This is a genomic window from Polynucleobacter sp. IMCC 30228 (assembly GCF_021395205.1).
Lineage (GTDB): Bacteria > Pseudomonadota > Gammaproteobacteria > Burkholderiales > Burkholderiaceae > Polynucleobacter.
Genome location: NZ_JAJVCS010000005.1, coordinates 229,536 through 287,089, shown reverse-complemented (window position 1 = coordinate 287,089; position 57,554 = coordinate 229,536). Strand labels below are relative to the sequence as shown.

The following is a 57,554-nucleotide window of genomic DNA, read 5'->3' as shown; positions in this document are numbered from 1 at the left end:
GGGGAAATTACTTCCTGAAACTTTTACTGCAATAGCCGCCCTTCAAAATGCGGGTTATAAAGTAATCCCAGTTACAGGAAGACCGGCTGGATGGTGTGACCTAATTGTCAGACAGTGGCCAGTAGATGCTATTGTTGGCGAAAATGGAGCCTTTTATATGTGGCAGGATAAAGTCTCAAAAAAACTTTGCACCCATCATGTTCTCCATCAAAACCAAAGGAATATTTATGCTCAGCGCCTTTTAAAAATAAAAGAGTTATTAATTAAAGAATATCCAGAAATTATTTTTGCTTCAGATCAGTTTTCACGCCTTTACGACTTAGCTATTGATGTTAAAGAGGATGTGCCGCCATATTCAGCTCAAGACTTAGAAGCACTTCTACAATTTCTTGCTTCCTATGATGTAACAGCTAAATTAAGCTCGATTCATGTCAATCTTTGGTTGGGTCAATGGGACAAGCTAAGTACCACTAAACTAATGATGAAAACCCTCTTTCATAAAGACTTGGAAACTTATAATCAAGCTTGTCTCTTTATAGGCGATTCTCCAAATGATGCTCCAATGTTCTCTTATTTCAGACATTCCTTTGGAGTTGCTAATGTATTAGACTATCGGGATAGAATAGAGTTTATGCCCAAATGGGTTACTAAATCTAAGGGGGGCAAAGGTTTTTCTGAGTTAAGTGAAGTCCTGATCAGATCAAAATCTTCTGTATCAACTATCGTGAATGGATCTTGAGATGATTACTAGAAAAATTTTTATTGTAAAAATTGCATTAATGTTGAGTACGGGTCTTTTTTATTTGCCTAGTAACACTAATGCCCAAGCAAACCCGGTACCCGACTACCCTTCCAGACCAATCAAATTAGTCATTCCCTTTCCTGCAGGCGGCAGTTCTGATGGCATTGGCCGGCAAATTGCTGATAAATTATCGGGCGTATTAAAACAAACTGTAGTAGTTGATAACAAAGGAGGTGCAGGAGGGATGGTAATCCCCCCGCAGGTTAACTGAACTCAGAGGTAGAATTTTCTCTATTAGAGGAGTTCTGCATGAAACGTTCTAAATTTACCGACAGTCAGATTATGGATGCCCTAAAACGGGCCGATGCTGGCTTAGCTGTCCCAGAAGTCTGTCGTGAGCTGGGTATCAGCACTGCTACTTTCTACAAGTGGCGCGCCAAATACGGCGGTATGGATACTTCGATGATGGCCCGCATGAAAGAACTCGAGGCTGAGAACGCCCGCCTTAAGAAGATGTACATCGAAGAAAAGCTCAAAGCAGAAATACTAAACGAGGCCATCACAAAAAAGTGGTGAGGCCATCTCGCAGACGTGAGATGGCCCAAAAGGCTGTTAGAGACAAAAGTATCCCCATCCGATTGGCCTGCGCCATCTTTAGCGTGAGCGAGACCTGCTACCGCTATGAAGCTAAGAGTAATGCCAAGAACGAGCAGATTGCCAACTGGCTCGTTCGGCTAACGGATAACAACCGCAGCTGGGGCTTTGGGCTGTGCTATTTATACCTACGCAACGTCAAGGACTTCAAATGGAACCACAAACGCATCTACCGCATTTACCGCGAGCTTGAGCTCAACCTACGCATCAAGCCGCGTAAGCGTTTGGTGCGCGATAAACCCGATGCCTTGGTCGTACCGCTTGGCATTAACCAAGTATGGTCGATTGACTTCATGCACGACCAGTTACAAGATGGCAGATTCATCCGCCTCTTTAACGTGATCGATGACTTTAACCGCGAAGCCTTAGGCATTGAAGTGGACTTCTCATTGCCATCCGAGCGCGTAATCCGCGCTTTAGATCAAATCATTGCTTGGCGCGGTAAGCCCGGCATTATTCGGGCGGACAATGGGCCGGAACTGGTGAGCGGCAGACTGATGGAGTGGGCAGTAAAGCATCAAATCCACATACAGCATATCCAACCAGGCAAACCACAACAAAATGCGTATGTCGAACGCTTTAATCGTACCGTCAGATATGAGTGGTTATCCCAGCATTACTGGCAAAGCATTATCGAAGTTCAAGACTTTGCAACGCAATGGATGTATAAATACAATTATCAACGTCCAAACATGGCATTGGGCGGCATTACCCCGAAACAGCGACTGGCCATGGTTGCTTAATGAATCCTACTTCTGGGTTCGGTTAAATAAGGGGGGATTACCGGATTATTGGCACCGATTACGTCGCTAAAGCTGCGCCCGATGGCTACACCTTAGTTCTAGTCGATGTATTCCATACTAGTACGCCCATCTATACCCGTAAGATGCCTTATAACGCACTTAAAGATTTCACACCGATTTCACTAATTGGTCGATCGCCAGCATTTTTAGTTGCAAGCCCCTATTTTCAAGTTCAAACTGCTCGTGAAGCTATTACTTTTGCAAAAGCCAATCCTGGCAAAATGACCATGGCAATTGCTGGCACTGGTAGCGTTGTCGTTGATCTTTTTAAAGCACGCTCTGGGCTTAATTTTATTAGTGTTCCCTATAAGGGATCTTCACCAGCGATGATTGATTTAATGAGTGGGCAAGTAAACGTCATGATTACCACCATGGCTAGCGCAGGAACCCACATAAAAGCTGGAAAACTACGCCCATTAGCTGTGACTGGTAACAAGCGGAATAGTGATTTTCCCGAAATACCTACCTTTGCTGAATTGGGAATTAATGGCATGGACTATGAACAGTGGTTCGGCATTATGGGGCCAGCTAATCTACCAAAACCCATTATCGATAAAATCTTTTTAGCAATGAAGCAGGTATTAAATATGCCTGATGTCCGAGAGCGCTTGAGTGGAATGGCGCTTGAGGTTGCATCCCCTACCCCAGAAGAAATGAAGCGTAAGGTTGAAGAAGACAGCAACCGCTGGCAAAAACTAGCTGTAGAGCTAGATATAAAGCCGATTGATTAATTAATCTCGGTATTTTCTAACAAAGTGCGAATAAAAACTAGGTTTTACAAGCTAAAATTTCTATTTATTAATCTAATCTCAGTAGTGCTTTCTTTCAAGATGATCTTTTATGGGTATAACCCTAGATTCATATACTGAGCCGATTAAATAAGCTACTGCTTACTGAGCCTCGATACCAGCAAACTGTGCGATCTTTTCATATTTTGTCATTTCTGTTCGCACAAATTTCTTAAACTCATCTGTTGTCATTTGCCTTGAGCGAATGCCCGCCTTTGCATACGCGTTCTGTACTTCCTTATCTTGCATGGCCAAATTAATATCAGAATTAATTTTTTGAATGATTGCTACCGGTGTTGCGCTAGGGGCCCATACTCCAAACCACAGACTCATGTCATAGCTAGGGTAGCCCTGTTCAGCAATCGTTGGAATATTAGGAGCAGCCTCTGAGCGTGTTTGGGTCGTTACCCCTAAGGCCTTTAATTTGCCAGAGTTAACTTGTCTAATTGCGGTATCAAAAGCAATCATAAAAAAGGCAACCCGATTACTCATCAGATCTTGCATGGCATCTGGTCCACCCTTGTATGGCACATGGACCATTTTAATGCCGGCAATTTGATTGAAATATTCTGCCGCTAAATGGGTTGAACTGCCAATGCCTGCAGAGGCGAAGGGAATTTCTCCTGGCTTGGCTTTGGCTGCCAAGACCAGATCCTTAAGAGATTGATACGGCCCACTAGGAGAGGTGGACATTAAATAGGGGGTAATTCCTAAAATATTGACATCTACTAGGGCCTTTAAAGGATCGTAAGGTAATTTTTTATAAATTGCGGGATTAGCCGCATAAGAAGCGGACTGAACTAAAAGTGTATAGCCATCAGGTTCCGCGTTCACTACTGCGCCCGTCCCAATTAAACCGCCAGCTCCAGGGCGATTTTCAACTACTACCGGCTGCTTCCAAGTTTCACTTAAATTCTTGGCCACAATCCGCGCCACAATATCAACCCCAGAACCAGGCGTTAGGGGCACAATTAATTTAACTGGTCGATTTGGGTAAGACTGTGGCGACTGCGCCATACTGTACGAACTAAATAAAATAAAAATGCAACACAATATTATTTTGATTTTTTGCTTCAAGTTTTCACCTATCTCTGGGGCATATTTTGAATTGAATAACCTACGCTGATATTAGCACCCTGCGGAATTTCTGGCATCGTTAAATTCCAACTTAGCCAAGATTCTCGCATTGACCTTAACTGCTCAGGAAAATATTCAGCTAAATTTGCTCGCTCACGCTCATCTGCTCCAATATTAAAAAGGTACTCATTTTCATCGACCTTAAGATACTTCCATTCATCTAAACGATAAGCCCGCTGGCCTCGATAATTCATGCGCCAAAACAGAGGCCTTTCAAATAGGTGATTAGCATTTTTTAAAATAGGCAGCATTGAGACGCCATCGAGGGGATATTCTGGGTCTATATGAGCGCCAGCAATATCCAATATCGTTGCCGTCCAGTCCATCGTGATACCAATTTGCGTACTCACTTTATTTTGAGGAATGAGGGCTGGCCAATGCACAATCCAGGGAACGCGAATGCCCCCCTCAGTCAAATCCATTTTCCCGCCGACTAAAGGCCAGTTATCAGAAAACCGCTCGCCACCGTTATCGCTAGTAAAAATAATCAAGGTATCATTCAACAAATTTTCTGCTTGAAGTGTGGCAACTATTTTGCCAACACCTTCATCCATATGATGGATCATTTGCTGATAGGTTTTTACATTACCGCCATGCAGATGAAATAAATTATTCTTTACTTCACTTGCCAGATGGGCATCATCTCTTGTTTCCCAGGGCCAATGTGGGGCAGTGTAATGAAGGCTAATAAAAAAAGGGGTTCCCGCCCTTGCCACAGCAGATTTTTTCTGAATATATTCAATAGTTTTATTGGAAAGCAAATCCGTTAGATACCCTTCTTCGGCGGTCTCCTCGCCATTGAGCCAAAGATCATGAATTCCCTGTGAGTCACAATGGGTAAAGTAATCAACTCCACCTGCCATTGGACCAAAAAATTCATCGTAGCCCGAAAGTAAAGGTCCAAATTGTGGCGGAAAGCCTAGATGCCATTTACCAAATAAGGCAGTTTGGTAGCCCACCTCGCGGAGCATCGATGGCAAAGTGCGGATATCCACTGGCAATCCTAAAGTTGTATTGCCTCTACTTTTAAAATTAATTGGCTCCTCTGCTGCCCCACGCAAGCGATACTGATATCGTCCAGTCATCAAAGCAAAGCGCGTTGGCGAGCAGACTGGAGAATTCGAGTAACCCTGAGTAAAAAGGAGACCATTGAGCGCTAACCGATCAAGCGTGGGTGAAGCGTTTGACTTGGCGCCATAACAGCCTAGGTCTGCATAACCCAAGTCATCAGCAACAATAAAAATAATATTAGGGCGATTCATGAGTTATTAATTTGCTAAATATCCGAATTTGAAGAAGAAACTAAGATTCAGTTTCTCAGCTAGCATCTTAAATATACTCAGACACCTCTACCAAGTTCCCATCAGGATCGCGTAGATAGACTGACCGAATTGGGCCCAAGGCACCCCGTCTAGCAACAGGCCCAACATCAATCGCAATATTATTAGCCGCCAAATGGGTGATCACATCATCAAGCGGAATGGCAGCAATCAGACAAAAATCACCAGCACCAATCGTGGGTACTTTTGCTTTGGTCGGTGTTTCAGTGGCACGATCTTGTAAATTAATTTTATATTGCCCAAAGCGCAAGGCGTAACGCGGCTGCCCTTCAGGTCCAGTGAAAAATTCACGCTCAAAGCCAAGGGCCTTTTCATAAAACTGGGTAGAAGCCTCAATATCGGTTACAGTTAATACTAGATGATCAATGCGATCGATAATACTTTTCATTTTTTTCCATTCAACTTTTTAAAAAATACTTAATTTTTATCTGTATTAGGAGACCTTAAGCCCTCAACAATCTCGCTCTATTGGGTCTCAAGCTCTACTGATAATCAAGCTCTACTGATAATTTAGTGCCAGGCACAATAATACCACCTCGCTCACCTGCTTGGGTTGAGCCCCAGCGGGCTTTAAAATAATCAGGTAATGGTCTACCCTCTTTAGGGGCCATCCATAGCCGTAATAAATGCCGCTGACGCTCCCGTTCGGGCCAATTTTCAAAATCATTACGGGAATGCAAGATTTGATGATTATGCAAAAGTTGCATATCACCAGGCTCAAAAGCCATAGGCAAAACAAAGCCAGGCTCAGCTAAAATTTCATCGATTAAATCCATGACTGCAAGTTGATCGGTAGTTAAGCGCTTCGCTTCAGGAAAATTATTTTGTGCCGCTTCAATATATTGACGAATATAAACACAAGATAAATGATTTTCATACCAAGTAAAAATAGGCATATCAAACCAAGGGTGCAGTCCCTCCGGCACTTCGCCACGCCGATCCGTTGGATAAGGCATAAATAACGCCTCAACTAAATCAGGGCGCCGGCGCACCACTTCGTTATACAACTTCATCGAGCTAGCTATAAAAGATTCACCGCCCGCTTTAGCCTTTTGTAAACATAGCAAGCCCACAAGATCAGCTGAATCTGTATGAAAATCAAGTTTTTTATTCGTTTGATAAAAACGTCCACCCGTCTTAGTAATGTCGACACCTTGGTCGCAAACATGACCCAATAAGTGGCCTTTGCCATTACTACTTCGCAAGGTACCTAAATGAACGCCTAAGCCCATATAGATGATGGCAGCAAGCTCAATACCCAAATCTTGTACTGGTATACCGCGTAGCAATACAAACCCTCTGCCATGCAGTAATTCGGTCAATAAACGACCCAAAAATGGCTTAAGTTGTGTAAGCGGAAAATTATCAGGTGAAATTTGCTCAAAAGGCAAATTGAGTGCCTGAAAGTGCAAAGCCGCGGCACGCATTTCAGCTAGCTGCTCTGGTTTCCAAGGGACAATCCATAACGGCTCAGCCAACATCTCGGCCCCAGTCCAGACGCTTGGTCCCTCAACAGCTATCGGCGGTGGCTCTAAAGCGAATATAGACATCCAACCCTCAAATGATTTTTACCTCAATTAAGATTAAACTCTTTATACCTTTTAAGCCCTTAGTGTTATCCCTTAATTGATCAATCGATAGCTAGTAATTCACCAGAAAGTACTGTTTTTATGCCAAATAATTCCTCACCAATGCTGGGTGCCAATGCTTTAGTCGCAGCCTTAAAATTAGCTAAAGTGAAAACAATTTTTACGCTTTCGGGCAATCACATCATGCCAATATTTGATGCGATTCTCGATAGCGATATCAAATTAATCCACACCCGTCATGAAGCTGCCGCAGTGCACATGGCAGATGCTTACGCCAGACTGACAGGTGAAGTTGGTATCGCACTCGTTACTGGTGGCCCAGGCCACGCGAATGCAATAGCAGCGCTTTACACCGCACAAATGGCTGAGTCGCCGGTAGTCTTAATTTCGGGTCATGCGCCCCTGGCGCAATTAGGAACTGGTGCTTTTCAAGAAATGGCGCAAGCTGATCTTGCTACGCCGCTTGTCAAAGCAGCCTTAACTTCGAACTCGATTGAAGCAATTCCTTTTGACCTAGCCAAAGCAATCAATCTTGCCAAATCAGGACGGCCAGGGACTGTGCATTTAAGCCTACCTTCTGACTTATTAGAAGGCCCCTACCCCAGTGTAAAAAATTTGCCTACAGAGCAGACGTTTACCGCTAAAGAAACATCGGCGGCAAGCGAGGCTATTGAAACTATCTTGCAAGCGCTACAAGTTGCCCAACGCCCCATCATCTTGACTGGGCCGCAAATGCAATCTCAGGCTCGTAGAAAACAACTGAATGCGCTAGAGCAAGCATTAGGAATTCCCGTGGTGGGCATGGAAAGCCCTCGCGGCATCAATGATCCGTGTTTGGGCGCCTTTCCGGAAGTGCTGGCAAAAAGTGATTGTGTGTTACTCCTTGGGAAAAAATTGGATTTCACTTTAAAGTTTGGGCAATTTCCAAGCTTTGCTAAAGATTGTCAATTTTTACAACTTGATCCAGAGCCTGCTGAAATTCAACGCGCAAGTGTTAGCTTAGGCAAAAGCTTGCAACTCTCTGCACTTGGTGATGTGCACTCCAGTATTACTTTGCTAATAAATTCAGCGCGTACTATAAACTTTAAAAGTAGTTCTCATCAAGTCTGGTTGCAAGAAGTTCAGACCGCAATTAACTATCGCCCTAATGATTGGGAATCGGCGACTGTTGAGCCTGGCCGGGTTCATCCAGCGCAAGCATTTGCCGTATTACAAACAATTCTCGATAGTCACCCAGATTCAGTCCTCATTAGCGATGGTGGCGAGATTGGACAATGGGCTCAAGCTTGTCTGCAAGCGCCAAACCGAATTATTAATGGTGTGGCTGGCTCAATTGGTTCTGGCCCACCCTTTGCAAGTGCAGCTAGCCTTGTCAAACCGAATGTGCCTATCGTGACAGTGATGGGAGATGGTAGTTTTGGCTTTCATTGCGCAGAAATAGATACTGCAGTTCGTTATAAATTGCCCTTTCTTTTGGTCATCGGTAATGATGCTTGCTGGAATGCCGAACATCAAATTCAATTGCGCGACTATGGTCAAGAACGGCTCATTGGCTGCGATCTGCTCCCAACTCGATATGACAAAGTCTGCGAAGGATTTGGTGGTCATGGAGAATTGGTTACGGAACTAGGCGCCTTACTGCCCGCTACAAAAAGAGCGCTCGCGAGTAACTTGCCCGCCTGTATTAATCTGCTGATTCCGAGTTTAGCGGCGCCTAAGATGCAGAGATAAGCAATGACATAAATAGGTTAATATTTACGATGAACATCATAATTCTGTACCGAAAATTATTTTTACTGCTTTGCCTCATGTCAGCATTTTCTGCGCTTGCCCAAATTGGTACAGCTTGGACACCTGGCAGCTGTCAGTGCCCTAACGGGTTTATTTTTGCGCAAGCTACTGCACCCAATTGCACGCAGACATTTAATTATGAGGGTTGCATTAACCCTAACGTTGGTGCGAATGGTACTTGTTTCGCGTGTGGGCAAGGCGGCACGCGTGCGCTCAATACCTATGGCTGTATGGGGGGCCTACAAAACCAAGAATGGCGGCCCGCATTTAATGCTGGTGCCATCGATTGCGACGCCCAAAACTAAGTCTTGCTAACTAGCAGGCGCGCCATCGCGCAAAATTTCATAATGCAAATGTGGGCCAGTCGAGCGCCCCGTAGAACCAACCTTAGCTAAGGGTTGGGATTTTTTCACTTTTTGCCCTACTTGTACCATCAGCTCTTGAGCGTGGGCATAGCGCGTTACGGTGCCATTGCGATGCTGCACATCAACTAAATTACCGTACTCACCACTCCAACCTGCTTTAATCACAATACCGTCGGCGGTTGCCAAAATAGGCGTACCATAAGCAGCCGGAAAGTCGGTGCCATCATGCCAAGCAATTTGTCGCGTAAAGGGGTCAATGCGATAACCGAGGCCACTCGATGGCGCAACCTCAAAGGGTAATGGTGATCCTGCAGGGACCCCACTCATTGAAACTTGGGTTTCAGCAAAAGCCCGCTGTAAAGTCAAAACTTGGGTTTGCAAACTAATGGAGTCTTGCAAGGTCCGATCAAGGCGAACGCCATAAGTCTCATCGGGTGAAAAAATCTCGCTTGATAGTTTTAGTGGGCCACCTAGTGCAAGGGGCGTCTCTGGCAGTAGCTCTTTTTGAATAACTTTGGGTGAACTATTTAATTGTAATAATTGGTTTCTGAGGGAATCTAATTGTCCCAAACTTTGCTGGGCTTGCGCTAAACGCGCTTGTAACTCGTGCAGCTTATATTCATAATCAGCCTCGGCTAAAGTGACAATTTTTTTCTCCTGTAGCTCTGCTTGACCTAGAGTAAATAGAGTATCTCGAGTTAAATTAACGCTAGCAGCTACTAGCCAGTTCACTGCCACCAAAGCCAGGAATACTGCCATTGCGCCAAGCAAAAGATGCATTTTCGATATATGAAATTCTTTGACGCGACTGGTTGGACTAGTAATAATTAAAATTTGCATGTTTACCTCACTAAAAAATCAATGAATTCCAGAATTCATTTCTAAAATTGGTTGCATTACTGCCATCACAATACCTAAAACCATCAGCCCCATAAATAATATTAATACAGGCTCTAATAAACTAGTAAAAATTTTTGTTTTTTGTTCAGCCTCTAGTTCTGCATTTTCAGCGCCATATTTAAGCATCTCAGCAAGCTGACCAGAAGCCTCTCCAGAACGAATTAAATGGATCAAAATAGGAGAGAAAACCCCTTGACTTCCTAATGATCGAGACAAGCTAGAGCCTTCTCGTAAGCGCGCTTCAGTGGAGTCAATGGCCTCCTTCAAAACTTCATTGCCCAAGGTACTACGCGCGCTATGTAAGGCAGTTAAGATCGGCACATTGGCGGCAACCAGCATCGCCATGGTATTGGCAAAACGGGCAGTTTCAAAACCCAATAACAAGGGACCCAAAAAAGGTAAATTAAGGATGAAGCGATCAAAGCGCAGCCGTATTTCGATTTGCTTTAAAGCCCGGCGACCAAAATAAATACCTAGAGCAATAACTAAAGCCAACAACCAACCCCAATCAACTAAAAAATTAGATAAGCCCAAAATAAAACGCGTTGTAAAAGGTAAAGTTTGTTTAGTACTTTGAAAAACGCGGGCAATTTGTGGTACCACATAGGTCATTAAAAATAGAATGACCATAAATGAAACCGCAGTCAACATCGCTGGATATGCTAAAGCGCCTAAGGCTTTTTGTTTTAACGCTTGCCGCTTTTCTAAAAATTCAGCCAATTGGGTTAAGACTTGACCCATGCGGCCCGATTGTTCTGCAGCACCAACCACTCCTTGATATAAAGGGTCAAAGGTTTGTGGTTGCGTAGCGACTGCGCGCGATAAAGATAAGCCGGCGCGTAATTCAGCAACTACTGACTGTAAAACATTTTTGATGTGGGGTTTTGAGCTTTCATCCGATAAAACAGTGAGCGCTTCATCAATTTGTACACCAGAACGCACTAGCAAAGCAAATTGCTTGGTAAGTACCGCTAATTCATTACGGCTTAGTGGCCTATCTTCAGAGAATAAACGCTGCCAAAATTGTTGCTTAGTCCATTGGTTCTCAAGCTCAATGCGCACGGGTACGAGCTGCTTCGCCATTAACTGCTGCCGAATAGCACGCTCATTCTCGCCATCAACACTACCCCGCTCACTCTTACCGCCATAGGTTAAAGCTTCAAATCGGTAGCGTGGCATAGCTTAGTTGCTCGAAGGCAGAATTAATCAATTTCAACAGCACCAGTGACGCGCATCATTTCTTCTACCGTCGATTGACCTGAATCAATCCACCGCTGGCAATCTTCTGCCAAATTGCGCATCCCATTTGCAGTCGCCTGCTTACGGATTTCACTTTCAGCAGCACGGTTATGAATTAATTCACGAATCGTTTCATTAGTGGCCATTAATTCATAAATGCCTGCTCTGCCGCTATAGCCAGATTCGCCGCAGGCTGGGCATCCCTTACCGCCACAGGCTTTACAAGTAAGGCGAATTAAGCGCTGTCCTAATACCCCTAAAAGCGTTGAAGAAAGTAAAAACGGTTCAATTCCCATATCAATTAAACGCGTTACCGCCGATGGCGCATCGTTGGTATGTAAAGTTGCCAACACCAAGTGTCCGGTAAGAGAGGCTTGAACCGCAATTTGTGCGGTTTCTAAATCGCGAATTTCGCCAATCATCACAATATCTGGATCTTGCCGCAAAATCGCCCTCAAGGCTCGTGCAAAATTCATATCAATCCGCGCGTTCACTTGTGTTTGACCAATCCCATCCAAGTTATATTCAATTGGATCCTCAACCGTCATAATGTTATTGGTTTTATTGCGCAAGCGCAATAAGGCGCCATAAATCGTGGTGGTCTTACCGCTACCCGTTGGTCCAGTAACCAATACAATGCCGTGTGGGCGATGAATCAATTGATCAAAATTAGTAAAGGTATCGTCAGCCATTCCCAGTGCTTTGAGATCAAGGCGATCGTAATTTTTCTCTAATAAACGCATTACCACCCGCTCACCATGGGACGTAGGCAGGGTAGAAACCCGAATGTCAATGGCTTTACCGCCTACCCGCAAAGAAATGCGACCATCTTGCGGCATGCGTTTTTCAGCAATATCAAGCGACGCCATAATTTTGATCCGCGATACTAAAGCAGCATGTAAATCGCGGCGCATATCAACCACATCGCGCAAATTTCCATCGACCCGAAAACGTACTACCGATTTACGCTCAAATGCTTCTAGGTGAATATCAGAAGCGCCATTACGGCTAGCTTGTTTTAATAAACTATTAATCATCCGAATTACTGGAGCGTCATCATTCATTTCCAAGAGATCTTCTGAAATGGGTATCTCTTGCAATAAACGGGATAAATCAATCGTGTCTTCAACCTCATCAACCACTTGCGAGGCGTCTAAATCGCCTTGTGAATAAGCTGCATTCACTGCTTGCATCACCTCATCGCTGGATTTTTCTACTCGCTTTACAGGGCCAACTAGACGACAAATTTCTTGGAGTACTGTTAAATCGGTAGTGGGGCTATGAATGACAATCAGATCATCTTCTTGTCCACCATCTAAAAATTGCTGGCCTTCAGTTACAGGCGCTTTCATTAACAGCACCTGATTATCCCGCGCGTAAACAAAAGGAATACGTAGCATTATTTATTCGCCGGTAATGCGGGGTCTATTGGAGCAATAGAAGGTGGACTTGAGGGTTTTATCGCAGGGCTGGTTTTGATGGTGTCAGCAGGTAACTTGGGCGGAACCAGCGGCACTTCGGCATCTTTAACGTTTGGCATGTTCTTTTCTGTAGGCAATAACATCGGTAATTGCTTAAACTGATCTTCTTTGGTTTGCATTAGGTCTAAACGATTTTTAGTCATTTGCTCATTTTCATCTTTATCCCGCAAAACATAGGGGCGAATAAAGACTAATAAATTACTTTTGACTCTTTTTTTATTGTCATAGCGAAATAAATTGCCAATAATGGGAATGCTACTTAAAAATGGAATGCCGCTTGTCTGGTCCCCGTATGCATCTGTGATCAAACCGCCCAAAACGATCATTTGGCCGTCATCAACCAATACATTCGATTCAATATTGCGTTTATTTATAACTACTCCTGAAGGGTTAAATCCCGCTTCAGATGAAACTTCTTGAAAAATTTGCATTCTAACAATGCCGTTAGCTGAAATTTGTGGCCTTACCCGTAAAGTTATTCCCACATCTTGCCGCACAATTGTTTGAAACGGCGTGACCGTTGAGGTGGTCCCCGTTTGCGCATAGGAACCGGTTAAGATTGGGATATTTTGACCAACAATAATGCGCGCTTCTTCATTGTCAAGTGTGATTAAATTTGGGGTTGAAAGAACATTGGTGCCAGTAGCAGTTTCTAGTGCTCTAATTAAAGCCGACATGGCATAAACACCATTAAACCTACTTATCATGCCTAAATTTAAGCCAGGCGCTGGTGGTATTGGTACGCCAGTAGCAGGCGTGCCTGGATTTGCAATTATGCTCGTATCTCGCCCCAGACCTATAATATTTGCGCCAGGGCCTTGATTGGGAACATTAAAGTTAGTGCCACCAAAACCCATGTTTTGATTACCCGAGCCCAATAAAAAATTCCATTGAATACCCAACTCTGCAGCAGTTTCAGAACTCACCTCAACAATAAGCGCCTCAATGTAGACCTGAGTGCGCCGACGATCTAATTCTTCAATGACTTGGCGTAAATTACGATAGAGTGGTTCGTTAGCCGTAATAATGAGTGAGTTGGTTGCTGGCTCAGCTTGAATAAAACCGCCTACATTGGGAGTACTAGAGCTAACTAATGCAGAAGTGCCCAAGCTCGTGCCAGAACCCGTTGCCGCAGGATTGGCAGCCGGATTTTGCTGTGGATTTGCTGCTGCGGGATTAGCAGCAGCATTACCGCCAGCAACCTGCGCAGATAAAGCTGCATCAGCTGCTACTATAGCGCGTAAGGTTATTGCTAATTTACTAGCCTCAGCATTCTTTAGTGGCACTACCCAAATATTGCCGTTTTTATTACCTGGAATATCAAGACGGGCCACTAAAATACGAACTTGTCTTACACGCTCTGCACTCGAGCTACGTACTAAAATCGAATTACTCCGTGGCTCAGCCAAAATAATGGTTTTTAATGCAGGGTCTGCGGTACCCGCTGCGCCTGTATCCAACACCTTACTTAAGATTGCTGCTATATCACTTGCAAAAGCATGTTGTAATTTAATCGTCTGCACATCAGTTGTAGTTGGTGCATCAATTGCATCAATTAAAGTTGCAATTCGCTGAATATTGCTCGCATAATCGGTTACCACAATCGTGTTATTGCCTGGATAAGCGTTAATCGTATTGTTCGGTGAAACCAAAGGCCGTAAAACTGGTAATAAATTATTGGCTGATTCATAGCTCAATCTAAAAACTCGTGTAATAATTTGATCGCCCTCTTGCTTGGTTTTCCCTGTTGAAACCGATGTACTGACTAATTTTGCATCTGCTTGGGTAACAACCCGATATACGCCGTTAACTTCCACTAAAGCAAAACCCGCTGTTCGCAGGGCGGTAGAAAAAGAATCTAAGGCCTTGGCTTTACTCACTGGTTTATTACTAATGAGATTAATCGTGCCCTTCACTTGTGGGTCAACCAAGATGGTCTGTCCAGTTGCTTTGGCAACTACACTTGCAACTGAGTCAATGTCCGCATTCATGAAAGATAGGGTGACAGTGCCAACCTCACTATTACTAGCAACGTTGGGGGTGGTTTGTGCCATTACCATAGCTGGGGCCAAAACAAAATCACCCATTAAGCAGCAAAGTAAAAATTGTAAACAAGCTTTACGTAAGCTACTACGCGAAAAAAATGAATAGCCTAATCCGTCACTCGCTCCCTGTGGAGCTAGCTTAGTTTGTTTCAGTGACCCAATTTGCTGAGTCAATTTACTTAGCCGCATACGTCTTCTATTCCGCAGTTCATTGCTATTCAATATTGCATGCGGTAAATTTCACCGTCTTTTTTGCCTAATAAAGACAATAACCCAATCAACGATTCTTCAGCCTCAGCTGAGGCGGTAGCTGCGCCTAAAAAATGTAAGCCTGCGCTAGTGCCAGTACCCATATTACCTTTGCCACTCAACAACAAAGGCCCCACCGTAGTGCTGAGGTTAAACACTGTACCAGCTTGTGCCAAATTAACCTGTATTTCATAGCTACCCAAGGGTTTTACTGGGCTAATTGGACTGCTTAGGCTGCTCATCATAAGGCGTATTGTTCCCGCAGTTTCTTTGCCTATTTTAAGCTCAGTCCAGCGGGCAGATAACTGCCCACGGGGTCGCAGCGTACTCCAGGGGTTGCCAACCCCTTCCAATATAGTGGCTGGCAGGCTAATTTCGCCACTGGCAACCGCTACTTGCCCTAATTTCAACAGTATTTGCAGCGGTTGATCGAGCGCTGAAAAACTTATCGACAAGCCACACTCTCCATTAACTGCATTACACTGCGCAGTCCAATGAAAACGTTCGGTTAAAGCGCTGGCCTCGCGGCAGCCTCCCCCTGCTACATTCGACTCCGAAAAGCCAAGCGCTGCACTGCCTTGCCAGATTGTGCCAATTGGTTGATGCAATGTAACCCGACATGCTGTTTGGCTACTAATAAAGCTAGTAAACCAGCTAGCGGGAAGTTGCCTAACAATGACGACTAATACAGTCAATAATAAGGCAACCCAAAGTAACTTTGGTAAATGTCCACGTGTAGAATCTAGCAGTATTTTCATTTTGATAAAGCGCCTGCAAGCAACGAGACATTGCTGGAATAACTAGAGGCACTCGTTTGTACCAGACTAGCGCTTAAGTTAACTACTGCCGTAGCTGGAGTGGCCACCAACTCAATGCGCTCTGGATACAAGCGCCAAGTCATACGTAATTCTTCTAAGACATCAACGACCACAGCAAACATCACATCACTTGCTTGCAATTCAATGCGGGGAGGGTTTTCCACGCCGAGTCTAAGAACACTAGGCTTTAAGCCTCGTGCGACTAAGATATTACGAATTTTTTGTAGCTCTGCCTCATCCACTAAGACTACGGTATTAAGTTGCATAGGCTTGCTTTTAGACAATTTGATTAAATTCTCTAATTGAGCCCACTGCATAGGGCGCAATGAAATTTGCCCCTCTAAGCGGTGCACATAAGGAGTCGCCCAAAATTGCATTAAAGCCCACAGCGCGCCAAGAACAGCTAAGTTTAGTAATAACTTACGCTTAGCGTGAGCAAAGTTCAAGGCGCTAGCAAACCCCCATGCAGCACTAGCTTGTGAGGGTTTTTTTTGTTGTAGTGCGTTGAGCGTCATTTGGCTTGAGCCCATCACTTGATTTAAAGCAGCGCGACATTTTTTTACTAGCTCTTTTAATGAAAAAGGGGTCATAAGCTGGCCTCCTTAGTATTACTTCCCAATCCCGCATAAGGCTCTAAGCGATAACGATTGTTGCCTAAGTCGATCACCATCATCCCTAGTAATTCTGCTTTTTTAATGATCTCGCTTGCACTAAGAGGAATCGCGCTTGGTTTGAATTCAAAATCTATGCGGTAGCCATCATAAGTAATTTTTTGTAATGTCTCTTTGCCTAAGGCGGCTTTTAATTGCTGTACTTTTGCAGCCATCGGTACAAAATCAGCATCTGTAGTTTGCCCTTTTCTTCGCTCTTCTTGCGTCAACTGTTTAATAAAGGCGCCTGTCACTGAATCATTTGTTTTATTTTGCGCTAGTAACGCAATAGAAGTTGGTGAAATAAATTGGGCTGCAGTTATTTCAAGATTTCTGACCCAGCGCCAATCATCAACTGCAAGCCAAGCTGCATGCAAACTAAAGCCAATAAAAATACTGGAAATTGCATAAATTGCCCAGCGTGAAGGTGCTACCCATAAATTTTTATCAACCCAGGATTGATATACATTAGCTAGTCCGTTGATGCCTTTAGCTTGCGCCGATTGCCAACGCGCATTTAATTTCAACGGAGTTTTTTTCGCGTTTGGCGCTGCCAATAATAAATTAAGGCTAGCGGCTGCTATATCTGTGCGCCGACTAAATGCTACGGCACTTATCATCAGCCAATTCCATGACCACTCAACTGGTTTGCAGTTCTCCACCATACTAGGTAATTGCTCGCTGGGATTCTGCTCAACCCATGCTAGGCCTAATTGCTCACTCTTACGCCAAGTATAAATAATTTCATTTTCAGCAGTTTTAAAAGCAAGGCTAGGAATAGCAATTTCAGGATATTGATCTGCAGTTAATGGCTCTTCTGCCTTAGCGTAAGATAAAAGTAAACAGTCGGGAATAAAACGTATCCGCGGTGCGAGCAAAGCACTCAGTTGTTGATTAAGCCAATAAAACCAAACCCGATCAATAATTGCTAAGGTTCTTTGCGAACCCATTTGTCCGAGAAATGGCGGTAATGCATGCACTAAAACACTATCAGCACCAGCCAATAAATATTCCTCAACTAGGCTCGGTAAAACCTGTTGTAATTTTTTTGCCTTCACTAGAGGAACTTTAGTTTCAATCAGCCGTACATCTAAAGTTGGAATTAATACTAAAACCTCATCTGCGTAAGGCATTGATTCTGCACTACCAATACCCTGCCGTCCCGCGGTCGGGTCTTCAGCAGGATTTTCGCAAAGACACCAGGCAAATTGGTCGGCGCGCGCGCTCTCCTCACTTTTACTGGATGAACCAGCAAAAGGTTTGAGGGGGCAATGAATTACTAATAAACTCATTCTGGCAACATCCTGACTGATTTATTCCAAATTACTTGGGTAAAAATACCGCTTGGTAATGGCACTGGGGAACGCTGTATTAATGCCGAGTTCACAAATATACCGCTTCCTAGGTGAATTTCGGATTGCGCCAGCCAAAACTGTGACTTTACATTGACCAAAGAGCCGTCAACTGCCACCCCTGCACCCGCACCAGCTTTAGTCAATAAGGTGGTGATTTCATCAAGCGCCTTCATAGGTGCCGCCGTTCGGTATTGCACTAAATTATTTGCTGCACTGCGAGATAAGCCTGCAAATGCAGCCATTAGCACCTCAGCACTTGCTGTATTGACATTAATAGCAGTATTAATAGGCAGGACTGCTACATGAGGACGTAATTTCTCAATTAAGGCGGGGGTATAACCAGGGATGCTGGCTAACCCATCTAAATCAACCAGAGGGATTTGAGTTTGGAGCACGGCTTGGGCAGTTTGCTGTGCTAAATTCGCATCTAGTCCTAAGGCAGCTAATAGGCGACCATAGGCGGATACTCCGCCTGCATTAATGCCTTGAAATTGATTGTTCCATAAATTAGTTAAATTAAATAATCCTTGTGCATCAGTTAGCCTACCCTGTACAGTGACGCTTTGTAATTCGTCTGGAATATCAGCATTTTTCAAAAAATCAGCAACTTTACTATCAGCTAACGGTAAGGCCCAAGATTCTCCCAAGTGATCATATTGACTGGTGCGGCCATCTTGAGCTAGAACCAACCTAGCAAAATCAAGAATGCCGTGCTGCAACCAAAGTACTTGCGTGCGATCGCGTAAATTTTCTAAAGTACGCACCTGCAATTGCTGGCGCCACATTAAGCTAGCCATCAACACCACTGAAACGCCAACCACAATGAGCGCAGTAATTGTCGCCGAGCCGGTTTGCGCGCTGACGCCAGATCGAGCAAGTACATCATTTGTCGGCTTTACATTTTTCATCTTATAAACTAGTTCCCGCTAAACAAGATCTAGTAATAGGAAAGGGCATAGTTTTAAGGCCCCAGCGCATAGCAATACCATTTAATAATTCGTTTTTTTCTGCTGGGTCAGTTGATGTAGTTTGGGTGCCTGGTGGATTAGCACTGGTTGGCGTACCCGACCCACCAGGTGTAGTTGGTGTCGTTGGAGTAGTTGGTGCTGCTTGATTTCCTTGTCCCGCTTGGGTGGCACTTGGGTTACTAGTTAAGACTTGGGCTTGCTGACTAACTACTTCTGGTATCTCAAGACTTACTTTCATTTCGGTTGAAAGTAGATCGGGATCACTCAAAATAGCTTGCCATACCGTCAACGCATCTGCTCTGCCTTTCAGAGGCCTACTAGTCCAACGTTGCAAACCCGCTGGAGTCATGCCAAAACCCACGATCATCCAGGCATCAATATTATCGAGTCGATAGCGGCGTACCCACCAAACATTTTTTGTACCTGCGGCATATGGCTTAACACCCAATTCTGAATTGCTTAACATTTCTTGGCAATCTCGCTCAAACTGCCGAACCAATTGCACATAGCCAGCATCTTGAGTAGATCGACGATCAATCGTCTCGCGTCCGCGAATCATGGCATCCATGCCGCGCCATGCCATTAAGCCAACGACGGCCATAATGATTAGCGCTACCAATACTTCTACTAGCGTAAAACCTGCATCATTAACGCGCAGTTTCACAAGACACCGCCAGTTGGGTTGGCCACCACCGTAACTAACCAAGCTAAGCGTGGGCCATTAGACTCGGTAGCACTTGCCTGGCTGGCTAGGTAAACCGTAATTTCAACTCGTCGAAAGGCTGGATTGGGGGTGGCCAATACTTTGCGCTGACAAACCAAGATTATTGATACTTGTGGGCAACTAAATGAGCTGGTGCCCAAATCAGGCCAAATTTTTTTCATACGAATTTCGTTTAGTGCATCATCAGCACTCCATAGGGCCATGGTCCGTTGTGAAATTGCCAGCTGCGTATCGGCACTGTATGCCACTGCTCGTAAGGCTGCAATTAAGGCGACGCTTAAAATAATTAAGCCTACCAATACCTCAACTAATATAAATCCATTTTGCTTAGGTGAACTTTGCTGGTTCATGGCGACTCCCAACTAAAACGCCCGTTACTGGCGCGCACTAAGGTCGCAAAACGCCTATCTTGTTGAATTGGAATACGCATGGCTGTGGTCACAGACTCAGCGCCTAAAGTTAGTTGGATTGGACTGACGATCACTGGTTTAGCCCAAACCTTCGCCTTATAGGCATCCGGAATAAATGTGGCAGGAGTATTCGCTTCAGCCATTGGATTTACATTTAGTGGTCGGCTAAAACGCCAACCGGTTTCATCAATTTGCGCCAACATGGAAGACCCACTCATCAGGCTTTCATCCTGAGCTGCATTCAGTGAGGCCACTAATTGATCGAGGTTATCGCGCCAATAACGTTCATCATGATTCGGAATTGTCAGCACTGCAATTCCTAACATCACCGCCACAATTGTGAGGGCTAGCAACAGCTCGATTAAAGTAAATCCACTTTCAGCAGAAGAACACTTAATTAAGCCCCTACTTTTTTTACCAATTCCCAATATCCGCATCGGTTCCGGTTCCGCCCGGCTTGTTGTCTGCCCCATAACTCAAGATATCAACTTCACCTTTAGTCCCAGGGTTACTGTACTGATAAGGATGGCCCCAAGGATCATTTGGTAATAAATCTAAATAGCCACCCGTTTTCCAATTTTGTGGCACTGGCTCAGCACTAGGGCGAGTAACGAGTGCCTTGAGGCCTTGCTCGGTAGTGGGATAGCGGCCAATATCTAAGCGATATAGTTTTAGTGCTTGGGATAAGGTGCCAATATCATGTTTAGCAGCGGTCACGCGCGCCTCATCAGGACGCCCCATAATGCGGGGCACTATTAAAGTAGCCAAAATACCAATAATGGCTATAACAACCATAATTTCAATTAAAGTAAAGCCGGCCTCGCGCTTTTTGCAATCAATACGCGCCTTGTTTAGATTGGGGCTGACCAGTGCTGTAGGTAGTTTAAGTAGGTATTTCAAAAGGGGCTCTCAATCAATTAAACTGAATGAATATTATAAGGATTAATTCTAATTTGAGCGAATTTCTGCATCGTCTTCAAGAGCGTCTAAAAAAGCGCTCTGCTAGCGCTACTGATAGCTCTGGCACAGGGCGCTTACCCTTGTCTTGGGCAGAGCGTTGGGCGTCTTTTAATCACTTCGCCCAGCAACTACTGACCGCAAGCAAACAATCTCTGACTAAAAATGGTTTTAATTCTGATTTAAATAAATCTAGCATTATTTTACAGTTAAAGCTGTTTGCTAAAAATTATCTTAAACCAAGCCCAGTTATTCATAGCCTTACTTATCTGGGCATGTTAATTACTATTGCTTCAGTGACTTATTGGCTGATGCATTTATCACAAATTCCCAGCCCACCAGAGGCTCTAAGCAAAAATGCTAAAGGGGCTGTACTTTATAGTAATCAAGGTAGTGCTGAGAGTTATGCACTGTTTGGTAGCAAACCTATCGCAACCGACAATATCATCTTACGCGGTGTTGTTGTCACTGATAAAAATAAAGATGGTTTACTGCAAGGCTTTGCCCTCTTTGAAATTGATGGCAAACCGACTGGCGCTATTGCAGTTGGTGAAAGTTTAGGCAAAGGACTGATGTTGCAAACTATCACCACAGAAACTGCAACTTTGCTCTATCAAGGCAAGCGGCTCAACTTTAGTCTGAATAAATCAAATAAAGATAAGCAAGCGAATAATTCTAGTAACGGATCTAATAGTGGTACAGCAGCAGTACCCAAGGCTCGTGCAATTCCTAATGTCTCACCAAAAACAGAATTACCAAAATAGCTAGCCCGCTTAATGATCTGTTTACGCTTCGCTATATCTTTTATATTAAGCATGTTAGGCCTATTAGCCTGTAACTCAGTCTATGCGCAAGCCGATACTTTTATTGGACTACTTGAGCCAAGTGCAAAAAACGAATTGTGGCTTAACCCAGGTATGGTCACTTACCACTTTCAAACTGATCAAAACCTCAATGGCGCGAACTGGGGCGCAGGGGCTGAGTATCGCTTCTCTACGGTATCTTCAATCACAGCCGGCCGTTTTTATAATAGTAATAATGCTTATTCTAATTACGCTGGCATCTACTACCAACCCCTAGCGATTGGGCCAATTAAAGTTGGCGCTGTTATTGGTGGCTTTAGTGGTTATTCATCAACGAATAATGGCGGATGGTTTCCAGCTGCAATTCCCGCGCTCACTTGGGAAGGGGATTGGGTTGGGGCTAATGTTTTTATTATTCCTACTATCGGTGATCGAGTGCATGGTGGAATTTCTCTGCAACTGAAATTTAAAGTGTTTAGCTAAGCCTGTCCTTTGGCCTTACCAAATAAACCAATTGCAAATTCACAGACATATTTTTTATGCTCTGCTGAACCTGCAATCGGATCATTCTCTAAAAATGGACTCCGAATAACAGCCTGAAATGCCCTAAGGGCTAAGCGGCATTCATTTTCATTCATTATTCTGAACGTATTGGTTACATTATCTTGCGCCAACTGCAGAAGCGCGGGAATGACAGAATCCATCACTTTATTTAATTCTTCAGGTTTTTTAGATACTTTTAATAAAAGTCTCATCAAGAGCTTATATTTTTTACCCGTATGTTTTTTTTTGTTCAGGCGCGCAAAAAGTAGATCAACAATAGTGCCTATAACTGGACCAATCTCATCATGCGGGGTAAATTGCTGGATGATTTCTTCCGCATGAAGGGCGACCTTACGCAAATGGCGATCAATAAAAATAAATGCAAATAGTGAGTTGAGTGCGCCAAAATAACGGTAAAAGGTGCCAATAGAGTAACCCGACTTAGAGGCCAATTCTCTTGCAGTAGGCATCCCATCACTGTCTTTTTGCATCAAGTCATCAGCGGCTTGAGTAATGTCGATAAAGGTTTTTTCAGCACGTAACTGCAGTGATTTTTTATACTCAAATTCCTGAATTTCTTTCATATTGAGCCATCATAACCAAAATTACGCATATTTGAAGATGAACATGCTGCAGATTAGTGCAAAGAAAGGATGAGAGCCATATATATATTGGGTCTCAGGCCATCAAAAAAAAATGGAAAGTGAACTAGAAAAGCGTTGAAACGCACAAAATTGTAGGTAAATTCGAGGCTAGCATCAATTTTCTAAGGATAAAATCATGAAAAAAACGATCGGTCTTTTGATGTCTTTAGCAGCCTCGCTATTCTTGGTTGCTTGTGGCGGAGGCGACATGGGTTCGGCATCAACAGGTAATTCAGCAACGCCTACCTCAGTTTCAGCAGTTTCTGCGGCAGCAACTAATAGTTGTTTCAGCATTACAGCTCCAAGCACTAATCTGGGTCAATGGTGGACCAGCGGCTCATTTAATGTCACCAATACTTGCGCTACCGTACAAAGTGCTAGTGGTTTGCAAATTAAAATTGCTAGCAGTGGCACTGCTTTGGTAGGCTCTAAGTTTCAGCTGGACTCGATTAATGGCTTATATTTTCCGCCGCCAATCTATTGGGCCCAATCTACAGGGACGTTTATTACCAATAGTGTGGCCGGTAGTAAAGATACGGTCACCTTAACCTTAAATACGACTGGGTCGATTCAACCCAATACTTCAGCCACCGTATTTTATGGCTATAACCCCAATGGTACGACGCCAGGCGCAATCAGCTATACGGTTAATGGTGGTAGTACTCCGGTGACGCCAACCGGTGGTTCAATTGCTTTTAGTATTGATGCCACTGCGTTAAAGGCGGTTTGTGTTAGTGGTACAACCTGCAATATTCCGGTGATGCTGAGCGGGCCTAATAGTTATGCATCGACGGTTGCGACCATCGATAATAATAATGCCGGCACGGTTATTACGAACAATAATTTCACTCGACTAGCTACGGGCTCTTATACCCTTACTGTTGCTAGTAGCGCTTTACCTGCTAATGTCAGCTTTAGTGCTCCCGCAATTAACGTTACTGACAATAATACGGTGAATGAAGCTGCCCTCTTCACGGTTGCTAGTACACCCGTAGTTATCGGTTCTTATAGTGTTGGTGGTACGCTAAGCGGCTTGAATACAGGCTTAACAGTGGCGCTGAATAATAATGGTGCTAATTCACTGAGTCTTAGCTCAAATGGCGCATTTAAGTTTAGTACGCTAGTAGCCAATAACGCTAACTATGCAGTGACAGTTGGCACACAACCTAGCGGGCAAACGTGTACCGTTTCAAACGGTGCAGGTAAGGTAACTGCTAATATTACTACCGTTACTGTTTCCTGCACCACCAACTCAACGGGCTCTACCGGCGCAATTAAATACCGCGGTGTTAATTTAGCTGGCGCTGATTTTGGTGAAAGTAATTTACCTGGCACCTATGGTGTGGATTACACCTATCCAACCAATGCTGAAGCGACTTACTTTAAAAGTAAAGGCATGAATGTCATTCGCTTGCCATTCCGGTGGGAGCGTTTACAGCCCACTTTAAATGCAGCCCTTGACCCAACTGAACTAAATCGGATGCAGACTTTTGTTAACCAAGCAATTGCAGCAGGCCATACAGTTGTTTTAGATCCGCATAACTATGCGCGCTATAAAAACAATATTATTGGCGCCAGCTCGATTACAAATGCTAACTTTGCTGATTTTTGGGGTCGTTTAGCAACAGTGTATAAAAATAATCCAGCTGTCTTATTTGGTCTCATGAATGAGCCTAGCGAGATGTCCACTGAAACTTGGGTGGCAGCCGCCAATGCTGCAATTGTCGCAATTCGTAATGTTGGGGCTAATAATGTGATTCTGGTTCCTGGCAATGGCTGGACTGGTGCCCACAGTTGGGCGCAAAATTGGTATGGCACCGCAAATGCCGTTGCCATGCTATCGATCAAAGACTCTGCCAATAACTTGATGTTTGAAGCCCATCAATATCTAGATTCCAATAGCTCGGGAAATTCAGATATTTGTGTTAGCTCCACCATTGGGGCTGAGCGCTTAGTTACTTTTACCAATTGGCTACGCGCCAACGGCAAGAAAGGCTTTTTAGGGGAATTTGCTGGCGGCAATAATGCTACCTGTAATCAAGGCATTGCTAATATGCTCGCTTATATGGAAGCTAACGCGGATGTCTGGGCTGGCTGGACTTGGTGGGCTGCAGGCCCATGGTGGGGAGGCTATAAATTTACTATTGAGCCGAGTAATGGCGTAGATGACCCCAAACTAACCAATCTATTACCATATTTGAAATAAGTTGTAAATTCAGCATAAAATCTTAGCCTAAGATCTCATCCTTAGGCTAAGATTAGTTTTTATCTCATTTTGAAGTAATCCTATGAAAATCATACGAACTGCTTTAGTTACTATTTTTAGTATTTTTCTTTTAGTTTTACCGATGGTATCCCAAGCAGAATTAGGCGGTAATCTTGCTAGCATTAATCTAGAACAAAAAACTTTTGGGTCAACTCTGACCTCTTCACCGCAAACTGGCTACACTATTTATTCGCAAAATATTAACCCCGGCTTAGTCATTAAAGAATATTTAACTAACAATGGCAATGTTTTTGCAGTGACCTGGAAAGGCCCCAACCTACCTAATTTTCAAGTAGTATTAGGGTCTTATTATTCAAACTACCTCACTGCATTGCAAAATAACCCGCGAGCGATTTTTTTTCAAGATGACAACATCGTGATTGAATCGGGCGGCGTGATGGGAGGGTATGTAGGGCGTGCCTATTTACCTAAGCAATTTCCAGCGGGTATGACATCTGCAAATATTCAATAGGCCATGCATTTAATGGCTATGGCTTTCCTATTGAGATGGCAATTCATGCGTGGCATGGCAATAATGGTATTTGCAGTCGTTTTAGTTGCCTGTGGTGGCAGTAGTACTAGTAGCTCATCCTCTAGTAGTAATCAAGATTCTCTGCCCAGTATTAACTTAGCGGCTAATTCAATTAGCGTTAATGTTGGTGCTGGGCAAGCAAAAAATATTAATACGCCTTATGTTAGTGTGACTATCTGCCAGCCTGGTACAAGTATTTGCAAGACCGTTGATAACATTCTGCTCGATACTGGCTCAACCGGCTTACGAGTTTTGGCTTCTACCATCACCTCTTTACAGCTCACCCAAGTAGTTGTCAATAATGCCCCTATTCTGGAGTGTGCCTCTTTCATCAGTGGTGATGCGTGGGGGCCCGTAAAGCTGGCCGATGTCAAAATGAGTGCAGAGGTAGCTAGCTCAATTCCGATTCAAATTTTGGCAGACCCTAGTTACAGCACCATTCCAAGTTCGTGTGGCGGTTCACAAGCCACCCAAATTTCAAACACCCTTAAAACTAATGGTATTTTAGGGGTTGGTTTATTCATTAGCGATACCCAAAGCTACTTTAATTGTGTGCCAACCACTTTAAATAATTGTCGAATCAGCCTAAGTCTCAGCCCTAATTTACAAGTTCAGAATCCGGTTTCTGCCTTTCCGGTCGACAATAATGGAATCATTATTAAACTTCCTACAGTTAGTGCCAATGGCGCAAGCCTCATTACCGGATCACTCACTTTTGGAATCGATACCCAAGCCAATAATTCCTCGAGTGGGTCTTATGTCATCCCCACTAATAGTAGCGGCCTATTTACTACTATTTTTAATAACACTACGTTTACTAGTAGTTTTATCGATAGTGGCTCAAATGGTCTTTATTTTCCATCTGGCAACTTAAGTTCTGTTTTGGTGAATTGCTCCTCGTATTCGTTAGCAGGTTTTTACTGCCCTGCCACCACTCAATCGTATTTGGCCGCCCTCACCTTAAAAAATAATATTCAGGGTAATGTCAGTTTTTCTGCTGCTAATGCGAAAACTTTAGTCGCTAGTGGCAACTATGCTTACAACAATATTACCGGTCAAATTGGTAATAATTTATTTGACTGGGGCCTGCCTTTTTTCTTTGGCCGCAGCGTCTATATTGGCATTACTGGGCGTACGAGCAACGCTGGTATAGGGCCTTATTACGCATATACAAATTAACTATTCTTTTAGCCTTAACCCCCACCCCTACGGGTATATAAATCAAATTTAGCCATTACCTGCGCTACTTGCTCTGCATTAAAAGCGTTCATTGCAAATGAAAAATTTACCACCAACACAGGAATTTTCAGTAAGGCAATTTGTTGGGAAGGTTTTGTGTGGGCGGCAATCAATAATCTGGGGCCGGGAACTTCATAATGCGTTTTATTATCGATTGCTACTGCAGTTGATTGTAGCAACTCACCCAAAGCATCTGGTAGCCAGCGAATTAAATCATCGGCAGAACAACCCATCACTCTTTGCACTTGAATTACAGTCACACTGAAAATTAACCGCCAGCAACGGGTGGGCAAATAGCTAAAGCATCATTTTCTTGCAAGACTGAACCGAGTCGCTCTTGGGGTGGAATATATTTACCATTAATCATTACTAAGTGGGCTTGAGGATGAGGAATGTGATGCAAGTCCATCACTTCACTGACTGTAGATCCATCAGGCACTTGAATAATCGCCTCAATTGTATTGATTTTATTGGCGGGCAAATAGCGATTGAGGCTGGCAAAAAGCTTGAGGGTAACTTGCATACGTAAAGCTTAATTCATTCAAGCAGATTGTGCTTGTCCTTTAGCTAAATATGCCTCTACTAGCTGGGTGGGGTCTTCTAGTAAAGTCTCTTTCCAGGCGCCTAAGGCAAGCTTCGTTTGAATTAGGCCCCGCAAGACTCCCACATGCTCGGTAAACCCTAAGCTAGTTGCGCCAATCAAAACATCACCTAAAAATTCTAACCGCAGGTATTTAAAACGCTGGGGATCACAAAGCTCTACGTGATCACCGCCTTTAGCGCCTGACCATAAGCCAAATGAAGAAGCAATTAAACCGAGGGTATCTAATACATTCACTTGCAAGGTGCCAATACTTTGCACCATCCCTCCAGTCATATTGATCGCAGCAACTCCGGCTTGCTCAGCAGCATTAGGTTGAATGGCATTAATCATGCGCTCACCAGTGAGAAAATCAACACTTTCAGTTACATCACCCGCTGCATAAATATCGGCAATCGAACTTTGCATTTGCTCATTTACTACAATTCCAGTTTTGATGTCTAGTCCCGAGTCTTTCAAAAAGGCAATGTTCGGGCGTACGCCTGCTGCTGAGATCACTAAATCAACTTCAAGTGTCTGTCCATTTGAAAGTTTTACGGCTAAACCTGCTTTGCCTTGGGTAATAGCCTCAACCTTAGTATCGGTAAATACGGTGATACCTTTAGCTTGCACCCATTTTTTGATGAGAGCGCCCGCCATTTCCGTCATCATGCGCGGCACCATCCGGTTTCCCATTTCAACTACGGTTAGTTCAACTTCTCTACTGGCCAATGCCTCTAGAATGATGCAACCAATAAAACCTGCGCCCATTTGTAATACTCGTGCCCCAGGCTTGGCTAAGGCATGAATCGCCCGTGCATCCTCTAGTGTCCAACAATGGTGAACCCCTGGAAGGTCAATACCAGGTACAGGCGGTAGCACAGGCACTGAGCCAGTGGCAATCAGCAACTTATCAAAATTAATTTTTTGTGTTTTTTTATTACCTTCTTCAACTTGCAGTGATTTACTTTTGGCGTCGAGTGAAAGCACTCTGCCCTGTACTTGCTGTATTTTGAGCCGTTCAAAATGATTGGCAGTTTTCCGCAAATACGTTCCCGATTCGTCAATATTGCCAACCAATAAATAAGGAATTGCCATGCGAGAATATGGTGGCGAGAGCTCATCACCAATTAGGATAATCTCGTCCGCAGGACAACGCTTGCGAATTGTCTCTGCTGCAATTACGCCAGCTGGCCCATTGCCAATAATGACATGCTTCATGGGGCTACTTAAAGACCTAAACGCTTGCGAGTATCGGCATTAATTTGCCCATCGCTATCCCAGCCACGAATCTTGTAATACTGCGGTAACATCTTGCCCAAGCCGCTGACTGAACCCTTACCAGGTCCAGTTTTTGCAGCTTCAGACATTAAACGCTTGGGTAGCTTATCGTCTTTACTAGTAAAGCCAGCACGATTATTAAAATCACGCTCCATATTCCAAATTCGCTCGCCAATTAAAGTTAAATTTTCAACTGTAAATTCATCTCCACAGGCTGCTTGAAGTTGGGGCGCAACATCGGCTAGTGTCCAAGCAAAGCTAGTAAAAATACAGAGTCCAGCAGAATCAAAGGCAGCAGTAGCATCTTGAAAGGCTTTTACCAACTCAGGCTTACCATCCGTATCAGCAGGCTCTGTTTTAACAGGAATGCCTAAAACTTCAGAGGCGATAGTGTAACCACGTAAATGACATGCGCCCCGATTCGAAGTGGCATAGGCCAAGCCAATACCCTGAATCACCCGCCCATCGTAAGCGGGAAACTCTTGCCCTTTGACGCTCATCGATAAATCGGGTTGGCCATATTTTGCTGTCAGCCGAGCAGAACCTAAGGCAATTTCTTTACCAAAGCCAATTCCTTGCGCAGTAATTTCAGCAAAGTGGCAAAGTGCTTTGACCGAACCAAAAGGCGCTTCAATACCAAGTTGCTCTTTGGTCAAGACCCCCATTTCATACATTTCCATCACTGCGCCAACTGTAGCACCAAAAGTAATCGGGTCAAAACCGTCTTCATTACAAATCATATTGGCATACTGCAAAGCCTCAAGATCATTGACACCATTAGCTGCGCCCAAAGCCCAGGCAGCCTCATATTCAAGGCCGCCCGAGGTATTCTTATATTGCGGTTTATTTTCAATCGTGAAATGAGATTCATCTATTTGCGAAATACGACCACAGGCAATCGTGCACGCAAAGCAAGCTTGAGTTGTTACCAAATGTGATTTTCCATCTGAGTCACGTTCAACTGCCATCGCTTCAGCTGAAATATCTTTTGCGCCTTCAAATTGCACATCTTGATGATTACGAGTTGGTAGGGCTCCCACCTCATTAATTACATTCATTAATACTTGGGTGCCATAAGTCGGTAAACCTTGGCCGGTTACAGCGTGCCCGGCTAAAACCGCTTTACCAGCATTTACTGCCGCCATAAAGGCTTTGGGGTTTTTAATATTGCCAACCCCTTTGGTACCACGCACTGCCAGCGCTTTCAAATTCTTGCTACCCATCACAGCGCCAACGCCAGAGCGGCCTGCAGCGCGATGTAAGTCATTGACGATAGCGGCAAAATACACTTGATTTTCACCAGCACGCCCAATGCAGGAAACCCGAATTTGGGGATCTTGATGTTTAATTTTGATCGCTGGCTCGGTTTCCCAAACCGTCTTGCCCCACAAATCACCTGCGTCTACTAATTCAGCGCGATCATCTTCGATATATAAGTAGACAGGCTTAGGCGACTTGCCTTCAAAAATAACCATGTCCCAACCAGCCATTTTTAATTCAGCACCTAAATACCCGCCTGAATTAGAACAAGCAATTGCACCAGTTAAAGGACCCTTGGTAACCACCGTAAAACGCCCACCAGTAGAGGCCATGGTGCCTGTTAACGGCCCAGTTGCCCAAATAATTTTATTTTCAGCTGATAAAGGATCGACCTTCGGATCAACTTCATCGACAAAATATTTTGTGGCTAAGCCCCGTGAACCTAAATAGGTTTTAGCCCACTCCATATTCAAAGGCTCAGACTTGCAAGTGCCTTTAGTTAAATTAACGCGTAGTAGTTTCCCAGCCCAAGACATAGTATTTTCCTATTCAATAATTAGTTAGTACTAGCTTGATTGCCAAGCTTATCGGCCCATGCGCGCATGCGATCGAGCCCTGTCCAATCGGCATCTACATAAGTAATAGCTTCGGTTGGACACGCTGTAGCGCAAGCTGGGTCACCAGAACACAAGTCACACTTTTGTACCTTACCAGTATCCTGCACATAATTAATCGTGCCAAAAGGACAAGCAATTGTGCAAACTTTGCAGCCCACACAGGTGTCCTCAGAGACTACTTTTGCGCCCGTTACTAGATCAATGGAAATGGCATCTACCGGGCAAGCCTTTAAACACCATGCCTCATCGCATTGAGTACAGGTATAGGGTACCTTTACCCCAGTGTTGTGAAAATCAAAGACCCGAATGCGGGATTTAGAAGGATTAAAGATCCCATAATGTTCATAACTACAGGCCATTTCACACTGGAGGCAACCCGTGCATTTATCAGCATTAATCAGTAAAGACTTTTGCATTTCTAATCCCTTGTTTATTTGAAAAATAAGCTATATATGCAATATTCTGCCAATATAAAACAAATGGGAAGCTAGTAGTAACCCTAGTAAAACAAGCCCTATCTTTTTGACCTACATCAAACGCCTTCAATAGCGTATTAGCTACATTAAAACCTCGTCCTTAGTAGCTAGGAAGACATGCAAACTGTAAAAGAAATTGAATCGGCAGCTGACGCCGCCCGAAGGGCGGAGGTGAATAACTTAATTAGCCCTCGTTTTTATAAGACCGACTATGCGTATATGGATAGGCTGAATATCGAACCCGTTCGAGCAGAGTGGGACATGATGATGAAAGAATATGAAGGTGACAATAATCAAGATCATTTTCAGCGCGATGAGCAGTTTGTCGCCGAAGTTGCTCGATTAGTTCCCCAACTTAATCCCGAATTAAGGCGTGAATTTCTTGATTTTCTGGTAACGTCCCTAACCTCAGAATTTTCTGGCTGCGTGCTGTATAACGAGATTCGCAATCATGTTGATAACCCCGATATTAAACAATTAATGGCGTATTTAGTGCGCGATGAATCACGTCATGCAAGCTTTATCAATTCGTCACTTAAAGATTTTGATTTAGGTGTAAATCTAAGCGAATTAAAGAAAAATAAAGCTTATACCTACTTTAAGCCGAAATATATATTGTATGCAACATATCTATCTGAAAAAATTGGGTATGCGCGTTACATTACGATCTTTAGGCAACTAGAAAAAACTCCAGATAAACGCTTTCACCCTATTTTTCGCTGGTTTGAACGCTGGTGCAATGATGAATTCCGTCATGGCGAATCATTTGCCCTCATCATGCGTGCTGATCCAAAATTATTGCAAGGTACTAATTTATTATTCATTCGCTTCTTTTTATTGGCGGTATATGCCACGATGTATGTCCGCGATCACACGCGCCCTGCACTAAAACATGCAATGGGGCTTGATCCTACTCAGTACGATTACGCAGTATTTAAAATTACTAGTGAAATTTCGAAACAAGTATTTCCGATCTCTTTGGATATTGATAGTCCTGCATTTCGCCAAGGGATGAATCAACTATTTCGCATTGCTGAAAAATATTATGCGGCACGGGAAAAGGGAGGGATCTACGCATATCTCCAGCGAGGTGGATATGGGTTAGCGGGCTTTATGACCTTCGTTGGCATGTATTTCATTCCAGTGAAACGTCATAATCTACCTCAGCAAATTCGGATAGCGGCAGCCTGGTAATTTCAGACTACTTTTGAATAGGACCCCATGGTCAGGGATTCACGCAAATGTCGATCGAAAGCCATTGCCACCCGCCGTACCAATAAGCGCCCGCTCATGGGCACCATTAAAGAATCGCCATGCCATTCAATTAAACCAGAATCTTCGAGATAATTTAGGTCGGACTCTTCATTGACAAAATACGTGTCGAAATCAATTGCATGTTTTTGCGAAAATTGACTAGCATCGATCTTAAAGTGGCACATGAGTTGCCCAATTAAATCGCGTCGCACTATATCATCTTCGGATAAACGCATGCCCCGCAATGTAGGCAGGCGATGTTGATCAAGCAAAGCGTAATACTCATCTAAAGTTCTTACGCTCTGAACATAGCAATCGTCAACTTTACCTATAGCTGTTACTCCAAATGCCAACATATTGCACTCGGCTTGTGTAGAGTAGCCCTGGAAATTACGATGTAAACGACCTTCTTTTTGCGCGATTGCTAGCTCATCATTCGGTTTGGCGAAATGATCCATGCCAATAAAGATATAACCTGCTTGCATTAACTGGTCAATGGTGCTCGACAAAATTTGCAGTTTATCTACCGCATTCGGTAAATCACCTGCGACAATACGGCGTTGCGGCTTAAAAATATGCGGTAAATGGGCATAACTATAAACTGATATGCGCTCTGGATTCAGCGCGATTACGGCTTGCACTGTTGCTTCAAAACTGGCAGGCGTTTGCTTTGGCAGGCCATAAATCAAATCAACACTACGCGAAGTAAAGCCATATTTACGCGACCAATTCAGCACTGACTGAGTCTCTTCTAGGGTTTGAAGCCGATGAATTGCCTGCTGAACCTCGGGATTGAAATCTTGCACTCCCAGACTAATGCGGTTAAAGCCTAACTCAGCAAGCAATTTAATATCGGCTTCAGTTACTCGACGCGGATCAATTTCAATTGAGTATTCCCCGTTTTGCTGAAATTCAAAATGGTTTTTAATCGAGGTCATTAATTCCCGCATTTCAGAGTGAGACAAAAAGGTCGGTGTGCCACCGCCCCAATGCAGTTGACTAATAGGTAATTTTTGCTCGGGAGCCAGCTCCATCGCCTCACAAACAGCAGCCATTTCTTTGGCTAGATATTTAATGTACTTAGCGCTACGCCCATGATCCTTCGTAATAATTTTGTTACAAGCACAGTAATAGCAAATATTAGGACAAAATGGTAAATGCATATAGAGCGAAAAAGTCTGCTCGTTTAATGAAATTCGCTTTAATGCTAAACGATAATCAACCTCAGTAAAATCTTTATGGAAACGATCGGCACTAGGATATGAGGTGTAGCGCGGCCCATTAATATCAAATTTTTTTAATAGCGCAGGCTCTAATAAACTAGTTCTCGCACTAGCTAAGCCAACTACTTGATGAGAAGCTGTTATTAATTGGTCCATCCCATTCTTTGTAGCAGAATAAGAGTGGGGTGATTTTGATTTAAATCAAAATTCTTATCTCGATGTCGGCCTTTTTTGCCGTCCTTTTGATTGGGTGATCTGCGAGTTAGATGAATTTTTAGGCTTCGCTTTGGCTTGAGGTCTCGCTTGGCGCGTAGCCTTTATGGGCTGCACACCAATACTGGGATCAACTTCAAAGCCTGTAATAATTTCTTGCGGAATAGTTTGTTTTGTTAATTTCTCGATATCTTTTAGCAGCCCCAATTCATCGATACAAACTAATGAAATCGCCACCCCATTCGAGCCAGCGCGGCCCGTTCTCCCTACTCGATGGACATAATCTTCAGGAACATTGGGTAAATCGTAATTAACTACATGGGGCAGTTGATCAATATCAATACCCCTTGCTGCTATATCAGTTGCTACTAAAGCAGTAATTTTTCCAGACTTAAAATCAGCCAAAGCTTTAGTGCGGGCGGATTGACTTTTATTTCCATGAATAGCCATGCAAGTAATGCCATCTTTCTCAAGCTGCGTGACGAGCTTGTTAGCACCATGTTTTGTCCGCGTAAAGACTAGCACCTGCTGCCAATCATTCGCTTTAATGAGGTGGGCTAATAGCGCCTGTTTTTTATTTTTATCGACTGGATAAATTTTTTGCGTAATCGCTTCGTGGGTACTATTACTGCGGGCAACTTCAATTAAGGCTGGCGACTTTAGTAAGGTATTGGCTAGCGCTTTAATTTCGGTTGAAAATGTAGCAGAAAATAATAGGTTCTGACGTGCTTTTGGTAAGGTTGCCAAAATGCGTTTAATATCGGGTAAAAATCCCATGTCTAACATGCGATCCGCTTCATCTAAAACAAAAATTTCTATTGCCTTTAGTGAGATATGACCTTGTCCCATTAAATCGATTAAGCGACCAGGCGTAGCCACTAAAATATCGAGGCCATTCTTGATTGCATTAATTTGTGGATTAGCACCGACACCACCAAAAATAACCGCTGATTTCAGTCCAGTGTATTTGCCATAAGTTAAAACAGATTGCTGTACTTGCGCCGCAAGCTCACGCGTTGGAGTCAAAATTAAAACTCGGATTTGACGCCGTACGCTCGCTTGAGGTAGCTTTGAATCCATCAGTCTTTGCAAAATAGGTAAGGTAAAGCCTGCAGTTTTTCCTGTGCCTGTTTGAGCTGCCGCCAGCAAATCGCCGCCTTTTAAGACAGCTGGAATTGATTGAATTTGAATTGGGGTAGGCGTTGTATAGCCTTCTTCTTGTACCGCGCGCAAAATGGGAGCAGATAAAGCAAGTTCATTAAATAACATGGGGGCCGATAAGTGATTACTGCAATTGAATTGGCTATTTTAAGCGATTAACTAATTTGGCCAATCAGCTGCAGGTAATCCTGCGAAGGGAGCGGTAAATATTTGGCGCTTCATCAAAAATGATTGGGGCACTGGATTGCCGGTTTGGTACTCAATAATCCAAAAATAATCATAAACATCATCTGGCCAAGTAGTAGGTACCCCCACCATTTGATCTAAATTAAGTAATTGCCGCAAAGTGACTTTTTCGCCAGCAAACTCAGCTTCTAGGGCGGCGCTGGCAATATGAAAATGCTCCCAAATCATCAGTACCGTTTTATCTTCATACTGAGCGCTAAATAGTAAGTCCTTTGCTACTGCCTGATTGCGCACATTCTGTACTGCCATATGCGCTCGATCTATGCCTGCTTCTGCCCAATAAGCTAACATCGGCATATTCCAACTAGCAGCAATTGGCGCCATTGTTTCAATTGTATGTAAGGTCATTACCATTAATGCAGCAGGCCGTTCTTTTCCAATGAATAATGATTGTTTGGCATTCTGACCTAGATATTGCGCTGCAAGCGCTTGGGCGCGTAATTTGCCTATTTCAGAAAGGCTAGGGGCATCTAATTTTTCCGAATGACGCGCAATAATAATTTTCATAATAAGTAAAATAGTATCAAAAATTGAGATTAATAAAAATCGGTTACATTCTTAGTTATGCAAAAACCACAGACAATAACAATTAAAGAATGGGGACCTCAGAATAATCTGCATTTTATAGGGGTTTATAGGTCACAATTCGCATGAAGGCGCACGCGACTCTGCTCAATAAAAACTTAGTTTTACTAATTATTTGCCAAGGGCTTTTCTTAACCAATAATGTTACTTTTATTGCTATTAATGGCTTGGTTGGTCTCAGCTTAAGCCCATCAGCTTGGATGGCCACTTTGCCGATTATGGGCTATGTCGTTGGCGGTGCACTCTCCACCTCTATCGTGGCCAAAACTCAACATCAATTTGGGCGACGTCGCTCCTTTCAATTAGGTTTATTGATTGCGATTATTTCAGCCCTGATTTGTGCCTACGCCGCAATTTCTAGTAATTTCTGGTTACTCATTGCAGGCACCTTTGTGGCGGGGTATTACAGTGCCAATGGGCAGTTGTATCGTTTTGCGGCCGCGGAGTTAACTGTTGCAAGCTTACGCGATAAAGCGGTATCGTGGGTTTTAGCGGGGGGTATATTGGGTGCCGTAGTGGGCCCAAATTTAGCCTCATGGACTAAAAATAGTTTTTCTGTGCCTTTTTTAGGCGCCTATATAACGCTTGCCATTGCAGGTACGGTGGGTATTTTAGTGATGCAATTTATTCACTTTCCTGGTGAATTGAAATCGCAGCAACCCCTTTCCGCTGGTCGTAGCTTGAAAACTATTTTGTTACAACCCGTATTTTTAGTTGCTACTATTGGCGCCTCACTTGGCTATGGTGTAATGAACTTACTAATGGCAGCTACACCGTTAGCGATGCAAATTTGTGGCTTACCGTTTACTGATACCGCCCTCGTTTTAGAGTGGCATGTAATTGGTATGTTTGCCCCAGGTTTTTTTACTGGCTCTCTCATTCAACGCTTTGGCGCCATCAAAATAATGGGGGTTGGAGTAATACTCAATTTAATCTGTATCGCTATTGCCTCGACTGGCACCGACCTACACCAATTTTTATTAGCGCTTTTCATACTCGGAGTAGGTTGGAATTTTTTATTCACCGGCTCTACCACCTTAGCGATGACCGCTTACCGTCCCGAGGAAAAAGATAAAGCCCAAGCAGCAATCAACTTTTTTGTCTTCGGCACAATGGCTTTTACATCCTTCGGCTCGGGAGCAATGGTCACCACTCAGGGCTGGGAACTCTTAAATCTGGGATCTCTCATTCCTGTAATGGTGACTGGGTTGGCCTTAATTTGGCTCAGAGTAAAAAAATTAACTCCCCAGCCTTAAACGTCATCCATAAAACTACCGCCTCCACCACTATCGTCCCAATCTGAATTACCTGCGTTACCCGAGTCTTCCCAGGTGCTAACGTCGCGCACGCCAAAATCGGTATTATCTCGCCCTGCTTGAGCTGGCTGGATATTGCCAGAGGAATCCCGATTACCATGTTCGCCACCCATTAAATGACTAGCTAAAGCCTGCCCAGCGACCATGCCAGCCCCTAAGGCTGCCCCAGTTGCTAAACTGCCCATGAGGCCAGAACCCCCAAAGCCAGTGCTTGGTGCGCCAGCGGGGCCATTAGGGTTGCCAGGGCCTCCCGGACCATTAGGTCCTTGCCCACCAGGGGGGTTTGGTGCCAAACCGCTCTGCGGGCCATTACCTAATGCCGCCGCATTTGCTTGTTCGCGCTTTCTTTGCTTCATGAAATAAATCAAGCCGCCAACTAAAACCACGATTAATAGCCAAAAAATCGGGCTACTAAAGATCGAGGCAGACGCCCCCGCATTACCCCCTAAATTCGTACCTGAAACCTTTGCTCCAGACGCCAATTGCGTTCGCAGCTTTTGGACTGAGTCAACCTGCGCAAAAGGCAAACCAGGGGCAAGTATCTCGGCTCGAGCAAGTTCCGCACGACCTTCATCCAAACGCCCCTCTTTCAGCCTTAATTCAGCCAAGATAAAGTGCGCTTTAGCGCTATTGGGGTGAGTTTGTAATACGCCCTTCATCATGGCATCTGCTTGTGCGTACTGCCCTGCCTCAATCTTTTGATAAACCTCATGCAAACTGGGCTCATTCGCGAGCGCAAATACACTGCTGCTGAAAATTAAAGCGGCCAACAGGCTGGCAACCAAGGGAAGTTGGGTTAAGCGCATACGAGTTCCTTTTCTTCAATCGGAGAATAAGTTAAAAAATACTCCTTTTTAATGAAATTAGAAATACCCTAAATTTAATAGGGATTTACTGCTTAATAGGGGTAGCGCGCAGCATGACTTGGTTTATGCGTAACTCCGCTGGCTGACCCTGCTGCACCAAGACAAAGTCAATAATTTGTGCGACCTGCATCTTTTCCTGGTGCTCAATTTTCAAGACACAATTGGGCAAAAGAAGTTGCAGCGGCCCTAATTCTTGACTGGCGGAATTGAATGCATCTGCTTGATTATCTAACTTCTCTAGTTGCAAGAGTTTTTTTAAACTAGACAAAGTTTTCCGAGGATTTGCTGAGCCTAAGGTAATACTTTGCAAATGGTTGAATAGATTCGGATGTTGTTGATCAGTATTGACCCAAACAAAATCGGGGGTCAAGTGCTCACAAAAATAAATCCGTAAGCCTGCAATCGGCTGTTGAGAAAACCGTACTGTCTTAAAAAAGGCCTGCTTGATCTCATTGCCAACCTGCGCAGGTCGCGATAAATCTTGTACTGCATTTGGCACAAAGCCTGCTTCATTAAGTGACTTAAAACAAGCTGCGGCATTGTTGGTACGAAATACTAAGGCATCTAGACCAAACGCTAAATTCGCAATTTCTGCGCGTTGAGGTAGCGTTCCCGCCTCCCAACCCAAGATCTCTAAATAGGTCGAATCCAGCACAATTAACTGGTTTGATGAACCTAAATTGTGAGTAGACTTCGCGCTGAGATGAAAGCCAAGATCACTAAATTGCTTGGCAACCAAACTCATTTGGTCTCTTGCCATTATGACTAAATGGTCAAATTCATACTGCATAGGGGGCTCTTTTTGCCGTTCGAGTCCTTAATACTAAATCAATGCCACTAAACCTCCTAGACGGCTAAATTGAATTATCTTCCCGCATTAGGAAAAAATAATTGCTGACCCCCAATTTTATAAGCAGCAATTGCATCCTGGCCTGGTTTGGAAATGAGCCAATCGATAAAGGCTTGACCCTCGGCTTTTTTCACTTGGGGATATTTCATGGGATTAACTAGCATGACACCATATTGATTAAATAAACTAGGGTCGCCTTCAATCAAAATATCTAAATCGCCCCGATTTTTGAATGACAACCATGTGCCACGATCAGCCAAGATATAACCATTCATCGCGGAAGCCGTATTTAATGCTGGGCCCATCCCAGAGCCCGTTTCTTTATACCAATTCAGATTCGAATTAACTGCAATGCCAGCATCTTTCCAATAGCGTAACTCTGCTGCATGCGTACCACTTTTATCGCCACGAGAAACGAAGGGGGCTTTGGCCTCAGCAATTTTTTGAAAAGCAACTTTAATATCCTTGCCGCCAGCAATTTTTGCGGGGTCGCTCTTAGGGCCAATCAAAATAAAATCGTTGTACATCACTTCATAGCGTTTGGTAGAAAATCCTTCATCGATAAATTTTATTTCAGCTGGTTTATCGTGAACAAATACCACATCTGCATCACCGCGACGGCCAATATCAAGTGCCTGCCCAGTCCCAACTGCAACAATTTTTACCTGGATGCCAGACTGCTTTTGAAAAATCGGCAAAATAGATCCAAATAAACCCGATTGCTCTGTTGACGTCGTTGACGATACAAGGATGCTTTTATCCTGTGCAAAGCTAGGATTAATCAAGCTAGATAAGCCAAATAATAGTAAAGCAATAAAACTAGAGAAAATTAATTTCATTTTTTCGTTTTTTATGACATTGGTGCAAGCGGGAGATTAAATAACAGATTCTGGGGTTTGAGCTTGAGAAGCTTGTCGTGATTCATGGCCATACCCAAATAAACGGGTTTGCCAGTTAACTCAGGAAGAGCCACATTAGGACTGATAAAATCTAAACGAAATAAACAAATTAACCGAGCAATACTATTCGCCTCCACCATGTCTTTGTTATAGAGTGCATTTAAGATTTCAGTAGAAGCAGCATCTAAGCCAACATGCCATACCCACTGTGGATCATTAATTGCTGCTAAAGGGGTAATCTTAACCTCGATACCTAAAAAGTGATTAAGCCATTGGGCAAGTAATTTACTGAAATGCTCAACAGCCGTTTGCCCAAAATTTAACGGTATTGCAAAATCATAATTACTCTCTCGCGTCCAATACAAATCGACATTATCTTCGTGCAATACATCTAGATCGATCGATTTCATTGCTACAGTCGTTTGTTTGAGTAAATCAACAATATTGGCAAACTCTGGGGCCTGGGCATTGCGCTCTATGGTTTCGTGATCAGCACTCATCACCAAGCCATCTTCTAATACGGTCATTTTTTGCGACCGAAAAAATAATTCCGCTACCCTAGCATCCATCGCGCTTGGCTTGTCACCCAAAATATGCCGCATAAAAATTTGGACTAGCTGATTAACAAATAAAGGCGGTACATCTACCCCATCGCCAGCAAATAAGCCTAAATAAAACGATTCTAATGACGATGCAGTAAGTAATTTAGTGCGATAACGTAACCAAATACGATAATTTTCTTGAATATCACTATCCATCATTTCAGCTATCTCAGTCTCGCTAACAGCGGTGCGAGGATTTTGCGTTAAGCGCTGATGGAGCAACTTTTCTACGGCACAAGATTCAGGTACTAAATTCAGTTCATCCCGAAGTAAATAGGTACGTAAAAAATCATCGGTCACCAATAATTGATTATCTGCACTAACTTGCAAGGTTTTATAGGCACACTGCGGCCAGTAATTTATTGGTGCATTCACTTCAATGGTCTCGAGCAGAAAGCGCTAAGCATAAAGCATGTCCTGCCAACCTGATGGTAGCAGGGGGATCTATCAGGGGGGGGGAACTGGCTATTTCTTAGTTGGGGCAGCAGCAGGTGCGGCAGGTGCTGCAGCAGAAACTGCAGTGGGCGGTACAAAAGGCGGCACTTCAGCACAAGCTGCGGGTGCTGGGGTTCCAGCAACTTTAAATCGATTCGCTAAGGTATTTTGCACCATACACAGCTTGAATGCGCCAACTTTATCACCATAAGCGGTCTTCGCTTTTGCTAAATCAGCTGCTGCTTGTTGCTCTGGCGTTAAGGGTGGGAGCATGGCCAACACCGTGCTGGCGCTGAAGGCACAAATGACGAATGCAATGATTTTTTTCATAGCTCAACCTTTATTTAAATCGTTGTACCAAATTTCATGATGCTCTTTAGCCCAAGTAGCATCGACATAACCAGTTTTCATACCATCGATAGAACCCTGCATACCAATGGTACCAATATAGATATGACCAAAGGCCATAGCGGTCATGAGCAATGCAGCGGTACTATGAATAATGTCGGCAATTTGCATCGTGCCGCGCCAATATTCAATCGCAATAAACGGCACAATCATATCTAAGACCCAGCCCGAAGCCGATACGGTGAGCCCCAGAATAACCATCCCGAACCAAAACCAGATTTTTTCACCGCAATTAAAGAATCCCGCAGGGATATGTTTTCCTGAAAGCATGCCACCGAAACCAGTTAGCCATGCCATATCCCCTTTTTCAGGGATATTTTTACGCACGAACAAGAAGAAGAAAATGACGATGCTAAGCGTAAATAATGGGCCACTAAAGTTATGGATATTTTTACATACTAATAAAAATAATCCGTAGGTCACACCGCCCATGAGAGGCATCACAAAATATTTACCATACAAAATCATTAAACCAGTAAAAGCGAGGCCCACAAAACTAAATGCCATGGTCCAATGAATAATTCGATCGAGCAAACTAAAGCGCTTAATTTTGCGTCCCGACATGGGTTCATGCAGCTTAATTGAGCCCTTGAGAATAAACATTGCGAGGATGCCACCCAACGCTAATGCTAAAAGCCATGCGCCATAAACGGTAATGACACCGTTACGAATTAAGCGCCACTGTTGTCCAGATTTTTGAATCAAAACGCCCGCTTGTTTATCGGGAATACTCACATAATTAACCGCATCGCTATTGGCAGTATTCCAAATCGGTGCATTATTGCCCGGTTGATTCTGGTTGGCCTTACGCTCTGCTTCAATCGTGGCATTTGGCGCACGGCCTACATCCATAATATTGGCTGACTCTACTTTCGGTAAGGCGGCAGGAGCGGGAGTTGCTGCTGGCGCAGTCGGCTGAGCGATGCTAGTTCCAGCAAGCAGGGCAAGGCAAAAGCCTGCTGGAAGCAACCAGGAACGAAAAGAAGCGCTTACGGTTTGATTCATGCAAAATCCTTCACGGCATTGATCATTACTTAATACGGCTGTATTCAGTTTGATTTTGATTACGCTTATTGATTTCTTGTGTCCAGCTCACCTGATTACCTGGAGTCCAGCCTTTTGCCATAAAGCCATCATTGGCGCCCATATAAGGCGCAACATCAGGTCGCTTTGATGCTTTGAAGCCCTGCTCTTCATCTTTACATGCACTCAATAAGCCTAGCGCTAAACATACCAATAAGCCTGCTTTAAGAATTGCTTTCATGACTTACCTCCTTGCGGTCCGGGGGGTGCTTTAGTAGGCGCAGGCGGGGCTTCGCCTGGCTTGCCATATGCGGTAGTCCAACCAAACACGTTCGCACCAGCATTCTTTCCGTTAGTTTGCCGTTTAACCACACGGGCACGAAAGATATCGGCGATCACATCTCCATCTCCACCAATTAAAGCCTTGGTTGAACACATTTCAGCGCAAATGGGTAACTTGCCTTCTGCCAAACGATTACGACCATACTTCTCAAATTCAGCCACGCTACCATTGGCCTCTGGACCACCGCTGCAGAAGGTGCATTTATCCATTTTGCCGCGCATGCCAAACAAACCTGAAGTGGGAAATTGAGGCGCGCCAAACGGGCAAGCATACGAGCAATAACCACAGCCAATACAAATATCTTTATCGTGCAATACGACACCTTCATCGGTACGATAAAAACAGTCGACTGGGCAGACGGCCATACAAGGCGCATCTGAACAATGCATACAGGCAACGGAAATGGATTTTTCAGCGCCAATTACGCCATCATTAATCGTTACAACCCGCCGACGATTTACGCCCCAAGGTACTTCGTTTTCATTCTTACAGGCCGTAACGCAACCGTTGCATTCAATGCACCGTTCTGCGTCACAAATAAACTTCATTCTTGCCATGAGATTCTCCTGAATTTAGCTCGTTAATTTAGGTGCTTAGGCAAATTTTTCAATTTGGCACATCGTGGTTTTCGTTTCTTGCATCATCGTTACGCTGTCGTAGCCGTAGGTCGTTGCTGTATTCACCGCTTCACCTAAAACAACGGGACAGGCTCCGGTTGGATAGTATTCGCGCAGATTCTTGCCTTCCCACCATCCAGCAAAATGGAAAGGTACGAAAGCAGTATCTGGTCCAACTCGCTCAGTAACCATCGCCCGCACTTTAATTTTGGCTCCAGTGGGCGATTTAACCCAAACATAATCCCAATTTTTTATCCCCCGCCGAGCTGCAGCACCTGGATTTATTTCTACATAATTTTCTTGCTGTAGTTCTGCTAACCACGGGTTGGAGCGCGTTTCATCGCCACCGCCCTCATATTCAACAAGGCGTCCTGAAGTTAAAATGATCGGGAATTTTTCATACAACTTCTCGTTCAAATTCTGCTGCTGAACTGTTAGGAACAGAGTTGGTAAACGCCAGAAATTTTTCTTGTCGGCCGAAGTGGGATACTTGATCATCATATCGGGACGCGTACTGTACAACGCTTCACGATGCTGCGGAATTGGATCTGGAAAATTCCACACCACAGCCCGCGCTTTAGCGTTACCGAATGGATGGCAACCATTTTTCATCACGACCCGCTGGATACCTCCAGATAAGTCGGTCTTCCAATTTTTGCCTTCAGCTAATTTTTGCTCTTCTGGCGTCAATTGACTCCACCAGCCCAATTTCTTCACAAAAGCAGCATCAAATTCAGGGTAGCCAGTAGTAATGGCAGAACCTTTGGAACAAGAACCATCTTCAGCCAATAGTGTTTTACCGTCTTTTTCTACCCCAAAGTTCGCACGGAAATTACCGCCGCCTTCCATCACGCTCTTGCTGGTGTCATATAGATTAGGCGAGCCCGGGTGTTTAATTGCCGCAGTACCGTAGCAAGGCCATGGCAAACCAAAGTAATCACCAGTCGTATCGTAACCACTAACTGGGTCTTTGCCGCCGCGTGATTTTAAGGTCTTCGGATCAAACACATTCATCATGCGCATGTGTGCTTTAAGGCGCTCAGGCGTTTGTCCCGTATAACCAATGGTCCAAACAGAACGATTAATTTCGCCCAAAATAGATTCAGGTTCAGGTTCACGCCACGATTTTCCCGCGTACTTCGAATCGAGCATTTTGTAGTTCACCGACAGCTCTTTACCAAACCCAAGGCGATCAGCAAAAGCTTGCATGATGACGTGATCAGGTACCGACTCAAATAAAGGATCGATGACTTTTTCCCGCCATTGAATCGAACGATTCGAGGCAGTTACAGAACCTTTGGTTTCGAACTGCGTGGTGGCCGGCAACAAATACACTGCCCGATCTTTATTCACTTGGCCGCCTGCAGCAGGTGGCATAGCAGCCATCGCCGCCGTTGCACTAGGATAGGGGTCGACTACCACCAATAACTCTAACTTATCCATTGCCTTTTTCATATCTAGGCCACGAGATTGCGAGTTCGGTGCATGACCCCAATAGAACACCCCTTTAACATTGGTAGCTTGATCAACCATGTCGCTTTTTTCCAGTACCGCATCAATCCAGCGGGAAACTGTCGTACCTGATTTTTCCATCATATCGGGCGCATAGCGGCCCTTAATCCAGTCATAATCCACACCCCACACGGTGGCGTAGTGCTTCCAAGAGCCAGCTGCTAAGCCATAGTAACCAGGCAATGAATCTGGATTTGGTCCCACATCAGTAGCGCCCTGCACATTATCGTGACCACGGAAAATATTTGCTCCGCCGCCCGATCTACCAATGTTGCCTAGGGCCAATTGCAAAATACAAGAAGCCCGAACCATCGCATTTCCAATAGTGTGTTGGGTTTGACCCATGCACCAAACAATTGTGCTGGGGCGATTCTTCGCCATGGTTTCAGCAACTTTATAAACTTCCGCTTCAGGAACACCACAGGCTGCTTCAACATTGGCAGGCGTCCATTTTTCCATCACGTCTTTACGCACTTCATCCATGCCGTAAACGCGATCGTTAATATATTTTTTATCTTCCCAGCCATTATTAAAGACGTGATACAAGACGCCAAATAAGAAAGGGATATCGGTTCCTGAGCGGATCCGCACATACTGATCTGACTTAGCTGCAGTGCGGGTATACCGTGGATCAACCACCATTAATTTGCAACCGTTTTCTTTAGCATGCAACATGCTCAACATCGACACGGGATGCGCCTCCGCGGCATTTGAGCCAATATAGAGTGCAGCTTTCGAATTCATCATGTCGTTATAGCTATTGGTCATAGCACCATAGCCCCAGGTATTGGCTACCCCGGCAACCGTAGTCGAGTGACAAATACGTGCTTGGTGATCGGTGTTATTGGTACCAAAGAATGAAACCCACTTCCGTAATAGATAAGCTTGCTCATTATTGTGCTTAGATGAGCCAATAAAAAACAAAGAATCAGGAGTAGATTTAGTGCGCAATGCTTTCATCTTGGCGGTAATTTCATCAAGCGCTTGATCCCAAGAAATCTTTTGGTACTTGCCATCAACTAATTTCATTGGCGAGCGTAAACGGTAGTCGCCGTGGCCATGTTCACGTAAAGCAGCACCTTTTGCGCAATAAGAACCCAAGTTTATCGGCGAATCAAATACTGAATCCTGTCGAACCCAAACCCCATTTTCAACTGTTGCATCGACCGCGCAACCCACTGAGCAATGGGTACAAACGGTTCGCTTTACTTCAATCTTGCCGGCTTTGCCATCCAACATCGCCTTAGTTTCAACGGCATTCGCTTTTTGTAACAAGTTCAATTGTGAGACAGCTAGACCTGCGCCTACACCAATTCCTGAGCGCCGTAAAAAAGTTCGGCGATCCATAGTTGGCACAGCCGCTTTTAAACCCCGCGCCAAACTACCAATTAAATGCGTTGGGGTTTTGGAATTACTGCCAGAAGAAGATGTTTTACGAACCAGGCTCATGTGCTACTCCAGAAAGAATTCTTAAAGATTAATTATGTAAAGATTTAAATTCTTATATTAAAGTTGTTTCATAGTACTTTTTAATATGAGCCGACAACTGGTAGCCATCAGCCTGAGGTGCAACCGCACTGCCGACCTCTTGAATCAGAGCTTGCCCTAAAGGTGTTTGCGACGCAACTGCTACAGCACCTGCGGCCACTCCTGCTGTCAGAAAAAAGGTTCTGCGCGATGGTTTGGTCGTGGGCTTCGCAGCATCAGCAACGAAAGTCGATTTATTTGTCATAGATTGTCCAATCTAATGTAAATGCAAAATTGAATATTACGAGTTGAGTGTAATACGAATTAACCTTTAGTGCGCGGTTAGCTAAAGCTAGTGTTAACCCTAGTTATTGTTCAATCACACCATATCAAAGCTTTGCGCCTCAATGGCAAAAAATTCGCGGATCAGTTGTGCAACTGGTAAGTAGAAATGGGTATCAGGCGCATTTTCTATTGCATCGCAACAATCCTCGTACCAACTACGCATATAGTTATTAAAGAATATTTTTTGATTCGTTAGGTTAGAAACTGCCGCATCATCACCAGCGATCAAATAGCGCATTACTTCGCATAAGGCGGCAAGATGATCTTCTGTCTCAGAAACACTTTCAGCAGCTTCTAAGCCAAAAGTCTGCAGAGCTCTGCGGATCTCGACTAAGGGCTTTTCATTTAAATGGCCAGCCATAAAATATGAGCCATTCAGAAATACATTGGGCCGACCCACCCCCACAAAATTCGCATCGTATTCTTTACGCCATTCATCTGCTTGACTATTTTTGGCGAGCGTTACTAAATTTCGCCAGGCGCTTGCTAAAACTGTGGCGTCATTGGTTTCGGGTAATGATGAGGCAATACGCTCTAATAAATCTTGGCTGGGGGGCTGATGCAGCAAGGCAGCCAATAAACCATATAGGTCAGCACGGGCCAAGTCTTCTGCTAAGCCAATCTCTCCCACCATTGCTGGTGATGCCTCTACTTGATCTAATTCGGGTTTTGGAGGATCTTGGCTCATCAAACATCTTTCATCATATCGACCACCCTACAGTCACTACACATTTTTAGGCGATTCTGGGCGGCTCCAGAAAAAGCTTCATGGGTTCCTAGTCGACCCAACATGAGCTCTACCATTTTTAAGGTGCCAAAAGCCTTACCGCAACTAATGCAATGGTAAGGCAGGGTTTCATTCAGGATAACCTTTTGCTTGCGTTGTTCCACACTCAATAAGCGTGGCACTAATTGCAAGGCATTTTCGGGACAAGTTTGAACGCACAAACCGCATTGCACACATTGCTTTTCTAAAAAGGATAACTTTGGTTCATCGGGGTTATCTAATAGTGCACCTTCAGGACAGCTACCTACACAGGACATACACAAAGTGCAGGCCGCTTGATCAATAGCAAGGCCACCGAATAATGAAGGGGTAGGCAAAACTGCGCCCTCGGTCGGTAGCGAGGTTTTAGCTTGCCTCTCGAAATAAGTCAGTACAGCCTCTAATGTTTCGCGTTTTTGATTGGCTAGGCCAAATGAGGCTGGTGCGCCTAAAGTAGGTAAAGCGCCGCGTTTGCGGAGGATGCCGAGCGCTTTACTGACGGTTTCTAAATCATCGTCGGAATGCGCCTCAATCATACTTATCCGAGTTTCAGAAGAATTGAGATTTAAACCATAGGCTTGCAAAACAGCATTGCCTAATGCAACTTGCTGGGCGAGCGCCTGACGATAAGCCGGATCTTCATTCCCAGTTAAGAGAAGCTTGACCTCAGCAAAGCCAAAACTCAAAGCACCCAACCATAGTTCGATCCCAGTTGAGGCAATATTTTCAAGGCCTAAAGGCAAGACAAAACTGGGGAGGCCTTCATAATTCTTAGCCTGTAAATGGGCGGCACGACCCAAACTCTCGATGAGTTGCAGGCCTTCAGTGTGACTATGTAAAAGTAAGGTAGGTGCGCTGGCAGCTAAATTTGTTCGGGCGATTTCGTTAGCATAGGTTTTGCTTAACGCCTTTAGTTGCAAGCCCTGATGCGAAACGCTCGGATAGTTGTAACGCATCGCACCCGATGGGCAAACTGTGGAACAAGCCCCGCAACCCATGCATAAATTGGGATTAACCGCTACTTGACCTTGCCCATTTTTAAAGACCGACTGAATCGCCGCAGTTGAACACACATCGATACACGCAGAACACCCGGTAAGCCCATTACGACCATGTGCGCAAATTTTTTCGTTGTAAACAAAATATTTTGGTTTTTCAAACTCACCAACCAAACCCAATAACTTCGAGGCAGCTAAAGCTTGCTCAAACGGGTCGACACCTGGTGCCAAATAGCCTTGTGGCGTTTGGCTCATCGGCATTCCAGTGTTGGCGCGTAAATCCATAATTAAATCGAACTCGCCACTACGCAAAGTGTCGGGTCGATCAAACTGAATTGCACCAATGCCTGCACAGGCAGTAACACAAGCACGATGCGATTGACAGCGCGCTAAATTAATTTGAAATGAAGCGTCGATAGCATCTTCAGGACAGGCAGTCACACAAGCACCACAGCGCGTACACATTTCAGGATCAATGGGATTAATTAAATTCCACTCAACCGTAAATTGCCCTAAAAAACCCGCTAAGCTCGATACCACTCCGCTATAAATTGGAAAATCGCGATTCAATGGAAGTGCCCCTGCTTCAGTAGCTAAAACACTGATATCGAGTGCTGCGCCTAATTTCTCAGCCCATGGCAAAGCTTGGTGTGCAGGGCCAATAATCAGTAAGCGCCCTTGACTTTCAAAGTTAACTACGGGAACTGGATCGGCCTGTGGCACCTCAGCCAAAGCTAATAAAGCTAAGATTTTAGGGGTGGATTTTTTTGCTTCTTGAGTCCAGCCCGCTAGCTCACGAATATTGACAAAACGCAGGGGCGCGCCTAAGGGCTTAGCCGATTGCTCTGCCAACTCACTAAATAAAGCGCGTTCTTGCGTACAGGCCACAATGATCGGCTCAGGCTCGCCAAGTGCTGTCAAAAATTGACCGACTTCTTGACGACATAAAGATGTATGCACTGCAAGACCTAGTGCTTTCGCATCAAGGGGCATGGTTCGGTTGCAATCACAAACGAATAACTTGGTCATGGTTTACTTTTAGGTTTTTAATTGGGGATCAAGCGGTGGTTTGCTTGACTTAATCTCAGTAACTTCGGTCTTAGGCTCTGGCGGCAAAATATGCGTCACCTCATTAGACTCCCTAGACTCCCGATCAAGCGCCTCCAATGCCATTTTTTCTTTGGTGTCTTCAGTGGCTTGGTCCTGAGCGTCTTCTTCGGCCTTAAAGAGATTTAGCATCTTTGATTGCACCAAACGTCGCAGCATTTCAGGCGGAATAGGGTCTGGCTTGGAATAGTCATCAATATAAATATCTAAACCATCCATGATGTTATAGCGGGGGTCAGAAAATAATTTCTTCAGCGCAGCACGCTTAACATCAGGATCAACCCCACTTTGCATAAAGACCGAAAAATCATCTTGATGATTAAGCTTCGCAACATCGTCTAATGTCAACTGGGGTAGTGCTTCGCTTGTCGGTGCTGACTGCTGCGCCGGGAGTTTGTTGGACTTTGCGCTCTCAGCCAAATTGGCGGGGGTTTCAGCGACCGGCTTCACTTCATTCGGTAATTCCTGTCCAGCCTTGCGTTGCGACCAGCGATTTAAAAAACCATCTGCCATTATTCCTCCGCTGGGCGTACTGCGCCCTTGAAAGAAGCTGGTTTTTGGCGCCGCTTCGGCTCAGGTCGATATTTTTCATCGACATACTCCGTAAGCCAAGTAATTTGTTCAGCACTCATGGGTATATTGTCAACCGTTTCACCCCCATCCAATAAACGGGCTGCTTCGTTATAGCTAACTAAAATCCGGTGAGGAATTGCCAGCGCTTCATTAGCAATTAAAAATGTTTGCGACTGCTGAGTGATATACGCTTGCGGCTCCTCTTCTAAACGCCACATCACAAACCAACATGGGCTTTGCGCTATTACATTTAAGTAATATCCTTCTGCTTCGTCAACAAAGAGATTTAAATTAAAGCCCGTAAAAAGCCATGATTCACCCAAATCATTGCGCTCTAAAAAGCGGCCGCTTATTTTTTGCGTACGCTCCAATGTTTCAGCTCCAAACTGACCAATGTCTGGAATCACCTCTTGAGGAAACCAGCGATGACTAACCCATTGATTGGTCATTTTTTGTTTACGCATAACAACTGCAAATTGCATCAATTTTCTCGTTTCTAGTCGACATTCATTAATTAGTTGCAACACTAATCAGGGGTAATACCTTTTTCTTTTATTACCTTAGCCCATGCGCTAGACTCTTTTGCCATATATTTAGCAAGTTCATCCCGCGACATTGGGTTGGGAGTTAAACCATGCTCTACCAGAGCGGCAGCGACCTCTTTGTCATTCAAAACTTTGACAATTTCTAAATTCCAGCGATCTAATAAAACAGTTGGCGTTTTGCTAGGCGCAACGAAAGCATACCAGTTGGTTGCATCAAAACCTGGATAACCCGACTCAGCAATAGTGGGCACATTCGGAAATAAGGGCGCCCTTTTTGCACCGGTGGTGGCCAACGCTACCAACTTACCTGTTTTAATATGTGGCGAGGCTGACGATAGCGCAGAGTAATAAGACGAAACTCGTCCAGCTAAGACGTCAACCAAAGCGGGGTTACCCCCTTTGTACGGAATATGTACTACATCGATGCCCGCTCGTAAATTAAATAATTCTCCCTGCAAATGCGATGCGGAACCATTCCCAGTTGAGGCGTACGTTAACTTGCCTGGCTCTTTTTTTGCTAAAGCCACAAATTCTTTTAGTGTAGTCACACCTAAAGAAGGTGGTACCACTAATATATTTGGAAAGCTCATTCCCATGGTTAAGGGCGCCAAATCTTTAACGGGATCGTAAGGGAGTTTCATTAAATGGGGCGCAATCGTTAACGGCCCAATCGAACCTAATAAAATCATTGAACCATCTGTTGGTCCATTCGCCACCGTAGCATGGGCAATATTACCGCCAGCGCCAGGCTTATTATCAACGACCACCGTTTGACCAATATTTTCACCCAATTTTTTAGCGATTAAGCGCGCGCCGGTGTCAGCCGCGCCACCAGCAGCAAAGCCAACCACCATGGTGACTGTTTTTTTAGGGGGAAACTCTTGCGCCTGGAGAGCTGGACTTAACAACAGCCCCATCAATGGCAATAAAGTTACCTTCAATATACGTACTAAATACGATTTTTTATTCATTTATGCTCCTTTGCGCGACTTATTCATATCTATTGCAGGCTATTTTAGGAGCTTTTGCAGAATTATTGATTCAACGATACAATTTTTTATCCCCTCTCCTTAGAAACTATGATGAAATATGTAGTAATTACCCTTGGAATACTCTCTTTAAGCGCAAATTCCTATGCGGCCAGCGGCTCTGAAACGTATCAGCAAGTGTGTTCTGCTTGTCATGCTACAGGGCTTAATAATGCACCGAAAGTTGGCGATAAAAAACAATGGGGGAAACTCATTAAAGAAGGTCAAGCAAACATCAGTGCCGATGGTTACTATGGCGTGCGAGCTATGCCTGCCCGAGGTGGCAGCCCGAATTTATCCGTCGCAGAATTTGCCGCTGCTGTAGTGCATATGGCAAATCAAGCCGGTGCAAATTGGCAAAACCCAGATGAGGCGATGCTAAAAACCATTAATGAGCGTCTGGCCAAAAAACAAGCCCAAGCCAATGCTAAAAAAACGTAAGCACTTTATTTCATGAGCGATTTATTACCTTGCATCGAAATTGAAACGGCGCCTAATCCTCAAGCTGCAGTCATATGGCTACATGGTCTCGGTGCCGATGGCAATGATTTTGCCTCAGTCGTTCCCCAGCTTGATTTAACAGGCTGCTTACCAATTCGCTTTGTATTTCCTAGTGCGCCGAGCATGCCCGTGACTATCAATGGAGGCTATGTGATGCCGGCTTGGTACGATATTGCTGCGCCCGATTTAACCCATCAACAAGATATCAAAGGTATTCAAAAATCAGCCAGCGCTATAGCTGCGTTGATTGAACGTGAAATACAAAAGGGTATTCCATCGAACAAAATAGTCCTTGCTGGGTTTTCACAAGGCTGTGCGATGGCTCTATATATTGGTTTAAGTTTTCCACAACCTCTAGCAGGCATCATAGCTCTGTCAGGTTATTTACCGCTCGCAGAACAGTTTCTCAGCTTTAGAAATAAGGCCAATTTCAATACCCCTATTTTTATGGCGCATGGGGTTTGGGATCCAGTCGTCATTCCTAAACGGGGTGAAGATTCGCATGCTTTACTCAAACAACATAGTTACCAGGTCAATTGGCAAACCTATCCAATGGAACACTCGGTTCACCCAACTGAGCTAGCTGATATTTCTTTATTTCTACAGGAAGTACTGTCACTTGCTTAGTTCTCGTCTTATAAGCAACTAACAATTATCAGTTGGGCACGCCTTAACGCAATTTTGCCGCTTCATGGCGCAACTATTTTTTGCTACCAAATCAGTTGCTTTTTCCATGCAAAGGTTATTGTCCATATCACACTCGCGCACACACCCTTGGTCCTTATTGCCCATATCAACATTAGGCGCATAGGTGCCACAAGCACTTAAGGTAAATAGGCAGATCGCGCTAAGACAAATAAATTTATTCAAGTACACAATAATTCCTAAATCTACTGTTAAGAGGTATTTTTATGCAGGTTTTCATTGATTAATACATTTTCTATTAAGATTCAATATTATCTATTAATTATTTCAAGCTTGTGGAGTGCTTATATCTAATATGAATAACCCTATCAGACGTAGGCTTACAGTTTTTTTTATTGGCTTACCTCTTTATTTATTTGGCGCCAGTGTTTATGCGGGGCTAAAAGAGGATCTGAATGATGGTCATCATGTGCTGTTGATACGCCACGCCGACGCTCCCGGCATCGGCGACCCGGCCGGCTATAAACTCGACCAATGCGCTACCCAACGCAATTTAGGTGAGCGCGGGCGCAAACAATCTGAACTCATTGGTGCTTGGCTGGCTAAACAAGGCATTGATAAAGCTCAGGTGTTTACTAGTCCTTGGTGCCGGTGCGTTGATACCGCAAAATTACTAAAAAAGGGTGCCATCACAATTGAGGCCTCACTTGGCTCCTTTTTTGATGACATGTCTTTAGAAAAAACCCAAACTCAGGCGCTGCAAACATTCATTAAAAATAGCCTTGCTAAAAATTCGCAGACGCCCTTAATTTTAGTAACTCATCATGTCAATATTCAAGCATTTACGGGCAAGGTTGTTAATGTAGGCGATATGGTCTTAGTAAGAGTAGATAAAGCTGGGCGCTATCTCAGCCATACCCATTACCCTAGTCCGCAGCCATAATATACTGTCGAATTACATCGAGTTACGGAAATGAGCAATCTCCTGATCAACTCGATCTAAATTAATCATCCCATCTCGGGGGTGCTCGATATCGAGGACCAGTGAAATTGTCGCGACCATCACAATAATGAACACGATCGTTAAAAGCCAGTCTCGCCGCTCTTCAATACCCATGATGTAACCAGCCACCAAAGAACCAACAAACGCGAGTAAAAATAATAATACCCATAAGGCTGGCGGCGGATGCATTTTCATTCCAACACGCTGGTAATCAGAGGCGTCAAACATTGCGGAAATGGTCGGCAAAATTTTTGCAGCCACTAATGTATCTGCAAAGCTTAAAGGGCTCATGGTTTTTACCGCTTTAACAGCGCCCTGCCAAATCTCGTTACCGATCTCTAAACGCTGTTGAAAGATCTTTGCCTGATCTTCTATTTCCATTGGTTTTTTATAAACCTGAAGGCGTAAATCAACATATTTTTTAAATAAAGCCCTTAACTTGGGTTGATCTTCAGCTTTTAGTAAGTCGATGGATAAATAAGCGCTACTTATAGTGCTGAGCTCATTCATGATTAAGTCTCGACGCTTATCAAACCGATCAGAAGCTCCAGAAAAAGTAATGGCAATGACCAGAGCCAACAAACCAAAAATTGCTGCCATGAACGTATCGCTAGCATTGATCTTGCTAGCATTGTATTTTGCTTTAGCTCGCCGGCCAACTTGCCAACCAATCTCCACCATTAATGCCATACCAAGAATTAAGGTAACAGCAACTAGATGATGATCAATAATATAAATTCTTAATGCTTCGTTCATTATCAATTTCAGTTTCTGGTAAGCGGATGTTTAGATACTATTTTTAGTCAAGCAAAAAAACTTTAAAAACTCGCTTTCACCCCGACCATAATACTCCGTCCAGGCTGTGGAGCATAAAGTCGCACTGGCATTGGCGTAGTGGCATAACGGATATCTTGATTTAAGAGATTTTTTAGCACCATATACGCTGTCCAATTAATTTTATTCATTTTTTCGGTATAGGAAACTCCACCGTTTAATAGGCTATAGCTTGGGGTTGGGCCAATTTCAAAGGAGGCCAGTCGAGTTTGCTGTAAACCGTAAATATAAGTAGCATTAGTCAGCCATCCGCCAGTCCGGTGCGCTAACTCAAGGCCCATGCGGGGGGCTGGTTGAAGCGGTAAATTCCCGCTAATTTGGCCGCCGCCATTAAACGTGCCATACGATACATCACCAAAAATACGTCCAGCAGCACCCTTTTGATTCCAGTTATAAGTTAGCTCACCTTCTGCGCCACGAATGGTGGCATTTGCTTGTGATGACTGCACTACTGAGAAGTTTTCATTAGAGGGGCTATACGCACCAGTATAAAAACCATAAATATAATTAGAAAACATATTTTGATAAACGCTCGCTTTACCACGTAGCAAGCCAACTGTTTTCTGAATATTTACCTCAAGATTGCGGGATGTCTCGGTTGATAAATTCGAGTTACCTACATCGAAGGTAGCAGTTGCATCGTGTGGACCATACGAGTAAAGTTCTTGTGCGCTTGGTGCTCGTTGCGATACAGTAAACGCCATTCCTAAGCCGTAGCCACCCTGCATATTCCACATGCCGCCTGCTGAATACGAGAAAAGATTAAAGTTGCGATTTTGCAGGCTAGGCGCCGTGGGACTAGGACTGCCGTTTTGACTTGTAAAATCTATATCGGTAGGAAATGTCGTCGACTGATTGGGATTTTGTGAAACTAAGTTATAGCGTGCACCCAAACTTGTTTGTAAAGCCCCAAAACGCCCTTCTTCAATCCAAAATACCGAATTTGAATTACTTTTCGTGGGCGGCACAATCGCGTAGCTATTTGACTGCAAGTCGGTAGCGTTTAAGCTTGCTCCAGTAAATTGAGCACCGACCGAACCACTCCAACCCAAAATTTCTTTATGGGCTAATTCAAATCTTGCCTCATTCGCTTTGTTGCTCCACTGGGTAAAAGCAGCGCCATTATTGTTATATTCGGTATGAAGATAATTAATATTAGCTGCATTAAATTTAAACGAGGAAAAACCTGCAAATGGATCGCGGGTTTGGTGACTAAAGTCGTAACGATTTTGAGATTGTTGAATAAAACCACCCTCACTCGTTGGCGTACCATAGTTATGATTGAGGCGCTCGACTGAAATACCAGTATATCCAGACTGCCCTACATACGATGCACCCAATCCCAAATTATTTTGGTTGCTATAAGAAAAGGGAAGTTTGCCGCTGTAAGGTACATTCACTGGCTCACCCGGATTAATTGCCCAATTTGCATTTGGGCCATTTAGTTCGGCATTGCCTGGAATACGATAGTTATTGGCATTATTCACAGCTGTATCTAAATGTAGGGCAACTGAGCCGATCGCGGTATCGAGATCCAATGAGGCGGCCTTCCCTTGATTCACGCTTTCTACACTAGTATTGATTACACCTGTCGTAGCGTCGGGTAGATTAGTGAGAATACGGTCATTCACAATATTAACTAAGCCACCGCTTGAGCCCGAACCATAGAGTAATGCTGCGGCGCCACGCAAGATTTCAATTTGCCGCGCTGTTTGAATCGGAGTTGCCACAGCATGATCAGCTGAAATATTCGAGACATCGCCAACGGATATACCATTTTGTAAAATTTGCACTCTTGGGCCGTCCAGACCGCGAATTACTGGGCGGGAGGAGCCCGAACCATATCCGGTAGCTGATACACCTAATTCATTTGCTAACGTTGCCCCAAGCGTAGCGCCTAGTTTATTTTGTAGCTCATCGCCAGCCAAAATTTTTGTTGGCGTCAAAATACTTTGGCCACCCTCACGCGAGCCTGTAACGTCAACTTGTAGAGAGTTAGCATCTTGATTTTGCGCAAAAGCTACCGTACTTGAGCTCGATAGAGCCAAGGCGAAAGCCAGTTTACTTACTTTAAAATTTTTCATCCCTACCTTGATCACTCTATTGCCTAGCAATAGTCTTAAAGATGTTTGCCTAAAAAAAGCAAACTGAATCTAAAAAGTGTTACAAGTTAAGGATAGGAGGCGCCTGAGATTGATAGGGCCAAAATGCCGTTGGCTTGGCCAGAGAAATGAAAACTGCAGCAGGTAAATTATTGTCATGCTGCTGAAGATGAAAAGTAAAGCTTGCTGTAGTAAGACAACCACCCAGCAACAAGGCATCGAATAAGTGGCAACTACTTTTTGCCTGTTCAGATTGAATTGGACCAGCCTGTTTTGCATGTTGAAAAGTAGCGCTTATTTGCGTTTCTGCCCCCAAGCCTGAATGGGCAATGCCATGGTAAAAACCGAGCCACTGCACACCAAGCAAAGCCAGCGCCAGAAAGCCTGAGAGCAATAGGAGGCGCGTTTTGCGTTTAAGGGAAGTGACTGGAATGAGAAGCATTGCTGGCTATTTTACTTAAATGAAAGGTCTAATTCTCAATGGCCCTATTTTTGGGCTTTTTTATAGCTTGCAACTGCTTCTTTTAAATCACTATATTCCTCGCAACCAAACGTGCAGGTTTTATCCAGTCTGGCTAATAAACCTTCGGCGCCTGTCAAATTTTTATTGAGCAACATTAATTTTCCGTAATATTCCAATGCGCCACGATGGGTTGGATCAATAGCCAAAGCGGCCTGATAAAATTTTTCTGCGCCAACTAAGTCAGGCGGAGTTTTCTTCCGTAAGCTATAACCCATTAAATTATTCCAATCGGCTGAAGCAGGATCATTGGCTGCCTGCAGCTGTTTAATAGCGTCATCATATTGACCCGCTTTTACTGCAATGCGAACATTAATTAGC

General features: G+C 44.1%; 60 protein-coding genes and 1 pseudogene (2 of these 61 cut by a window edge). 16 read left to right on the top strand and 45 right to left on the bottom strand.

Annotated elements, in window-relative coordinates:
• The 4 genes and pseudogenes from LZT21_RS10650 to LZT21_RS10635 all read left to right on the top strand — a co-directional run.
• A protein-coding gene (locus tag LZT21_RS10650; RefSeq protein ID WP_233990754.1) for an HAD family hydrolase crosses the window boundary here: on the top strand, positions 1 to 739 show its 3' portion. It extends 104 nt beyond the left edge of the window; only the last 739 of its 843 coding nucleotides appear in the window; its start codon lies off the left edge, out of view; the stop codon is at positions 737 to 739.
• A 40-nt stretch (positions 740 to 779) separates the two neighbouring features.
• Positions 780 to 992, top strand: a pseudogene (locus LZT21_RS10645) (tripartite tricarboxylate transporter substrate binding protein); the annotation flags it as partial.
• Between the two features lie 59 nt (positions 993 to 1,051).
• Positions 1,052 to 2,139 (top strand): IS3 family transposase gene (locus LZT21_RS10640; protein WP_233990752.1). Its coding sequence is split into 2 segments (ribosomal slippage): positions 1,052 to 1,304 and positions 1,304 to 2,139, totalling 1,089 coding nucleotides; the frame shifts between segments, so codons are not numbered across the junction.
• Positions 2,140 to 2,165: 26 nt separating this feature from the next.
• Positions 2,166 to 2,930, top strand: a complete 765-nt coding sequence (locus tag LZT21_RS10635; protein ID WP_370634824.1) for a Bug family tripartite tricarboxylate transporter substrate binding protein — start codon at positions 2,166 to 2,168, stop codon at positions 2,928 to 2,930.
• A gap of 159 nt (positions 2,931 to 3,089) precedes the next feature.
• Here LZT21_RS10635 and LZT21_RS10630 read toward each other — a convergent pair whose 3' ends face one another.
• The 4 genes from LZT21_RS10630 to LZT21_RS10615 form a co-directional block, all read right to left on the bottom strand.
• Positions 3,090 to 4,004 (bottom strand): tripartite tricarboxylate transporter substrate binding protein, encoded by a 915-nt coding sequence (locus LZT21_RS10630; RefSeq protein ID WP_233990750.1) that lies wholly within the window; start codon positions 4,002 to 4,004, stop codon positions 3,090 to 3,092.
• Positions 4,005 to 4,072: 68 nt separating this feature from the next.
• Entirely contained in the window at positions 4,073 to 5,386 is a 1,314-nt protein-coding gene (locus LZT21_RS10625) for a sulfatase-like hydrolase/transferase (RefSeq protein WP_233990748.1), read from the bottom strand.
• Positions 5,387 to 5,453: 67 nt separating this feature from the next.
• Complete coding sequence (locus LZT21_RS10620) at positions 5,454 to 5,852, bottom strand: VOC family protein (protein WP_233990745.1); 399 nt, start codon at positions 5,850 to 5,852, stop codon at positions 5,454 to 5,456.
• Positions 5,853 to 5,946: 94 nt separating this feature from the next.
• Complete coding sequence (locus tag LZT21_RS10615) at positions 5,947 to 7,014, bottom strand: TauD/TfdA family dioxygenase (RefSeq protein WP_233925234.1); 1,068 nt, start codon at positions 7,012 to 7,014, stop codon at positions 5,947 to 5,949.
• Between the two features lie 120 nt (positions 7,015 to 7,134).
• On the opposite strand from LZT21_RS10615, the gene LZT21_RS10610 reads away from it, so the two are divergent.
• Both LZT21_RS10610 and LZT21_RS10605 read left to right on the top strand, forming a co-directional pair.
• A complete protein-coding gene (locus LZT21_RS10610; RefSeq protein ID WP_233990743.1) occupies positions 7,135 to 8,784 on the top strand; it encodes a thiamine pyrophosphate-binding protein in 1,650 nt (549 codons plus the stop codon).
• A gap of 77 nt (positions 8,785 to 8,861) precedes the next feature.
• Positions 8,862 to 9,149 carry a hypothetical protein gene (locus LZT21_RS10605; RefSeq protein ID WP_233990741.1) on the top strand — a complete coding sequence of 96 codons (288 nt, stop codon included), beginning with the start codon at positions 8,862 to 8,864 and terminating at the stop codon, positions 9,147 to 9,149.
• Positions 9,150 to 9,155: 6 nt separating this feature from the next.
• Here the strand turns inward: LZT21_RS10605 and LZT21_RS10600 are convergent, their stop codons facing one another.
• Genes LZT21_RS10600 through gspG form a run of 12 tightly spaced genes read right to left on the bottom strand, consistent with a single transcriptional unit; the run spans position 9,156 to position 20,918 of the window.
• Positions 9,156 to 10,049: a M23 family metallopeptidase gene (locus tag LZT21_RS10600; protein WP_233990739.1), complete on the bottom strand. Its 894-nt coding sequence runs from the start codon at positions 10,047 to 10,049 to the stop codon at positions 9,156 to 9,158.
• Between the two features lie 18 nt (positions 10,050 to 10,067).
• Positions 10,068 to 11,288, bottom strand: a complete 1,221-nt coding sequence (gspF, locus tag LZT21_RS10595) for a type II secretion system inner membrane protein GspF (RefSeq protein WP_233925241.1) — start codon at positions 11,286 to 11,288, stop codon at positions 10,068 to 10,070.
• Positions 11,289 to 11,311: 23 nt separating this feature from the next.
• Complete coding sequence (locus tag LZT21_RS10590; protein ID WP_233935596.1) at positions 11,312 to 12,748, bottom strand: GspE/PulE family protein; 1,437 nt, start codon at positions 12,746 to 12,748, stop codon at positions 11,312 to 11,314.
• Positions 12,748 to 15,063 carry a type II secretion system secretin GspD gene (gene gspD, locus LZT21_RS10585; protein WP_233990738.1) on the bottom strand — a complete coding sequence of 772 codons (2,316 nt, stop codon included), beginning with the start codon at positions 15,061 to 15,063 and terminating at the stop codon, positions 12,748 to 12,750. Before gspD ends, LZT21_RS10590 begins: the two co-directional genes overlap by 1 nt.
• Positions 15,064 to 15,092: 29 nt before the next feature.
• Positions 15,093 to 15,881, bottom strand: coding sequence for a type II secretion system protein N (gene gspN, locus LZT21_RS10580; protein WP_233935575.1), 789 nt, complete (start codon positions 15,879 to 15,881; stop codon positions 15,093 to 15,095).
• The gene (locus LZT21_RS10575) at positions 15,878 to 16,531 is read right to left on the bottom strand and encodes a hypothetical protein (RefSeq protein ID WP_233935566.1); all 654 of its coding nucleotides are present in this window, start codon (positions 16,529 to 16,531) and stop codon (positions 15,878 to 15,880) included. The genes gspN and LZT21_RS10575 overlap by 4 nt, the downstream gene beginning before the upstream one ends.
• Positions 16,528 to 17,883, bottom strand: a complete 1,356-nt coding sequence (gspL, locus tag LZT21_RS10570; RefSeq protein ID WP_233935563.1) for a type II secretion system protein GspL — start codon at positions 17,881 to 17,883, stop codon at positions 16,528 to 16,530. Before gspL ends, LZT21_RS10575 begins: the two co-directional genes overlap by 4 nt.
• Positions 17,880 to 18,854, bottom strand: a complete 975-nt coding sequence (gene gspK / locus LZT21_RS10565) for a type II secretion system minor pseudopilin GspK (protein ID WP_233925252.1) — start codon at positions 18,852 to 18,854, stop codon at positions 17,880 to 17,882. The genes gspL and gspK overlap by 4 nt, the downstream gene beginning before the upstream one ends.
• Before the next feature lies 1 nt (position 18,855).
• A complete protein-coding gene (locus tag LZT21_RS10560) occupies positions 18,856 to 19,578 on the bottom strand; it encodes a prepilin-type N-terminal cleavage/methylation domain-containing protein (RefSeq protein WP_233925253.1) in 723 nt (240 codons plus the stop codon).
• Positions 19,575 to 19,988 (bottom strand): type II secretion system minor pseudopilin GspI, encoded by a 414-nt coding sequence (gene gspI, locus LZT21_RS10555; RefSeq protein WP_233925254.1) that lies wholly within the window; start codon positions 19,986 to 19,988, stop codon positions 19,575 to 19,577. Before gspI ends, LZT21_RS10560 begins: the two co-directional genes overlap by 4 nt.
• Entirely contained in the window at positions 19,985 to 20,521 is a 537-nt protein-coding gene (locus LZT21_RS10550) for a prepilin-type N-terminal cleavage/methylation domain-containing protein (protein ID WP_233925255.1), read from the bottom strand. Before LZT21_RS10550 ends, gspI begins: the two co-directional genes overlap by 4 nt.
• Positions 20,463 to 20,918 carry a type II secretion system major pseudopilin GspG gene (gene gspG / locus LZT21_RS10545; protein ID WP_255696520.1) on the bottom strand — a complete coding sequence of 152 codons (456 nt, stop codon included), beginning with the start codon at positions 20,916 to 20,918 and terminating at the stop codon, positions 20,463 to 20,465. The genes LZT21_RS10550 and gspG overlap by 59 nt, the downstream gene beginning before the upstream one ends.
• Before the next feature lie 83 nt (positions 20,919 to 21,001).
• Here gspG and LZT21_RS10540 point away from each other — a divergent pair, with 83 nt between their 5' ends.
• Positions 21,002 to 21,769 (top strand): hypothetical protein, encoded by a 768-nt coding sequence (locus LZT21_RS10540; protein ID WP_233925256.1) that lies wholly within the window; start codon positions 21,002 to 21,004, stop codon positions 21,767 to 21,769.
• A gap of 51 nt (positions 21,770 to 21,820) precedes the next feature.
• Positions 21,821 to 22,291 (top strand): hypothetical protein, encoded by a 471-nt coding sequence (locus LZT21_RS10535; RefSeq protein WP_233925257.1) that lies wholly within the window; start codon positions 21,821 to 21,823, stop codon positions 22,289 to 22,291.
• Here LZT21_RS10535 and LZT21_RS10530 read toward each other — a convergent pair.
• A complete protein-coding gene (locus LZT21_RS10530; RefSeq protein ID WP_233990736.1) occupies positions 22,288 to 22,935 on the bottom strand; it encodes a TetR/AcrR family transcriptional regulator in 648 nt (215 codons plus the stop codon). The two genes, LZT21_RS10535 and LZT21_RS10530, sit on opposite strands and share 4 nt — an antisense overlap.
• A 196-nt stretch (positions 22,936 to 23,131) precedes the next feature.
• Between LZT21_RS10530 and LZT21_RS10525 the strand changes: the two genes are divergently transcribed.
• From LZT21_RS10525 to LZT21_RS10515, 3 genes are all read left to right on the top strand, one after another.
• A complete protein-coding gene (locus LZT21_RS10525; RefSeq protein ID WP_233925259.1) occupies positions 23,132 to 25,201 on the top strand; it encodes a glycoside hydrolase family 5 protein in 2,070 nt (689 codons plus the stop codon).
• Between the two features lie 82 nt (positions 25,202 to 25,283).
• Positions 25,284 to 25,733, top strand: a complete 450-nt coding sequence (locus LZT21_RS10520; protein WP_233990734.1) for a DUF2844 domain-containing protein — start codon at positions 25,284 to 25,286, stop codon at positions 25,731 to 25,733.
• A gap of 30 nt (positions 25,734 to 25,763) precedes the next feature.
• Positions 25,764 to 26,972, top strand: coding sequence for a DUF3443 family protein (locus tag LZT21_RS10515; RefSeq protein WP_233935551.1), 1,209 nt, complete (start codon positions 25,764 to 25,766; stop codon positions 26,970 to 26,972).
• A gap of 14 nt (positions 26,973 to 26,986) precedes the next feature.
• Here the strand turns inward: LZT21_RS10515 and LZT21_RS10510 are convergent, their stop codons facing one another.
• The 5 genes from LZT21_RS10510 to LZT21_RS10490 are packed head-to-tail and all read right to left on the bottom strand — an operon-like array spanning position 26,987 to position 31,186.
• A complete protein-coding gene (locus LZT21_RS10510) occupies positions 26,987 to 27,292 on the bottom strand; it encodes a hypothetical protein (RefSeq protein WP_233925265.1) in 306 nt (101 codons plus the stop codon).
• Between the two features lie 8 nt (positions 27,293 to 27,300).
• Positions 27,301 to 27,555, bottom strand: a complete 255-nt coding sequence (locus LZT21_RS10505) for a MoaD/ThiS family protein (RefSeq protein ID WP_233925266.1) — start codon at positions 27,553 to 27,555, stop codon at positions 27,301 to 27,303.
• Positions 27,556 to 27,573: 18 nt separating this feature from the next.
• The gene (locus LZT21_RS10500) at positions 27,574 to 28,833 is read right to left on the bottom strand and encodes an NAD(P)/FAD-dependent oxidoreductase (RefSeq protein ID WP_233990732.1); all 1,260 of its coding nucleotides are present in this window, start codon (positions 28,831 to 28,833) and stop codon (positions 27,574 to 27,576) included.
• 8 nt (positions 28,834 to 28,841) lie between these two features.
• A complete protein-coding gene (locus tag LZT21_RS10495) occupies positions 28,842 to 30,689 on the bottom strand; it encodes an aldehyde ferredoxin oxidoreductase family protein (RefSeq protein WP_233925268.1) in 1,848 nt (615 codons plus the stop codon).
• A 20-nt stretch (positions 30,690 to 30,709) separates the two neighbouring features.
• Positions 30,710 to 31,186 carry a 4Fe-4S dicluster domain-containing protein gene (locus LZT21_RS10490; RefSeq protein ID WP_233925269.1) on the bottom strand — a complete coding sequence of 159 codons (477 nt, stop codon included), beginning with the start codon at positions 31,184 to 31,186 and terminating at the stop codon, positions 30,710 to 30,712.
• Between the two features lie 177 nt (positions 31,187 to 31,363).
• Here LZT21_RS10490 and acsF point away from each other — a divergent pair, with 177 nt between their 5' ends.
• A complete protein-coding gene (gene acsF / locus LZT21_RS10485) occupies positions 31,364 to 32,440 on the top strand; it encodes a magnesium-protoporphyrin IX monomethyl ester (oxidative) cyclase (RefSeq protein ID WP_233990730.1) in 1,077 nt (358 codons plus the stop codon).
• Positions 32,441 to 32,442: 2 nt separating this feature from the next.
• Here acsF and hemN read toward each other — a convergent pair whose 3' ends face one another.
• From hemN to LZT21_RS10470, 3 genes are read right to left on the bottom strand one after another with little or no spacing between them, the layout of a single operon-like run.
• Complete coding sequence (hemN, locus tag LZT21_RS10480; protein ID WP_233990728.1) at positions 32,443 to 33,879, bottom strand: oxygen-independent coproporphyrinogen III oxidase; 1,437 nt, start codon at positions 33,877 to 33,879, stop codon at positions 32,443 to 32,445.
• Positions 33,880 to 33,933: 54 nt separating this feature from the next.
• On the bottom strand, positions 33,934 to 35,205 hold the full coding sequence (locus tag LZT21_RS10475) for a DEAD/DEAH box helicase (RefSeq protein ID WP_233990726.1): 1,272 nt from the start codon (positions 35,203 to 35,205) through the stop codon (positions 33,934 to 33,936).
• Between the two features lie 51 nt (positions 35,206 to 35,256).
• The gene (locus LZT21_RS10470; protein ID WP_233925273.1) at positions 35,257 to 35,850 is read right to left on the bottom strand and encodes a hypothetical protein; all 594 of its coding nucleotides are present in this window, start codon (positions 35,848 to 35,850) and stop codon (positions 35,257 to 35,259) included.
• A gap of 143 nt (positions 35,851 to 35,993) precedes the next feature.
• Here LZT21_RS10470 and LZT21_RS10465 point away from each other — a divergent pair, with 143 nt between their 5' ends.
• On the top strand, positions 35,994 to 37,184 hold the full coding sequence (locus tag LZT21_RS10465; protein WP_233990724.1) for an MFS transporter: 1,191 nt from the start codon (positions 35,994 to 35,996) through the stop codon (positions 37,182 to 37,184).
• On the opposite strand, the gene LZT21_RS10460 is transcribed toward LZT21_RS10465, so the two are convergent.
• From LZT21_RS10460 to LZT21_RS10390, 15 genes are all read right to left on the bottom strand, one after another.
• Positions 37,181 to 38,050: a tetratricopeptide repeat protein gene (locus LZT21_RS10460; RefSeq protein WP_233924838.1), complete on the bottom strand. Its 870-nt coding sequence runs from the start codon at positions 38,048 to 38,050 to the stop codon at positions 37,181 to 37,183. The two genes, LZT21_RS10465 and LZT21_RS10460, sit on opposite strands and share 4 nt — an antisense overlap.
• 85 nt (positions 38,051 to 38,135) lie before the next feature.
• Positions 38,136 to 38,900 carry a VOC family protein gene (locus LZT21_RS10455; protein WP_233924839.1) on the bottom strand — a complete coding sequence of 255 codons (765 nt, stop codon included), beginning with the start codon at positions 38,898 to 38,900 and terminating at the stop codon, positions 38,136 to 38,138.
• 74 nt (positions 38,901 to 38,974) lie between these two features.
• Complete coding sequence (locus LZT21_RS10450) at positions 38,975 to 39,799, bottom strand: substrate-binding domain-containing protein (protein ID WP_233990720.1); 825 nt, start codon at positions 39,797 to 39,799, stop codon at positions 38,975 to 38,977.
• An 11-nt stretch (positions 39,800 to 39,810) separates the two neighbouring features.
• Positions 39,811 to 40,836 (bottom strand): DUF6352 family protein, encoded by a 1,026-nt coding sequence (locus tag LZT21_RS10445; RefSeq protein WP_233990718.1) that lies wholly within the window; start codon positions 40,834 to 40,836, stop codon positions 39,811 to 39,813.
• A 90-nt stretch (positions 40,837 to 40,926) separates the two neighbouring features.
• Positions 40,927 to 41,226, bottom strand: coding sequence for a hypothetical protein (locus tag LZT21_RS10440; RefSeq protein ID WP_233924842.1), 300 nt, complete (start codon positions 41,224 to 41,226; stop codon positions 40,927 to 40,929).
• A gap of 3 nt (positions 41,227 to 41,229) precedes the next feature.
• Positions 41,230 to 42,309, bottom strand: coding sequence for a formate dehydrogenase subunit gamma (locus tag LZT21_RS10435; RefSeq protein ID WP_233924843.1), 1,080 nt, complete (start codon positions 42,307 to 42,309; stop codon positions 41,230 to 41,232).
• Between the two features lie 25 nt (positions 42,310 to 42,334).
• Positions 42,335 to 42,568, bottom strand: a complete 234-nt coding sequence (locus tag LZT21_RS10430; protein ID WP_233924844.1) for a hypothetical protein — start codon at positions 42,566 to 42,568, stop codon at positions 42,335 to 42,337.
• Positions 42,565 to 43,227 (bottom strand): formate dehydrogenase FDH3 subunit beta, encoded by a 663-nt coding sequence (gene fdh3B, locus LZT21_RS10425; RefSeq protein ID WP_233924845.1) that lies wholly within the window; start codon positions 43,225 to 43,227, stop codon positions 42,565 to 42,567. Before fdh3B ends, LZT21_RS10430 begins: the two co-directional genes overlap by 4 nt.
• A gap of 36 nt (positions 43,228 to 43,263) precedes the next feature.
• A complete protein-coding gene (locus LZT21_RS10420; RefSeq protein ID WP_233990716.1) occupies positions 43,264 to 46,248 on the bottom strand; it encodes a formate dehydrogenase subunit alpha in 2,985 nt (994 codons plus the stop codon).
• Positions 46,249 to 46,300: 52 nt separating this feature from the next.
• Positions 46,301 to 46,531: a formate dehydrogenase gene (locus LZT21_RS10415; RefSeq protein WP_233990714.1), complete on the bottom strand. Its 231-nt coding sequence runs from the start codon at positions 46,529 to 46,531 to the stop codon at positions 46,301 to 46,303.
• 114 nt (positions 46,532 to 46,645) lie between these two features.
• A complete protein-coding gene (locus LZT21_RS10410) occupies positions 46,646 to 47,245 on the bottom strand; it encodes a molecular chaperone (protein WP_233924993.1) in 600 nt (199 codons plus the stop codon).
• Between the two features lie 53 nt (positions 47,246 to 47,298).
• Positions 47,299 to 49,404: a 4Fe-4S binding protein gene (locus tag LZT21_RS10405; RefSeq protein ID WP_233990711.1), complete on the bottom strand. Its 2,106-nt coding sequence runs from the start codon at positions 49,402 to 49,404 to the stop codon at positions 47,299 to 47,301.
• 9 nt (positions 49,405 to 49,413) lie between these two features.
• Positions 49,414 to 49,995 (bottom strand): DUF3306 domain-containing protein, encoded by a 582-nt coding sequence (locus LZT21_RS10400; RefSeq protein WP_233990709.1) that lies wholly within the window; start codon positions 49,993 to 49,995, stop codon positions 49,414 to 49,416.
• Positions 49,995 to 50,537, bottom strand: coding sequence for a DUF3305 domain-containing protein (locus LZT21_RS10395; protein WP_233924850.1), 543 nt, complete (start codon positions 50,535 to 50,537; stop codon positions 49,995 to 49,997). The genes LZT21_RS10400 and LZT21_RS10395 overlap by 1 nt, the downstream gene beginning before the upstream one ends.
• A 44-nt stretch (positions 50,538 to 50,581) precedes the next feature.
• Positions 50,582 to 51,571: a Bug family tripartite tricarboxylate transporter substrate binding protein gene (locus tag LZT21_RS10390; RefSeq protein ID WP_370634823.1), complete on the bottom strand. Its 990-nt coding sequence runs from the start codon at positions 51,569 to 51,571 to the stop codon at positions 50,582 to 50,584.
• Between the two features lie 111 nt (positions 51,572 to 51,682).
• Between LZT21_RS10390 and LZT21_RS10385 the strand changes: the two genes are divergently transcribed.
• Both LZT21_RS10385 and LZT21_RS10380 read left to right on the top strand, forming a co-directional pair.
• Entirely contained in the window at positions 51,683 to 52,069 is a 387-nt protein-coding gene (locus tag LZT21_RS10385; protein ID WP_233924851.1) for a cytochrome c5 family protein, read from the top strand.
• Between the two features lie 12 nt (positions 52,070 to 52,081).
• Positions 52,082 to 52,756, top strand: a complete 675-nt coding sequence (locus tag LZT21_RS10380; RefSeq protein WP_233935515.1) for an alpha/beta hydrolase — start codon at positions 52,082 to 52,084, stop codon at positions 52,754 to 52,756.
• 18 nt (positions 52,757 to 52,774) lie between these two features.
• On the opposite strand, the gene LZT21_RS10375 is transcribed toward LZT21_RS10380, so the two are convergent.
• A complete protein-coding gene (locus tag LZT21_RS10375) occupies positions 52,775 to 52,999 on the bottom strand; it encodes a hypothetical protein (protein ID WP_233990707.1) in 225 nt (74 codons plus the stop codon).
• Positions 53,000 to 53,129: 130 nt separating this feature from the next.
• Between LZT21_RS10375 and LZT21_RS10370 the strand changes: the two genes are divergently transcribed.
• Positions 53,130 to 53,717 (top strand): histidine phosphatase family protein, encoded by a 588-nt coding sequence (locus LZT21_RS10370; protein ID WP_233935510.1) that lies wholly within the window; start codon positions 53,130 to 53,132, stop codon positions 53,715 to 53,717.
• Positions 53,718 to 53,729: 12 nt separating this feature from the next.
• Here LZT21_RS10370 and LZT21_RS10365 read toward each other — a convergent pair whose 3' ends face one another.
• The 4 genes from LZT21_RS10365 to LZT21_RS10350 all read right to left on the bottom strand — a co-directional run.
• Positions 53,730 to 54,533, bottom strand: coding sequence for a hypothetical protein (locus LZT21_RS10365; RefSeq protein WP_233990705.1), 804 nt, complete (start codon positions 54,531 to 54,533; stop codon positions 53,730 to 53,732).
• A 62-nt stretch (positions 54,534 to 54,595) separates the two neighbouring features.
• The gene (locus LZT21_RS10360) at positions 54,596 to 56,695 is read right to left on the bottom strand and encodes a TonB-dependent receptor (RefSeq protein WP_233990703.1); all 2,100 of its coding nucleotides are present in this window, start codon (positions 56,693 to 56,695) and stop codon (positions 54,596 to 54,598) included.
• A 79-nt stretch (positions 56,696 to 56,774) separates the two neighbouring features.
• On the bottom strand, positions 56,775 to 57,155 hold the full coding sequence (locus LZT21_RS10355; protein ID WP_233990701.1) for a hypothetical protein: 381 nt from the start codon (positions 57,153 to 57,155) through the stop codon (positions 56,775 to 56,777).
• 44 nt (positions 57,156 to 57,199) lie between these two features.
• Positions 57,200 to 57,554: the 3' portion of a tetratricopeptide repeat protein gene (locus tag LZT21_RS10350; protein ID WP_233990699.1), read on the bottom strand. Its footprint extends 95 nt past the window's final position; only the last 355 of its 450 coding nucleotides appear in the window; its start codon lies beyond the right edge, outside the window; its stop codon occupies positions 57,200 to 57,202.

Coding starts and splice junctions, on each gene's coding strand:
- LZT21_RS10535 (WP_233925257.1), top strand. CDS start 21,821: ATGTTAGGCCTATTAGCCTGTAACTCAGTCTATGCGCAAGCCGATACT.
- LZT21_RS10620 (WP_233990745.1), bottom strand. CDS start 5,852: ATGAAAAGTATTATCGATCGCATTGATCATCTAGTATTAACTGTAACC.
- LZT21_RS10440 (WP_233924842.1), bottom strand. CDS start 41,226: ATGAAAAAAATCATTGCATTCGTCATTTGTGCCTTCAGCGCCAGCACG.
- LZT21_RS10600 (WP_233990739.1), bottom strand. CDS start 10,049: ATGCAAATTTTAATTATTACTAGTCCAACCAGTCGCGTCAAAGAATTT.
- LZT21_RS10415 (WP_233990714.1), bottom strand. CDS start 46,531: ATGACAAATAAATCGACTTTCGTTGCTGATGCTGCGAAGCCCACGACC.
- LZT21_RS10455 (WP_233924839.1), bottom strand. CDS start 38,900: ATGCAGTATGAATTTGACCATTTAGTCATAATGGCAAGAGACCAAATG.
- LZT21_RS10625 (WP_233990748.1), bottom strand. CDS start 5,386: ATGAATCGCCCTAATATTATTTTTATTGTTGCTGATGACTTGGGTTAT.
- acsF (WP_233990730.1), top strand. CDS start 31,364: ATGCAAACTGTAAAAGAAATTGAATCGGCAGCTGACGCCGCCCGAAGG.
- LZT21_RS10470 (WP_233925273.1), bottom strand. CDS start 35,850: ATGAAAATTATTATTGCGCGTCATTCGGAAAAATTAGATGCCCCTAGC.
- LZT21_RS10420 (WP_233990716.1), bottom strand. CDS start 46,248: ATGAGCCTGGTTCGTAAAACATCTTCTTCTGGCAGTAATTCCAAAACC.
- LZT21_RS10405 (WP_233990711.1), bottom strand. CDS start 49,404: ATGACCAAGTTATTCGTTTGTGATTGCAACCGAACCATGCCCCTTGAT.
- LZT21_RS10605 (WP_233990741.1), top strand. CDS start 8,862: ATGTCAGCATTTTCTGCGCTTGCCCAAATTGGTACAGCTTGGACACCT.
- hemN (WP_233990728.1), bottom strand. CDS start 33,879: ATGGACCAATTAATAACAGCTTCTCATCAAGTAGTTGGCTTAGCTAGT.
- LZT21_RS10430 (WP_233924844.1), bottom strand. CDS start 42,568: ATGAAAGCAATTCTTAAAGCAGGCTTATTGGTATGTTTAGCGCTAGGC.
- LZT21_RS10355 (WP_233990701.1), bottom strand. CDS start 57,155: ATGCTTCTCATTCCAGTCACTTCCCTTAAACGCAAAACGCGCCTCCTA.
- LZT21_RS10435 (WP_233924843.1), bottom strand. CDS start 42,309: ATGAATCAAACCGTAAGCGCTTCTTTTCGTTCCTGGTTGCTTCCAGCA.
- gspF (WP_233925241.1), bottom strand. CDS start 11,288: ATGCCACGCTACCGATTTGAAGCTTTAACCTATGGCGGTAAGAGTGAG.
- LZT21_RS10505 (WP_233925266.1), bottom strand. CDS start 27,555: ATGCAAGTTACCCTCAAGCTTTTTGCCAGCCTCAATCGCTATTTGCCC.
- gspI (WP_233925254.1), bottom strand. CDS start 19,988: ATGAACCAGCAAAGTTCACCTAAGCAAAATGGATTTATATTAGTTGAG.
- LZT21_RS10615 (WP_233925234.1), bottom strand. CDS start 7,014: ATGTCTATATTCGCTTTAGAGCCACCGCCGATAGCTGTTGAGGGACCA.
- LZT21_RS10575 (WP_233935566.1), bottom strand. CDS start 16,531: ATGACCCCTTTTTCATTAAAAGAGCTAGTAAAAAAATGTCGCGCTGCT.
- LZT21_RS10630 (WP_233990750.1), bottom strand. CDS start 4,004: ATGGCGCAGTCGCCACAGTCTTACCCAAATCGACCAGTTAAATTAATT.
- LZT21_RS10520 (WP_233990734.1), top strand. CDS start 25,284: ATGAAAATCATACGAACTGCTTTAGTTACTATTTTTAGTATTTTTCTT.
- LZT21_RS10475 (WP_233990726.1), bottom strand. CDS start 35,205: ATGTTATTTAATGAACTTGCTTTATCTGCTCCCATTTTGCGCGCGGTA.
- LZT21_RS10390 (WP_370634823.1), bottom strand. CDS start 51,571: ATGAATAAAAAATCGTATTTAGTACGTATATTGAAGGTAACTTTATTG.
- LZT21_RS10370 (WP_233935510.1), top strand. CDS start 53,130: ATGAATAACCCTATCAGACGTAGGCTTACAGTTTTTTTTATTGGCTTA.
- gspN (WP_233935575.1), bottom strand. CDS start 15,881: ATGAAAATACTGCTAGATTCTACACGTGGACATTTACCAAAGTTACTT.
- LZT21_RS10360 (WP_233990703.1), bottom strand. CDS start 56,695: ATGAAAAATTTTAAAGTAAGTAAACTGGCTTTCGCCTTGGCTCTATCG.
- fdh3B (WP_233924845.1), bottom strand. CDS start 43,227: ATGGCAAGAATGAAGTTTATTTGTGACGCAGAACGGTGCATTGAATGC.
- LZT21_RS10460 (WP_233924838.1), bottom strand. CDS start 38,050: ATGCGCTTAACCCAACTTCCCTTGGTTGCCAGCCTGTTGGCCGCTTTA.
- gspL (WP_233935563.1), bottom strand. CDS start 17,883: ATGAGTTTATTAGTAATTCATTGCCCCCTCAAACCTTTTGCTGGTTCA.
- gspD (WP_233990738.1), bottom strand. CDS start 15,063: ATGCGGCTAAGTAAATTGACTCAGCAAATTGGGTCACTGAAACAAACT.
- LZT21_RS10490 (WP_233925269.1), bottom strand. CDS start 31,186: ATGCAAAAGTCTTTACTGATTAATGCTGATAAATGCACGGGTTGCCTC.
- LZT21_RS10550 (WP_233925255.1), bottom strand. CDS start 20,521: ATGGGGCAGACAACAAGCCGGGCGGAACCGGAACCGATGCGGATATTG.
- LZT21_RS10395 (WP_233924850.1), bottom strand. CDS start 50,537: ATGCAATTTGCAGTTGTTATGCGTAAACAAAAAATGACCAATCAATGG.
- LZT21_RS10400 (WP_233990709.1), bottom strand. CDS start 49,995: ATGGCAGATGGTTTTTTAAATCGCTGGTCGCAACGCAAGGCTGGACAG.
- LZT21_RS10465 (WP_233990724.1), top strand. CDS start 35,994: ATGAAGGCGCACGCGACTCTGCTCAATAAAAACTTAGTTTTACTAATT.
- gspK (WP_233925252.1), bottom strand. CDS start 18,854: ATGAAAAATGTAAAGCCGACAAATGATGTACTTGCTCGATCTGGCGTC.
- LZT21_RS10385 (WP_233924851.1), top strand. CDS start 51,683: ATGAAATATGTAGTAATTACCCTTGGAATACTCTCTTTAAGCGCAAAT.
- LZT21_RS10500 (WP_233990732.1), bottom strand. CDS start 28,833: ATGAAGCATGTCATTATTGGCAATGGGCCAGCTGGCGTAATTGCAGCA.
- LZT21_RS10365 (WP_233990705.1), bottom strand. CDS start 54,533: ATGAACGAAGCATTAAGAATTTATATTATTGATCATCATCTAGTTGCT.
- LZT21_RS10380 (WP_233935515.1), top strand. CDS start 52,082: ATGAGCGATTTATTACCTTGCATCGAAATTGAAACGGCGCCTAATCCT.
- LZT21_RS10525 (WP_233925259.1), top strand. CDS start 23,132: ATGAAAAAAACGATCGGTCTTTTGATGTCTTTAGCAGCCTCGCTATTC.
- LZT21_RS10590 (WP_233935596.1), bottom strand. CDS start 12,748: ATGCTACGTATTCCTTTTGTTTACGCGCGGGATAATCAGGTGCTGTTA.
- LZT21_RS10495 (WP_233925268.1), bottom strand. CDS start 30,689: ATGTCTTGGGCTGGGAAACTACTACGCGTTAATTTAACTAAAGGCACT.
- LZT21_RS10610 (WP_233990743.1), top strand. CDS start 7,135: ATGCCAAATAATTCCTCACCAATGCTGGGTGCCAATGCTTTAGTCGCA.
- LZT21_RS10410 (WP_233924993.1), bottom strand. CDS start 47,245: ATGGTGGGAGAGATTGGCTTAGCAGAAGACTTGGCCCGTGCTGACCTA.
- LZT21_RS10530 (WP_233990736.1), bottom strand. CDS start 22,935: ATGAAAGAAATTCAGGAATTTGAGTATAAAAAATCACTGCAGTTACGT.
- LZT21_RS10450 (WP_233990720.1), bottom strand. CDS start 39,799: ATGAAATTAATTTTCTCTAGTTTTATTGCTTTACTATTATTTGGCTTA.